The organism is Azospirillum ramasamyi (assembly GCF_003233655.1).
Taxonomy (GTDB): Bacteria; Pseudomonadota; Alphaproteobacteria; order Azospirillales; family Azospirillaceae; genus Azospirillum; species Azospirillum ramasamyi.
Genome location: NZ_CP029829.1, coordinates 2520741 through 2576927, shown reverse-complemented (window position 1 = coordinate 2576927; position 56187 = coordinate 2520741). Strand labels below are relative to the sequence as shown.

Annotated in this window: 56 protein-coding genes and 1 tRNA gene (2 of these 57 running past the window's edge); 40 read left to right on the top strand and 17 right to left on the bottom strand. The window is 68.4% G+C overall.

The features are described 5' to 3' along the window. On the top strand, positions 1-620 hold the 3' portion of the coding sequence (locus DM194_RS12130) for an ABC transporter permease (protein WP_111067538.1). The gene continues 70 nt to the left of window position 1, outside the view; only the last 620 of its 690 coding nucleotides appear in the window; its start codon lies beyond the left edge, outside the window; the stop codon is at positions 618-620. Between the two features lie 237 nt (positions 621-857). On the opposite strand, the gene DM194_RS12125 is transcribed toward DM194_RS12130, so the two are convergent. Then, complete coding sequence (locus DM194_RS12125; RefSeq protein WP_111067537.1) at positions 858-2015, bottom strand: penicillin-binding protein activator; 1158 nt, start codon at positions 2013-2015, stop codon at positions 858-860. Positions 2016-2119: 104 nt separating this feature from the next. Here DM194_RS12125 and rsmI point away from each other — a divergent pair, with 104 nt between their 5' ends. The 6 genes from rsmI to DM194_RS12095 all read left to right on the top strand — a co-directional run bounded on the left by rsmI (position 2120) and on the right by DM194_RS12095 (position 7121). Continuing rightward, positions 2120-3010, top strand: a complete 891-nt coding sequence (gene rsmI / locus DM194_RS12120) for a 16S rRNA (cytidine(1402)-2'-O)-methyltransferase (RefSeq protein ID WP_111067536.1) — start codon at positions 2120-2122, stop codon at positions 3008-3010. After that, on the top strand, positions 3007-3375 hold the full coding sequence (locus DM194_RS12115; protein WP_042699844.1) for a YraN family protein: 369 nt from the start codon (positions 3007-3009) through the stop codon (positions 3373-3375). Before rsmI ends, DM194_RS12115 begins: the two co-directional genes overlap by 4 nt. Before the next feature lie 27 nt (positions 3376-3402). After that, positions 3403-4257: a SirB1 family protein gene (locus DM194_RS12110; protein WP_111067535.1), complete on the top strand. Its 855-nt coding sequence runs from the start codon at positions 3403-3405 to the stop codon at positions 4255-4257. Positions 4258-4279: 22 nt separating this feature from the next. Next, positions 4280-5236, top strand: coding sequence for a glutathione synthase (gshB, locus tag DM194_RS12105; protein WP_111067534.1), 957 nt, complete (start codon positions 4280-4282; stop codon positions 5234-5236). 213 nt (positions 5237-5449) lie between these two features. After that, positions 5450-6448, top strand: a complete 999-nt coding sequence (trpS, locus tag DM194_RS12100) for a tryptophan--tRNA ligase (RefSeq protein WP_111067533.1) — start codon at positions 5450-5452, stop codon at positions 6446-6448. 13 nt (positions 6449-6461) lie between these two features. After that, positions 6462-7121, top strand: a complete 660-nt coding sequence (locus DM194_RS12095) for a pyroglutamyl-peptidase I (RefSeq protein WP_111067532.1) — start codon at positions 6462-6464, stop codon at positions 7119-7121. A gap of 9 nt (positions 7122-7130) precedes the next feature. Here the strand turns inward: DM194_RS12095 and DM194_RS12090 are convergent, their stop codons facing one another. After that, a complete protein-coding gene (locus DM194_RS12090) occupies positions 7131-7505 on the bottom strand; it encodes a MarR family winged helix-turn-helix transcriptional regulator (protein WP_111067531.1) in 375 nt (124 codons plus the stop codon). 931 nt (positions 7506-8436) lie between these two features. On the opposite strand from DM194_RS12090, the gene DM194_RS12085 reads away from it, so the two are divergent. Continuing rightward, positions 8437-9951 carry an alpha/beta fold hydrolase gene (locus DM194_RS12085; RefSeq protein ID WP_246024215.1) on the top strand — a complete coding sequence of 505 codons (1515 nt, stop codon included), beginning with the start codon at positions 8437-8439 and terminating at the stop codon, positions 9949-9951. 30 nt (positions 9952-9981) lie between these two features. Here DM194_RS12085 and DM194_RS12080 read toward each other — a convergent pair whose 3' ends face one another. Then, positions 9982-11514, bottom strand: coding sequence for a YifB family Mg chelatase-like AAA ATPase (locus DM194_RS12080; RefSeq protein WP_111067970.1), 1533 nt, complete (start codon positions 11512-11514; stop codon positions 9982-9984). Between the two features lie 210 nt (positions 11515-11724). On the opposite strand from DM194_RS12080, the gene DM194_RS12075 reads away from it, so the two are divergent. From DM194_RS12075 to DM194_RS12060, 4 genes are all read left to right on the top strand, one after another. After that, the gene (locus DM194_RS12075) at positions 11725-12471 is read left to right on the top strand and encodes a creatininase family protein (protein WP_111067529.1); all 747 of its coding nucleotides are present in this window, start codon (positions 11725-11727) and stop codon (positions 12469-12471) included. 167 nt (positions 12472-12638) lie between these two features. Beyond that, positions 12639-13679 carry a heat-inducible transcriptional repressor HrcA gene (hrcA, locus tag DM194_RS12070; RefSeq protein WP_111067528.1) on the top strand — a complete coding sequence of 347 codons (1041 nt, stop codon included), beginning with the start codon at positions 12639-12641 and terminating at the stop codon, positions 13677-13679. A gap of 53 nt (positions 13680-13732) precedes the next feature. Next, positions 13733-14344: a nucleotide exchange factor GrpE gene (grpE, locus tag DM194_RS12065; RefSeq protein ID WP_111067527.1), complete on the top strand. Its 612-nt coding sequence runs from the start codon at positions 13733-13735 to the stop codon at positions 14342-14344. Between the two features lie 157 nt (positions 14345-14501). Beyond that, entirely contained in the window at positions 14502-14867 is a 366-nt protein-coding gene (locus DM194_RS12060) for a response regulator (RefSeq protein WP_109048338.1), read from the top strand. Between the two features lie 66 nt (positions 14868-14933). Here DM194_RS12060 and DM194_RS12055 read toward each other — a convergent pair whose 3' ends face one another. From DM194_RS12055 to DM194_RS12030, 6 genes are all read right to left on the bottom strand, one after another. After that, positions 14934-15818: a DUF1848 domain-containing protein gene (locus tag DM194_RS12055; RefSeq protein ID WP_111067526.1), complete on the bottom strand. Its 885-nt coding sequence runs from the start codon at positions 15816-15818 to the stop codon at positions 14934-14936. A 65-nt stretch (positions 15819-15883) separates the two neighbouring features. Next, positions 15884-16441 carry a NifU family protein gene (locus tag DM194_RS12050; RefSeq protein ID WP_111067968.1) on the bottom strand — a complete coding sequence of 186 codons (558 nt, stop codon included), beginning with the start codon at positions 16439-16441 and terminating at the stop codon, positions 15884-15886. 168 nt (positions 16442-16609) lie between these two features. Further along, entirely contained in the window at positions 16610-17098 is a 489-nt protein-coding gene (locus tag DM194_RS12045; RefSeq protein ID WP_111067525.1) for a universal stress protein, read from the bottom strand. A gap of 18 nt (positions 17099-17116) precedes the next feature. Beyond that, positions 17117-17899, bottom strand: a complete 783-nt coding sequence (locus DM194_RS12040) for a TIGR02186 family protein (RefSeq protein WP_111067524.1) — start codon at positions 17897-17899, stop codon at positions 17117-17119. After that, positions 17899-18816 carry a sulfite exporter TauE/SafE family protein gene (locus tag DM194_RS12035; RefSeq protein ID WP_111067523.1) on the bottom strand — a complete coding sequence of 306 codons (918 nt, stop codon included), beginning with the start codon at positions 18814-18816 and terminating at the stop codon, positions 17899-17901. Before DM194_RS12035 ends, DM194_RS12040 begins: the two co-directional genes overlap by 1 nt. Before the next feature lie 107 nt (positions 18817-18923). Beyond that, positions 18924-19454, bottom strand: coding sequence for a hypothetical protein (locus tag DM194_RS12030; protein ID WP_111067522.1), 531 nt, complete (start codon positions 19452-19454; stop codon positions 18924-18926). Positions 19455-19600: 146 nt separating this feature from the next. Here DM194_RS12030 and DM194_RS12025 point away from each other — a divergent pair, with 146 nt between their 5' ends. Continuing rightward, a complete protein-coding gene (locus DM194_RS12025) occupies positions 19601-20080 on the top strand; it encodes a hypothetical protein (protein WP_111067521.1) in 480 nt (159 codons plus the stop codon). 78 nt (positions 20081-20158) lie between these two features. On the opposite strand, the gene DM194_RS12020 is transcribed toward DM194_RS12025, so the two are convergent. Next, on the bottom strand, positions 20159-21154 hold the full coding sequence (locus DM194_RS12020) for an adenosine kinase (protein ID WP_111067520.1): 996 nt from the start codon (positions 21152-21154) through the stop codon (positions 20159-20161). Between the two features lie 201 nt (positions 21155-21355). On the opposite strand from DM194_RS12020, the gene DM194_RS12015 reads away from it, so the two are divergent. Beyond that, on the top strand, positions 21356-22051 hold the full coding sequence (locus DM194_RS12015) for an EI24 domain-containing protein (protein WP_111067519.1): 696 nt from the start codon (positions 21356-21358) through the stop codon (positions 22049-22051). Between the two features lie 109 nt (positions 22052-22160). Further along, positions 22161-23009 (top strand): polymer-forming cytoskeletal protein, encoded by an 849-nt coding sequence (locus tag DM194_RS12010; protein WP_111067518.1) that lies wholly within the window; start codon positions 22161-22163, stop codon positions 23007-23009. Between the two features lie 85 nt (positions 23010-23094). Here the strand turns inward: DM194_RS12010 and nth are convergent, their stop codons facing one another. Further along, positions 23095-23730: an endonuclease III gene (gene nth, locus DM194_RS12005; protein ID WP_111067966.1), complete on the bottom strand. Its 636-nt coding sequence runs from the start codon at positions 23728-23730 to the stop codon at positions 23095-23097. A 282-nt stretch (positions 23731-24012) separates the two neighbouring features. Between nth and DM194_RS12000 the strand changes: the two genes are divergently transcribed. Beyond that, complete coding sequence (locus DM194_RS12000) at positions 24013-24486, top strand: hypothetical protein (RefSeq protein ID WP_111067964.1); 474 nt, start codon at positions 24013-24015, stop codon at positions 24484-24486. Positions 24487-24570: 84 nt separating this feature from the next. After that, on the top strand, positions 24571-25176 hold the full coding sequence (locus DM194_RS11995; RefSeq protein ID WP_111067517.1) for a DUF2244 domain-containing protein: 606 nt from the start codon (positions 24571-24573) through the stop codon (positions 25174-25176). Positions 25177-25316: 140 nt separating this feature from the next. Here the strand turns inward: DM194_RS11995 and DM194_RS11990 are convergent, their stop codons facing one another. Next, positions 25317-27623 (bottom strand): mechanosensitive ion channel domain-containing protein, encoded by a 2307-nt coding sequence (locus tag DM194_RS11990; protein WP_246024214.1) that lies wholly within the window; start codon positions 27621-27623, stop codon positions 25317-25319. A 274-nt stretch (positions 27624-27897) separates the two neighbouring features. Between DM194_RS11990 and DM194_RS11985 the strand changes: the two genes are divergently transcribed. Both DM194_RS11985 and DM194_RS11980 read left to right on the top strand, forming a co-directional pair. After that, positions 27898-28611 carry a sulfite oxidase-like oxidoreductase gene (locus DM194_RS11985; protein WP_246024213.1) on the top strand — a complete coding sequence of 238 codons (714 nt, stop codon included), beginning with the start codon at positions 27898-27900 and terminating at the stop codon, positions 28609-28611. A 72-nt stretch (positions 28612-28683) separates the two neighbouring features. Further along, positions 28684-28760 (top strand) — tRNA-Arg (locus DM194_RS11980). A gap of 43 nt (positions 28761-28803) precedes the next feature. Here DM194_RS11980 and ybaK read toward each other — a convergent pair. The 3 genes from ybaK to apaG form a co-directional block, all read right to left on the bottom strand. Then, the gene (gene ybaK, locus DM194_RS11975) at positions 28804-29286 is read right to left on the bottom strand and encodes a Cys-tRNA(Pro) deacylase (protein ID WP_176581382.1); all 483 of its coding nucleotides are present in this window, start codon (positions 29284-29286) and stop codon (positions 28804-28806) included. Positions 29287-29392: 106 nt separating this feature from the next. After that, positions 29393-30013, bottom strand: a complete 621-nt coding sequence (folE, locus tag DM194_RS11970) for a GTP cyclohydrolase I FolE (RefSeq protein WP_111067960.1) — start codon at positions 30011-30013, stop codon at positions 29393-29395. Between the two features lie 448 nt (positions 30014-30461). After that, the gene (gene apaG, locus DM194_RS11965; protein WP_111067514.1) at positions 30462-30854 is read right to left on the bottom strand and encodes a Co2+/Mg2+ efflux protein ApaG; all 393 of its coding nucleotides are present in this window, start codon (positions 30852-30854) and stop codon (positions 30462-30464) included. A 464-nt stretch (positions 30855-31318) separates the two neighbouring features. On the opposite strand from apaG, the gene DM194_RS11960 reads away from it, so the two are divergent. From DM194_RS11960 to pnp, 17 genes are all read left to right on the top strand, one after another. Then, positions 31319-32011 carry a GNAT family N-acetyltransferase gene (locus tag DM194_RS11960; RefSeq protein ID WP_111067513.1) on the top strand — a complete coding sequence of 231 codons (693 nt, stop codon included), beginning with the start codon at positions 31319-31321 and terminating at the stop codon, positions 32009-32011. 180 nt (positions 32012-32191) lie between these two features. Continuing rightward, entirely contained in the window at positions 32192-33586 is a 1395-nt protein-coding gene (gene miaB, locus DM194_RS11955; protein WP_111067512.1) for a tRNA (N6-isopentenyl adenosine(37)-C2)-methylthiotransferase MiaB, read from the top strand. Positions 33587-33642: 56 nt separating this feature from the next. Continuing rightward, a complete protein-coding gene (locus DM194_RS11950; protein ID WP_425457284.1) occupies positions 33643-34677 on the top strand; it encodes a PhoH family protein in 1035 nt (344 codons plus the stop codon). Continuing rightward, positions 34674-35180 (top strand): rRNA maturation RNase YbeY, encoded by a 507-nt coding sequence (gene ybeY, locus DM194_RS11945; RefSeq protein ID WP_111067510.1) that lies wholly within the window; start codon positions 34674-34676, stop codon positions 35178-35180. The genes DM194_RS11950 and ybeY overlap by 4 nt, the downstream gene beginning before the upstream one ends. Further along, the gene (locus tag DM194_RS11940; protein ID WP_111067509.1) at positions 35177-36133 is read left to right on the top strand and encodes a hemolysin family protein; all 957 of its coding nucleotides are present in this window, start codon (positions 35177-35179) and stop codon (positions 36131-36133) included. The genes ybeY and DM194_RS11940 overlap by 4 nt, the downstream gene beginning before the upstream one ends. 199 nt (positions 36134-36332) lie before the next feature. Beyond that, positions 36333-37946: an apolipoprotein N-acyltransferase gene (lnt, locus tag DM194_RS11935; RefSeq protein ID WP_246024212.1), complete on the top strand. Its 1614-nt coding sequence runs from the start codon at positions 36333-36335 to the stop codon at positions 37944-37946. Positions 37947-38076: 130 nt separating this feature from the next. After that, entirely contained in the window at positions 38077-38571 is a 495-nt protein-coding gene (locus DM194_RS11930) for a helix-turn-helix domain-containing protein (protein ID WP_111067507.1), read from the top strand. A gap of 236 nt (positions 38572-38807) precedes the next feature. Beyond that, entirely contained in the window at positions 38808-39977 is a 1170-nt protein-coding gene (gene metK, locus DM194_RS11925; RefSeq protein ID WP_111067958.1) for a methionine adenosyltransferase, read from the top strand. A gap of 108 nt (positions 39978-40085) precedes the next feature. Further along, positions 40086-40808, top strand: coding sequence for a tRNA (guanine(46)-N(7))-methyltransferase TrmB (gene trmB / locus DM194_RS11920; RefSeq protein ID WP_111067956.1), 723 nt, complete (start codon positions 40086-40088; stop codon positions 40806-40808). A 264-nt stretch (positions 40809-41072) separates the two neighbouring features. Continuing rightward, positions 41073-41573 (top strand): ribosome maturation factor RimP, encoded by a 501-nt coding sequence (gene rimP, locus DM194_RS11915; protein WP_111067506.1) that lies wholly within the window; start codon positions 41073-41075, stop codon positions 41571-41573. A 128-nt stretch (positions 41574-41701) separates the two neighbouring features. After that, a complete protein-coding gene (gene nusA, locus DM194_RS11910) occupies positions 41702-43261 on the top strand; it encodes a transcription termination factor NusA (protein WP_111067505.1) in 1560 nt (519 codons plus the stop codon). Positions 43262-43335: 74 nt separating this feature from the next. Further along, positions 43336-44136 (top strand): RNA-binding protein, encoded by an 801-nt coding sequence (locus tag DM194_RS11905; RefSeq protein ID WP_111067504.1) that lies wholly within the window; start codon positions 43336-43338, stop codon positions 44134-44136. Positions 44137-44157: 21 nt separating this feature from the next. Further along, complete coding sequence (gene infB, locus DM194_RS11900; RefSeq protein ID WP_111067503.1) at positions 44158-47016, top strand: translation initiation factor IF-2; 2859 nt, start codon at positions 44158-44160, stop codon at positions 47014-47016. Between the two features lie 237 nt (positions 47017-47253). Then, positions 47254-47859 carry a 30S ribosome-binding factor RbfA gene (gene rbfA, locus DM194_RS11895; protein WP_111067502.1) on the top strand — a complete coding sequence of 202 codons (606 nt, stop codon included), beginning with the start codon at positions 47254-47256 and terminating at the stop codon, positions 47857-47859. Beyond that, positions 47849-48790, top strand: a complete 942-nt coding sequence (truB, locus tag DM194_RS11890) for a tRNA pseudouridine(55) synthase TruB (protein WP_111067501.1) — start codon at positions 47849-47851, stop codon at positions 48788-48790. The genes rbfA and truB overlap by 11 nt, the downstream gene beginning before the upstream one ends. Positions 48791-48804: 14 nt before the next feature. Then, entirely contained in the window at positions 48805-49074 is a 270-nt protein-coding gene (gene rpsO / locus DM194_RS11885; RefSeq protein ID WP_014249210.1) for a 30S ribosomal protein S15, read from the top strand. Positions 49075-49437: 363 nt separating this feature from the next. Continuing rightward, positions 49438-51549: a polyribonucleotide nucleotidyltransferase gene (gene pnp / locus DM194_RS11880; protein ID WP_111067500.1), complete on the top strand. Its 2112-nt coding sequence runs from the start codon at positions 49438-49440 to the stop codon at positions 51547-51549. 108 nt (positions 51550-51657) lie between these two features. On the opposite strand, the gene DM194_RS11875 is transcribed toward pnp, so the two are convergent. Both DM194_RS11875 and DM194_RS11870 read right to left on the bottom strand, forming a co-directional pair. Then, positions 51658-52194 carry a PIN domain-containing protein gene (locus tag DM194_RS11875; protein WP_111067499.1) on the bottom strand — a complete coding sequence of 179 codons (537 nt, stop codon included), beginning with the start codon at positions 52192-52194 and terminating at the stop codon, positions 51658-51660. A gap of 10 nt (positions 52195-52204) precedes the next feature. After that, on the bottom strand, positions 52205-52567 hold the full coding sequence (locus DM194_RS11870; RefSeq protein ID WP_111067498.1) for a ribbon-helix-helix domain-containing protein: 363 nt from the start codon (positions 52565-52567) through the stop codon (positions 52205-52207). A gap of 547 nt (positions 52568-53114) precedes the next feature. Between DM194_RS11870 and DM194_RS11860 the strand changes: the two genes are divergently transcribed. The 4 genes in view from DM194_RS11860 to DM194_RS11845 are tightly spaced (at most 19 nt apart) and all read left to right on the top strand, a layout consistent with a single transcriptional unit that may run on beyond the window. Next, complete coding sequence (locus DM194_RS11860; protein ID WP_111067497.1) at positions 53115-53861, top strand: heme ABC transporter permease; 747 nt, start codon at positions 53115-53117, stop codon at positions 53859-53861. A 19-nt stretch (positions 53862-53880) separates the two neighbouring features. Beyond that, the gene (gene ccmD / locus DM194_RS11855; protein ID WP_111067496.1) at positions 53881-54114 is read left to right on the top strand and encodes a heme exporter protein CcmD; all 234 of its coding nucleotides are present in this window, start codon (positions 53881-53883) and stop codon (positions 54112-54114) included. Further along, complete coding sequence (gene ccmE, locus DM194_RS11850; protein WP_111067495.1) at positions 54111-54575, top strand: cytochrome c maturation protein CcmE; 465 nt, start codon at positions 54111-54113, stop codon at positions 54573-54575. Before ccmD ends, ccmE begins: the two co-directional genes overlap by 4 nt. A gap of 7 nt (positions 54576-54582) precedes the next feature. Further along, on the top strand, positions 54583-56187 hold the 5' portion of the coding sequence (locus tag DM194_RS11845; RefSeq protein ID WP_111067494.1) for a heme lyase CcmF/NrfE family subunit. 390 nt of this gene lie beyond the right edge of the window; the window shows 1605 of its 1995 coding nt (coding positions 1-1605); it begins with the start codon at positions 54583-54585; its stop codon lies beyond the right edge, outside the window.

The following is a 56187-nucleotide window of genomic DNA, read 5'->3' as shown; positions in this document are numbered from 1 at the left end:
TCGTCGGATCGCTGGCGCTCGGCGCGCTGTTGGCCTTCGGCGTCGCGCTTCTGCGGCTGTCGGGCAACCGCGTGGTGGAGACGCTGGCCGCGTCCTATGTCTTCGCCTTCCGCGGCACGCCGCTGCTGGTGCAGATCTTCCTGGTCTATTACGGGCTGGGCCAGTTCGAGTTCATCCGCGAGAGCATCCTCTGGCCCTTCCTGCGCGAACCCTACTGGTGCGCCATCCTGGCGCTGACGCTGAACACCGGCGCCTACACCAGCGAGGTTCTGCGCGGCGCCATCCTGTCGGTGCCCCAGGGGCAGGTGGAGGCCGCGCGGGCCTGCGGCATGTCGCGGGCGCTGGCCTTCCGCCGCATCGTGCTGCCGGTGGCGATCCGCCAGATGCTGCCGGCCTACGGCAACGAGGTGATCTTGATGGTGAAGGCGACCTCGCTCGCCAGCACCATCACGCTGATGGAGGTCACCGGCATCGCCCGGCGCATGATCTCCCAGACCTTCGCGGTCTTCGAGCTGTTCATCGTCGCCGGGGCGATCTATCTGGCGCTGAACTTCGTCGCCACCCGCCTGATCAAGTTCGCCGAATGGCGCCTGACCCCCTATCTGCGGGCGCGGGCGTAAGTAAGGATAGCGCCGTCTCCCCCAACGGAAGATCCCCTCTCCCCCAAGGAGGAGGGGCAGGGAGGAGCGGCAGGTTGAGGGGGAGCGCACAGCGTCGATCCCCGAGTATCCTTACCTGAGAAAACGAAAACGCCGCGGCCCGTCCCGTTGACGGCCGCGGCGCATCCCCCTCACTCCGATCCTCTCCCGCCTTCGGCGGGCCTCCGGTCCGCTGAAGGCGGGAGAGGGAGTGTTTCCTTACTGCCCCAGCATCTCGAAGGTCGGCGGCGCCGGGTCCACCACGCGGGCGCCGGTCGGCGTGACCTCCATCACCGCCAGCCCGCGTTCGACCATGCCGTCGGCGCGCAGGCGGAACAGGCCGTCCAGACCCTCGAAGCCGTTGGGATTGGTCATCGCCATGCGGTCGAAGGGCACCGGGCTGCCGCTGCGGGTCAGCACCGCGGCGATGGAGGTCGCGTCATAGGCCAGCGTGGCGATGCGCGGCGGCTTGCGGCCATAGACCTGCTCGAACTGCGACTCGAAGCGGGCGCGGGTCTGCGGCGCCGGCGCGGCGTACCAGGCGCCGACCAGCGCCGGCTCCTGCCCCAAAGCGCCTTGCGAGCTGTCGTCCCACAGGCCGGTGCCCAGCAGCTTGACCTGCTGCGGCTGCACGCCGTTGGTCGCCAGCGCCTGGGCGATGCCCTGGGCGCGCTGCCCGCCTTCGGCCAGCATCACCGCCTGCGGCTGGGGCGTCACCTGCGCGACCTGCTTGGCCGGGACCGACAGGTCGGTGACGGCCGGGTCGTAGCGTTCGACCTGGGTGGTCATGGTGCCGAGCCGCGGGCCGATGGTCTGCATGGCATTCACCACCGCATCGCCATAGGGGGAGCGCGGCGCCAGCACGGTGAAGCGCGTCACCCCGCGCGAACGGGCGTAACCGGCGACGCGGCTGACCTGATCGGCCGGGACGAAGCCCAGCACATAGGTGCCGTTGCCGGCCTGGGCGGCGTCGTTGGTGAAGGCCAGCACGTCGACGCCGGCGTTCTGGGCGATGGGACGCACCGCGGCGACGTCGGCGGCGAACAGCGGGCCGATGATCAGGCGGGCGCCTTCGGCCAGCGCCTGGCGCGCGGCGTCGGCGGCCCCGTTCGGCGTGCCCTTGGTGTCGCGCGGCAGAAGCTGCATCTGGTCGCCGGCCATGTCGAACAGCGCCATTTGCGCCGCGTCCAGCATGGCCTGTCCGATGGCGGCGCTCTGGCCGCTGAGCGGCACCAGGAACGCCACCTTGACGGGGTTCTGCGCGTCGGGCAGGGGAGCCGCCGGAGACGGGACCGGTTCTGGCCCTTGTGCCACCCGCGGCGGCGCGCTTACAGTCGAGCAGGCCGACAACAGGCCGGCGACCAGCAAGGCTGCCACGCCGTGACGTTTCAGACCCTGTGAGAAAGCTGTTGCCAAGCGTGCCACCAATCATCTCCACATCTGCTGAAACGGCCGCCGATACCGAAGGCGAGACCCAAGCCATGGTTCAAAGTGGCGCTCAAGGTAGCCCCCTCGCCGCGCCAAGTAAACTCGCGGGCGGACTCTATGTGGTCGCTACCCCCATCGGAAACGCAGCGGACATCACGCTGCGGGCGCTCGACACGCTGAAGCGGGCCGACGCCATCGCCTGCGAGGACACGCGCGTCACCGCCAAGCTGATGGGCATCCACGGCATCCACACCCCCTTCGTCTCCTACCACGAGCACAACGCCGCAAAGATGCGTCCGGTCCTGATCGAACGCATGAAAAAGGGCGAGGCCATCGCGCTGGTCACCGACGCCGGCACACCGCTGGTTTCCGACCCCGGCTACAAGCTGGTGCGGGAATGCGTGGCGGAAGGGGTGGCGGTGACCACCCTGCCCGGCGCCTCCGCCCCGCTGGTGGCGCTGGTGCTGTCCGGCCTGCCGACCGACCGCTTCCTGTTCGCCGGCTTCCTGCCGAACAGGAGCAGCGCGCGCCGGGCCACCGCCGGAGAGCTGAAGGGCGTGCCCGCCACGCTGGTCTTCTTCGAATCGCCGCAACGCCTGCCGGAGTCGCTGGCCGACCTCGCCGACATCCTGGGCCCGCGCGAGGCCGCCGTCGCCCGCGAACTGACCAAGCTGTACGAGGAGGTGCGGCGCGGCACCCTGCCGGAACTGGCGGCCCATTACGCCGAGGCCGGCCCGCCGCGCGGCGAGGTCGTGCTGGTCATCGGTCCGCCGGGAGAGGAGGCGACGCCGGGAGAGGCCGACGTCGACGCCCTGCTGCGCGAGGCGCTGACCCGCCTTTCGGTGCGCGACGCCGCCGCCGACGTCGCCGCCCGCACCGGCCAGCACAAGCGCACCGTCTATGCCCGCGCGCTGGAATTGCAGCGTGAGGAGAAGACGAAATGACCGATCTGGATGCGCGGCGCCTGCGTGCCGAAAGCCTGGGCCGCCGGGCGGAGGCGCTGTGCCGCCTGTCGCTTCGGCTGCGCGGCTACCGCATCCTGGCCAGCCGCCTGCGCACGCCGATGGGCGAGATCGACATCGTGGCGAAGCGCGGAAAGACCATCGCCATCGTCGAGGTGAAGGCGCGCGGCGACTGGGACACCGCGAACGAGGCGCTGAACGCCCGCCAGCGCGGCCGGCTGGCCCGCGCCGCCCATGCCTTCCTGGGCGCCAACCCGCGCTATGCCGGCTATGTCTTGCGCTTCGACGTGATGCTCGTTACCCCTTGGGCCTGGCCCCGTCATCTGGTCGATGCCTGGAGAGCGTGAGGGGTGGAATTTGAGAGGGCGACAGTCTTGAGCAACCGCGCGGAAGCCCGCGAAATCCTGCGCCGCATCGGCGACCAGCCGGACGACGAGATCGATCTGGCCGAAGCCGCCCTGGCACTGGGCGCGCTGGAACTGCCGAACGCCGACCTCGCCCCCTACCGTGCCCACATCCGCGCCATCGTCGAGGATCTGGCCGCCCGCGTCGCGGCGCAGGATCCGGCCCGAAATCCCGACGCCGACAGTCTGGAGACGCGCATCGCCCACCTGCACGCGGTGATCGGCGGGCGCCACGGCTATTCCGGCGACCACGACACCTATGACGACCTGCAGAACGCCAACCTGCTGCGGGTGATCGACCGCCGGCGCGGCCTGCCGGTGGCGCTGGGCATCCTCTACATGCACGCCGCCCGCTCGCAGGGCTGGCCGATGGTGGGGCTGAACTTCCCCGGCCATTTCCTGGTCCGCATCGAGAAGGACGGCGCCCGCGCCATCCTCGACCCCTTCAACGAGGGGCAGACCCGCAGCGTCGTCGACCTGCGCGACCTGCTGAAGGCCACCGCCGGCAGCGCCGCCGAGCTGGAGCCCGGCCATTACCAGCCGGTGTCGAACCGCGACGTGCTGCTGCGCCTGCAGAACAACATCAAGCTGCGCCACCTGTCGGCGCATGAGGTGCCGAAGGCGCTGGAGGTGCTGGAGGCGATGCGCCTGTTCGCCCCGCACGAGCCGGCGCTGTGGCGCGAGACCGGCCTTCTGGAGGCCCATGCCGGCAAGCTGAAGGACGCCATCACCGCGCTGGAGACCTTCATGGCGCTGACCGGCGACGACCATCACCGGCACCAGACCGCCTCTCTGATCCAGCAGTTGAAGAACCGCCTGAACTGACCCCGTGCCAAAGGGACCCGTCATGAGCCTCGCCGTCGCCTTCCAGATGGACCCCATCGAGTCGATCAACATCGACACCGATTCCAGCTTCATGATGGCGCTGGAGGCGCAGAAGCGCGGCCATCGCCTGTACCACTACCATCCGCGCGACCTGATCCTGACCGGCAACCGCCTGACCGCCCGCGTCCGCGAGATGACGGTGGTGCGCCAGCGCGGCGCCCACTACACGCTGGGCGAGCCGGTGGCGACCGACCTGTCGACGATGGACGTCATCCTGCTGCGGCAGGATCCGCCCTTCGACATGGCCTACATCACCTCCACCCACCTGCTGGAGCATGTGCAGCCCAAGGTTCTGGTGGTCAACGACCCGGCCGAAGTGCGCAACGCGCCGGAAAAGCTGTTCATCACCAAGTTCCCCGACCTGATGCCGCCGACGCTGATCACCAGCGACAAGCAGGCCATCCTCGACTTCCGGGCGGAGCACAAGGACATCATCGTCAAGCCGCTGTTCGGCAACGGCGGCGCCGGCGTCTTCCACCTGAAGCCGGACGACGAGAATCTGGGATCGCTGCTGGAGCTGTTCACCCAGCTCTACCGCGAGCCGGTGATCGTCCAGCGCTACCTTCCGGAAATCCGCCAGGGCGACAAGCGCATCATCCTGGTCGACGGCGAGCCGGTGGGCGCCGTCAGCCGCATGCCGCTGGAGGGCGAGGCCCGCGCCAACTTCCACGCCGGCGGCAGCGCCCGGAAGACCGAACTGACCGCGCGCGAGCGCGAGATGTGCGCCGCCATCGGCCCGGTGCTGCGCGAGAAGGGTCTGGTCTTCGTCGGCATCGACGTGATCGGCGATTACATGACCGAGATCAACGTCACCTCCCCGACCGGCATCCAGGAGATCAACCGCCTGAACGGCGTCCAGCTGGAAGCCCTGCTGTGGGATGCCATCGAGCGCCGCCGCGCGGGTAAGTCGGGTAAGTAAGGATACGGCGCGCGGGAGTGCGGCGGGGGCGGCGGGTCCGCCCCCTCCCGACCGCATGAACGCGGCGGTAGCGCACAGGCAAATTCAATACAACCGGCGCTACCCGTCCGCGACGATCCGCGCGGAGGGCTCCGCTCAGCGCGCCGTGCCTTGACCGGCGGACTTCGGGGGGCGATAACTGCCGCCTCCCAGAGTTTTCGAGCGAGACCACCCGTGAACCGCATTTTCTCCGGCATGCAGCCGACCCGGCAGCTTCACCTCGGCAACTATCTGGGGGCGCTGCGCAACTGGGTGGATCTGCAGAACAGCTACGAATGCATCTTCTGCGTCGTCGACCTGCACGCGCTGACGATCGACCAGGACCCGGAGGTCCTGCGCAACAACATCCGCGAGGTCGCCGCGGCCTACATCGCCGCCGGCATCGACCCGGACAAGAACATCCTGTTCAACCAGTCGGTCGTCTCCGGCCATGCCGAGCTGGGCTGGATCCTGTCCTGCCACACGCCGCTGGGCTGGCTGAACCGCATGACGCAGTTCAAGGAAAAGGCCGGCAAGCAGAAGGACATGGCCAATCTGGGCCTGTACGCCTATCCCACCCTGATGGCCGCCGACATCCTGCTGTACAAGGCCACCCATGTGCCGGTGGGCGAGGACCAGAAGCAGCATCTGGAACTGGCGCGCGACATCGCCGGCGCCTTCAACCGCCGCTATGAGACGGAGTTCTTCCCGCTGCCCGAGCCGCAGATCCTGGGCGAGGCGACGCGGGTGATGAGCCTGCGCGACGGCAAGAAGAAGATGTCGAAGTCGGACGAGTCCGAATATTCGCGCATCAACATGACCGACGACGCCGACACCATCGCGCAGAAGATCCGCAAGGCGAAGACCGACCCGGAGCCGCTGCCGGAAACCGTGACCGAGCTGGAGGCCCGTCCCGAGGCCGACAACCTCGTCACCATCTACGGCGCGCTGGCCAGCCAGTCGCGCGAGCAGGTGCTCGCGCAGTTCGCAGGATCCCAGTTCTCCGACTTCAAGAAGTCGCTGGTCGACCTGTCGGTGGACAAGCTGGCGCCGATCACCACCCGCATGAAGGAACTGCTGGCCGACAAGGCGGAGATCGACCGGCTGCTGAAGAAGGGCGGCGAGCGCGCCGCCGCCATCGCGGATAAGAACCTGAACGACGTGAAGGACATCATCGGCCTGCTGCGGCCGTAAGGACGTCCCGCCCGTGACGGCCCCCATCCTGCTCACCGGCTTCGCGCCGTTCGGGACAGCCCCGGACGGCGAAGCGGATCCTTGTCCCGCCGGTCATCCCTGGGCAGCCGATCCGACCGCCCTGCTGATGGCCCGGCTGGCGGGGGAGCCGGGGGTCGTCACCGCCACCCTTCCCCCTGTGTACGATGCCTGCGGCGAAGCCTTCGCCGACCTGCTGGCCGAACACCGGCCGCTGGCGGCGCTCGGCTTCGCCTATTGGGAAGCGAGCGATTACATCCGGCTGGAACGTCTGGCCTGGAACCGCGACGAAAGCCCGCTGCCGGACGCCGCCGGCACGGTGCGCGAACACGCCGACATCGTGCCGGGCGGACCGGCCGCCTATGGCAGCACCCTGCCGGTGCCGCGGGTGATGCGGGAATTGTCGATGGCCGGGCTGCCGGTGACCTTCGGCGATTTCTCCGGCGGCTTCCTGGGCAACCATCTGTTTTACCGGGCGCGCCACATCATCGAGAGCGCCGACCTGGATATCCCCTACGGCTTCTTCCACATGCCGCCGCTGCCCGAACGGGCCAAGGACTTGCGGCGCTTCGGCGGGCTGGCGCTGGAACGGCAGGAACTGGCGGCGCGCACGCTGGTGGGAATGCTGCGCACGGCGCTGAACGGGATCGCTTGACCTTAGAACTCAGGCCGATTTGGCGGGACGGCGCTGGTCGGGCGGGTTCACGATGGCGCGCAGCGCGTCCAGGAACTCGCGGCCCTTGTCGGTCAGCGTGACGATCTTGCGGCGGCGCTCGCGCGGGTCTTCCTGCGCCTGCACCAGATCGAGGCCGGCCTTGCCGAAGCTGTGCCAACGGCTGAGCGCCGCGACGTTGCGCGACGCGGAGGATTGGGCGATGCCCAGGCGTTCCGCCAGTTCGCCGATGGAGATGCCTTCGCTCTGCGCGATGGTCATGAAACTCAGCGCATACTGGATGGGCAGGTCGGGGTCGAGCTTGCGGAACGCCTCAAGCACCTGGACGACGGTAAGGACCTCGTCATGACGAACGCGGGCCGGCATTCAGCAGGTCTCCGCGGCGCCGCGCGCTATGCAGCGCGGGAGGGTGGTCCCCAGCGGGCCGGTGTGTAGATGATGTTCAGGCGTCCAAGCCATAGGATGACTTCCCCGTTTTCGCGCCGAAGGTCGAAGGACCCGGCCGGCGATGCCCAGCGGGCGTGTTCAACGAAGAGACGGTGACCGCAAAAGCCCAGAAAGACACACATGGGATCCTCTCGATATCCGGAATTCACGTTCGAAGGGTGCGGGAAGGAGACGGGCCGGCTGGGCATGATGGGCGGCGTTGACGGCCGGATCGCCCGATCGGCGAGTCCAGGCGGTGGTTACGATGGCTTTCATCGATACTCTCCAGGGGTTGAATGATGCCGGCTTGGGAGGCCGGCGGATCCGGTATCGCCGCTCAGCGATACGGTTGCAAGGTCAAAAATGTCCGCGCGTCCGATAGGTTCCGATCGCGGATGGGAAAGGGCGGAAGACGGCAAATGAGCGGAGGTTCTTCGGCTTCCCCCGTCTCCCCGTCCGCCAGTCCGATGTCGCGCCGCAGGTGATCGCACAATCGGCCCGGCCCGGAAGATGCTCCGGAATCGAGCCAGCGGCTCCGCAACGCCGTCCACAAGGTCGGCATGATCTGCTCCTTTGCCTGGGAGGCCGCGAAAGCCGGGGCCTCTGGAAGCGAAATAGTTCCGCAGTCGGATGTGTTCCGTCAACCTGTCCGTCGGTGAACCGGCCCGTCCGTCCGGGAGCGGCGTGACCATTGCCGCACGCCTGTGGCAAATCGGCACCGCTCTCGCGCGGTTTCACCAGCGGACGGGATGGCGGCGGGCATCACTGGACAAGCGGGGGGCTGGTCGGTCAAACAAAGCCGTCGGTAAACGCCTTCGGCGGTACTCCGTTCATCGGCCCTCTATCCCCATCGGTTCCGGATCGTCCATTCGTGTTGATCGCCCTTCCCCCCCTATGGCCGAGAGCGGTGGCGGCGGCGATGGCCGTCGCGACGATGGCGGCGCTGTGGAGCGGGCCGGCGGCGGCGGAGGCGCGCTTCACCCCCGGACCCTGCTGGTTCACCGTGCCGGAAGGCGAGGCGGCGTTGTGCGGAACGGTTGCGGTTCCGGAACGGCGCGACCGCCCCAACAGCCGCAGCCTGCGCCTGCCGGTCGCCGTACTGCTCAGCACCGCCCGCCAGCCCGACCCCGACCCCGTTCTGTTCCTGGAGGGCGGCCCCGGCGCCTCCCCCTTCGGCAGCAGCGAGGCGACGGAAGAGCGGATGGAGGTGTGGTGGGATCTGTCGGCCCCCTTCCGCCGCACCCGCAACCTGATCCTGTTCGATCCGCGCGGCGTCGGCCGGGCGGAGCCGGACACCGATTGCCCCGAACTGGACGGCGTCGCCCCCAGCCGCGGCACCCGGCCGTTGACGCGCGAACAGCGGGCGGCGGCGGAGCGGGCGGCGGTCAGCGCCTGCGCCACCCGGCTGGCGGCCGCCGGGCTGGACGGCACCCAGTTCTCGACCCCCGTCGCGGCGGAGGATGCGCTGGACATCGCCACCGCGCTGGGCGCCCAACGGTTCAACCTGTTCGCGGTTTCCTATGGCACGCGGGTCGGGCTGGAGATCCTGCGGCGGCAAGGCGGCCGTGTCCGCACCGCGGTGTTCGACGGTGTCTACCCACCCGACGTCAACGCGCAGGAGGAGGCCGCCTGGCTGGCCCAGCGGGCCTACCGCCGGCTGTTCGACGATTGCGCCGCCAACCGCGGCTGCCGGTCGGCCTTCCCCGATCTGGAAAAGCGTTTCCTCACTCTGGTGGAGCGGCTGGACCGCAACCCGGTCGACATCGTCGTCGGCGACCACGAGACGCGCCGCGCCCTGCGGCTGACCGGCGGGATGGCGATCGCCGCCGGGCTCGAAGCGCTGGCGATCAGCGAGGCGGTCCCCCTCGTGCCGGCCATCATCGACCGCGCCGCCCGCGGCCAGTATGCGGCCCTGGCGGAATGGGCGCCGACCAGTTGGCTGGGCAGCCCGGAAATCGCCGACGGCATGGTCTTCTCCACCGAATGCCGGGAGTCGGTCAACAGCGCCGAGCCGCTGAAGCGCGCTGACAATGCCCGCCGCCATACGCCCTACGGCCTCGTTGCCGCCGACGATCCCGGCCAGCGCGTCTGCCGCCTGTGGCCCGCCGGCCATCAGGAACCGGCCGAACGGCTGCCGGTCGCCAGCCCGACTCCCGTCCTGTTGATGTCCGGCGCCTACGACCCGGTCACTCCGCCGGAATGGGGCGACCGCGCCGCCGCGACCCTGCCCAAGAGCCGCCATCTGGTCTTCCGCGCCGCCAGCCACATCGTGACCTCAAGCGAGGATTGCGCCATGGCTGCCGCGGTGACCTTCGTCGAGCAGGAGTCCGTGCCGGCCACCGTCTGTCCGGGAGCGGCCAAGCCGCCGGTGTTCGAGCGGCCTTGAAACCGTCGGGATCGGCTGCTCCTTCCCGCCTCACCGCCCCGGCGCGATCCGCCGGTAGCTCAGCGCCTCGGCGATGTGGCGGCGCTTCACCCCCTCCACCCCATCAAGATCGGCCAGCGTCCGCCCCACCCGCATCACCCGGTGGTAGCCGCGGGCCGACAGTTTCAGCCGTTCCGCCGCCTCGGTCAGCAGGGCACGGCCGGGAGCGTCGGGGGACGCCACCTTTTCCAGCAATTCGCCGTCCGCCTCGGCGTTCGTCCGCACCGTCCGCCCGGCCGGGTAAGGACCGAAACCGCCATAGCGCTCCGCCTGGATGGCGCGGGCGACGGCGACGCGGGCGGCGATGTCGGCGCTGCCCTCCGCCGGGGGCGGCAGGCTGAGATCGGCGGGGCTGACCGCCGGAACGTCGATATGCAGGTCGATGCGGTCGAACAGCGGCCCGCTGATCTTCGACTGGTAGTCGGCGGCGCATTTCGGCGCGCGGGCGCAGGCGAGCGAGGCGTCGTCGAGATGGCCGCAGCGGCAGGGGTTCATCGCCGCCACCAGCTGCACGCGCGCCGGATAGGTCACGTGGTGGTTGGCGCGGCTGACCACCGCCTTGCCGGTTTCCAGCGGCTGGCGCAACGCCTCCAGCAGCGGGCGCGGAAATTCCGGCAGCTCGTCGAGGAACAGAACGCCCTGGTGCGCCAGCGAGATTTCCCCCGGCTTGGCCCGCGTGCCGCCGCCGACCAGCGCCGGCAGGCTGGCGGACTGGTGCGGGGCGCGGTAAGGGCGCTGGCGCAGCAGCCTCCCCTCCTCCAACAGCCCGCCGACGCTGTGGATCATCGACACCTCCAGCGCCTCCGCCGGGTCGAGCGGCGGCAGCAGGCCGGGCAGGCGGGCGGCCAGCATCGACTTGCCGGAGCCGGGCGGACCGATCATCAGCAGATTGTGCGACCCGGCGGCGGCGACCTCCAGCGCGCGCTTGGCCGTCTCGTTGCCCTTGACGTCGCGCAGGTCGGGCGGCGGCGCGTCCTGTTCCTGCAGCCGCGGCTTGGGCGGGGTCAGCACCTGCGTGCCCTTGAAATGGTTGATGAGGGCCAGCAGGTTGGCCGGCGCCAGCACGTCGAGATCGGGACCGGCCCAGGCGGCTTCCCCGCCGCAGGCAGCCGGGCAGATCAGGCCGCGGTCGCTGGCCAGCGCGTCGATGGCGGCGGGCAGCACGCCGGCCACCGGAGTCAGCGCGCCGTCCAGCGCCAGCTCGCCCAGCGCCACATAGCGGGCGATCTCAGCATCCGGCAGCACGCCCATCACCGTCAGCAGGCCGAGCGCGATCGGCAGGTCGAAATGGCTGCCCTCCTTCAGCACGTCGGCGGGGGCGAGGTTGACGGTGATGCGCTTGGCCGGCAGCGCCAGCCCCAGCGCGTGCAGCGCGGCGCGCACCCGCTCCCGGCTTTCGCCCACCGCCTTGTCGGGCAGGCCGACGACAGTGAAGGCGACGAGCCCGCCGGACATCTGGACCTGGACGTCGATCCCCAGCACCTCGATGCCCTGGAACGCCACCGTATTGACGCGCGCAACCACCACCGCACCCCGGAAGAGACGCCCTTGCGGGCATAACACACGCTATTGTAGTCACAGCCACATGATTGCGCCAGCGCGGGGTGAAGATCCGCAGCCTTTCCCGCCCCATCATACCCGCCCGGCGCAGGGAACGGTTGCCGCGGCCGACACGCCGCCTAACATGAGACCGAACGCCTTCCCGGCACGCATCGTCGAAAAGGATCCGCCACCGTGCAGCTTCACCTGAGCACCTGGGCCGAGGTCGAGACCTACCTGAAGACCTCCAAGGGCATCATCATGCCGATCGGCTCGACCGAGCAGCACGGGCCGAACGGGCTGGTCGGCACCGACGCCATCTGCGCCGAGTTCATCGCGAAGGGGGTCGGCGACGCCACCGGCGCGCTGGTCGGCCCGACGATCCCGGTCGGCATGGCCGTCCACCACATGGAATTCCCCGGCTCGATGACGCTGAAGCCGTCGACGCTGATCGCGGTGCTGCGCGACTATGTCGGCTCGCTGGCCGAACACGGGTTCCAACGCTTCTTCTTCGTCAACGGCCATGGCGGCAACATCGCCACCCTGCGCGCCGCCTTCTACGAGATCTATGCGGAGAACCGGGCGCTGCGCGGCCGCGATGCCCCGGATCTGCGCTGCACCCTGGTGAACTGGTGGGAGAACGGCGAGGTCGGCCGCCTGTCGCGCGAGCTGTACCAGGGCAGGGAAGGCTCGCACGCCACGCCCAGCGAGGTGTCGGTCACCCAGTACGCCTATCCCGATTCGATCAAGAGCGCGGCGATGGAGCCGGAACAGGCGCCGGCCGGCGGATTTTACGATGCCCGCGACTTCCGCCGCCGCCACCCCGACGGCCGCATCGGCTCCGCCCCCGGCCTTGCCCGCCCCGAGCACGGCCAGCGCCTGTACGAGGCCGCGGTCGGCGCCATCAGCGCCCAGTACCGCGCCTACCTGGCGGAGCAGTAAGGACGCTCCATGGTCGCAGGCGAGCGCGGCAACTTCGCCCCGCACGTTGATTCGGCGATTGGACCTGCCTAAATTCGGACCGTTCGGCGGGATTTCCGATCCACGTCGACCGATTGCGAAACGACGGCCCAGAAAAGACCGCCCACAGAAAAGACGGCCCGACGTCCATGATCAACGAGCTGAACCAGCGATCGCGCGAGATCTTCCGGCTGATCGTCGACGCCTATGTGGCGTCCGGCGAACCGGTCGGGTCGCGCACCATTTCGCGGCGGCTTGGCATGGCCTTGTCGCCCGCGACCATCCGCAACGTGATGGCCGACCTGGAGGAGCAGGGGCTGCTCTACGCCCCGCACACCTCGGCCGGCCGCATCCCGACCGACGCCGGCCTGCGCATGTTCGTCGACGGCCTGCTGGAGATCGGGTCTCTGACCGAGGACGAGCGCGCCTCGATCGAAGCGAAATGCTCCGCCTCCGGCCGCGCCTTCGCCGACGTGCTGGGCGAGGCCTCCGCCATGCTCTCCGGCCTGTCGCACTGCGCCGGGCTGGTGGTGGCGCCCAAGACCGACCGGCCGCTGAAGCACATCGAATTCGTGTCGCTCGGCCCCGGCCGCGCCCTCGTCGTTCTGGTGAACGAGGATGGGCTGGTCGAGAACCGGGTGATCGAAGTGCCGATGGGGGTTCCCACCTCGACCCTGCAGACGGTCTCGAACTTCCTCAGCGCCAAGCTCGCCGGCCGCACGCTGGAGGAGGCCCGGCAGGAGGTTCTGCAGGAGATCGAGCAGCAGAAGACCCAGTTGGACGAGCTGTCGCGCAAGGTGGTCGCCGCCGGACTGGCCACCTGGGCCGGCTCCGGCGGGGCGAATGCCGGCCAGCTGATCGTCCGCGGCCAGTCCCGCCTGCTGGAGGACGTCACCGCCCTGTCGGATCTGGAGCGCGTGCGCGCCCTGTTCGAGGCGCTGGAAACCAAGGAGACGATGCTGCGCATGCTGGACGCCACCGGCCGCGGCGACGGCGTGCAGATCTTCATCGGGGCGGAGAACGTGCTGTTCAACCACTCCGGCTGTTCGATGATCATCTCCCCGTTCCAGAACAGCCGCGAACAGGTGATCGGCGCCATCGGGGTCATCGGCCCGACCCGCATCAACTACGCCCGCATCATTCCGCTGGTGGATTACACCGCCAAGGTGGTCAGCCGGCTGATCGGCTGACCGCCCACTCGCCTCACTCCCCGCCATACGACCAGGCAAGAATCGAGAAAACCATGAGCGAAGAGCAGAACAAGCCCGCCGACGCCACCGTGGAGCCGACCGAGGCCACCGCCGAGACCGCCAACACGGCCGCCGCCAACGGTGCCGATGCCGGTTCGCCCGAGGACCGCGTCGCCAAGCTGGAGGCCGAGGTCGCCAGCCTGAAGGACCAGCTTCTGCGCGCCATGGCGGAGACGGAGAATACCCGCCGCCGTGCCCAGCGCGACCGCGAGGACGCCAGCAAGTTCGCCGTGTCCAGCTTCGCCAAGGAACTGGTGTCGGTCGCCGACAACCTGCGCCGCGCGCTGGAGGCCGTGCCCGCCGAAGGCCGCGAGAAGGACGAGATGCTGAAGAGCCTCGCCGTCGGCGTCGAGGCGACCGAACGCCAGCTGTTCGCCGCCTTCGACCGCGCCGGCATCAAGAAGCTGGACCCGACCGGCGAGCCGTTCGACCCGAACTTCCATCAGGTCATGTTCGAGATCGAGAACACCGGCAAGGCCGCCGGCACCGTCATCCAGGTGCTGCAGCCCGGCTACACCATCCACGGCCGCCTGCTGCGCGAGGCGATGGTCGGCGTCGCCAAGGGCGGTGACGCCGGCGGCCAGCATGTCGATACGAAGGCGTAAGCATTCAGTATCCGCCAAGCCCCCGGTTCAGCGGCGATGCCGCCGGGCCGGGGGCCTGGCGTTGTTCGTCATAGGGGACGCCAGCGGTTGACGGTCGCCGGGAAATTGCCTAGGCCTTTCCCAAGCCCTTTCGGCCGAGCAACCGGAGCCGCGTTCCATGCCCAAGAGCGTCCTGACCGTCGACGATTCCAAGACCATCCGCGACATGGTCGGATTCACGCTGAAAGGCGCCGGCTATGAGGTGGCGGAGGCGTCGGACGGCAACGCCGGCCTGGCCCTGGTCAACCAGCGCAAGTTCGACTGCATCATCACCGACCTGAACATGCCGGGGCTGGACGGTCTGGCCCTGACCCGCGCCATCCGCGCCTCGGCCACCAACCGCGCCACCCCCGTTCTGCTGCTGACCACCGAAGCCGACCCCGCCAAGAAATCCGCCGGCCGCGAAGCCGGTGCCACCGGCTGGCTGGTGAAGCCGTTCAATCCGGAAAAGCTGGTGGAGACCGTGCGGAAGGTCTGCCCGTAAGCTCTGCCCGTAAGGATGGTTCCATCGACCCTCCCCGGCCATTGACCGGCCGAGGGTTGGGCAGGGTCAGGGAGGGGGCGTCCGCCGCGCCACCAGAAACTCCCCTTCCGGGTCATGCGCGGCGAACCGCCGCTGCGCCGTCCCACGGTCGGCGACGGCATAGCAGTAGACGCAACCGTGCGGGCAGCTGTCGTAGTCACCAATGTCGCGGCTTTCGGCGCACAGGCAACCGGGCCTGTTGCCCTTCTCCCGCGCCGCCACGGCATGGCCCGCCACGTCCGACAGCCGAACCGCATCGACGCAGCGGGCCGGCATCGTGCCGGGCGTGTCCGCCAGCTCCGGCTGGGTGCAGAGGGTCAGCGCCATCCCCTCCCCCGCCGCGATGCCGGCCAAATCCGTCAGCAGGGCGCGCTTCTCCGCCGCCTCCGGGTCGCGCCAGCCGATGCCGGCAGCGGCGAGGTTGCGGGCGGTCTTGCGGTAGGGCTGGAGGAAGGACGCCACCACCTCGTCGGTCACCCCGCGCAGCGCGTGCGCGATGGCGGCGAAGGTTTCGCGGTGCCGGTCCGGCGGCATGGCGTCGCTCAGCACGATGGGGTCGTAGCGCCAGACCGCGGCCCGCGGTCCCCACCGCTCGCGCACCCGCGCCATGTGGCCGACCGCGGTTTCCCAGGCGGGAACCGAGCGTTCCAGCGCCGTCGGCAGGCCGGTGACGCTGTACTGCACGACGAAGGGAAAGCCCCTCTCCGCCACGCTGTCGAGCGCGCCGAGAAACGGCCCCAGATTCTTGGTCCAGAAAATGAAACCGTCGACCGCCGGCCGGGTCAGGTCGATGCGGTAGGTCTGGCCGCCATAGGGGTTGACCATCCGGCAGTAACCGGCGTCCAGGCGGTTCAGGAACCAGCGCCCGTAGAAGGCGGGAATGTCGGTCTTGTAGCTGGCGGAAATGATCATGGTGCCAGCATGGGAATGCCGGCCCGCCGCATCAAGGGCAGGCCGGCGTCATGGACAGGCGGACCTTACTGAACGGCGCGGACTTCGACCACTTCCGGGATGTAGTGGCGCAGCATGTTCTCGATGCCGTGCTTCAGCGTGGCGGTGGAGCTGGGGCAGCCGGAGCAGGCCCCCTTCATCGCCAGATAGACCACGCCCTTCTCGAAGCCCTGGAAGGTGATGTCACCGCCGTCCTGGGCGACCGACGGGCGGACGCGGGTGTCCAGCAGCTCCTTGATCTGCTCGACGATCTCCTCGTCGTCGGCGTTCGACGCTGCGGCATGGCCGTCACCGCCGTCCTCCAGCAGGACCGGGCGGTCGGCGGTGAAATGCTCCATGATGACGCCGAGGATCGACGGCTTCAGCAGGAACCAGTCGCGCGTGTCGGTCTTGGTGATGGTGATGAAGTCGGCGCCCAGGAACACGCCGACCACGCCCTCGATCTCGAACAGGCGCTGGGCGAGCGGCGAACGGGCTGCATCCTCGCGGCTGGTGAAGTCGGCGGTGCCGCGTCCGAGCACGTCACGCCCCGGCAGGAACTTGAGAGTCGCCGGGTTGGGCGTCTGCTCGGTCTGAATGAACATGGTCTGGTCCTCCATCGGCGGCGGAATGGAACCGCCGGCGCGCCCGGGATTGGGCCGCGGCACGATTGGGGGAAATTTGGGCCGAAACGCGGGACGGATCAAGGACCCGGGATGTGTGGGTATTCGGCATCCGGCATGCGCCGCCATTCCATCCTTACTTGCGAGGCGTCATGTGATCGCGTCCAGCGCCTCGTTGCTGAGGCCGCCGGGGACGATGGTCAGCGGGATGCGCAGGCGCCCCAGCCCGCGGCCGGTGTAGTAGGAGATCAGCGGGCCGGGGCCTTCCGGGTCGGTGCCGGCGGCGAGGACGAGGATGGAGATGCTGGGCTCCTCCGCGATCAGGCTCAGCACCTCCTCCAGCCGGTCGCCTTCGCGGACATAGAGCGCCGGCAGCGTGCCGGTCAGCTGGTTGACCTCGCGCGCCAGCTTCTGCAGCTTCTGCTCCGCCTCGGCGCGCTGTTCCTCGCGGATCAGGTTCTCCACCGCCAGCCAGTGCTGCATCTCGCCCTGTTCCAGCACGGTCAGCAGCGCCACCTTGCCCCCCGACCTGCGGGCGCGCAGGCAGGCATAGCGCAGCGCCACCTTCAGCTCGGGGCTGTCGTCGACCACCACAAGGAAGATGCGCACGGGCGGGGGAGTCTGCGTCGCGTCGGTCATCTCGTTTACCCTCTCGGCTTAGACCCGGCGGAATGCGGCGCCGGCCGCCCAGCCGGCCGCGATGGCGCCGATGACGGCGGCCACCCCGTAGGCGACCGGGCGGTTGCGCGCGAAGTCCGACACTTCGGCGCTGAACCCGATCTTGGACACCACCAGCGGCGTGGTCTGGGCGCTGACCACGTCGCCATCCCGAATCAGCATGGCTTCGACATTGTACAGCCCGGTCGGGACATTCGCCGGAAAATAGATGTTGGTGCGGAACAGCCGCTCCCCCAGGAAGGTGACCTGCCCCATGGAGATGGCGTACAGCCCCTGGCGCTGCTTGTTGCGGATCAGCGCGCTGCGGTAGGCGGCAAGCTCTTCCGGCGGCAGGGTGCTGTCGGCCGGCAGCTGCAACTGCGGCAGGCCAAGCTGGTGGCGCTCCAGCACCGGGCGGCCGACCAGCTGGTCGAGCGGGCGGCTGACCGCCACCGTGTAGAAGCTGGGCACCTGCTCGAAGCGCACGCTGTCGGTGTTCATCCACATGCCGGCCACCCGCTCCTTCCGGCGGACCGTGGCGGGCCCCCGCGGACCGGTGACGACGATGGCGACGTCGCCGGCCCTGTCGGTGGTGCCGAACAGCACGACCTCCGCGCCCGTGAAGCCGGTGGTGATGGCGATCAGGTGGCTGGACAGGTCGGCGACCAGCTGCTGCGCCCACACCGTCGCCGCGACCGTGCCGCCCAGCAGCAACCCGGCCAGCGCCGCCGCCCCCTGCACCAGCAGGCGTTTGGTTGGAAGGCGCTTCGCCCACACGGCCATCACCGCACCCCCATGGTCACGGTGAACAGGTCGTCGGGGCGGGAGAACAGGTCGAAGGCCAGCTTCAACGCCACCGCCACCACGATCGTCGCCAGCGCCAGCCGGGCGGTTTCACCGCGCAGGCGGCTGCCGGCCCTGGTGCCGAACTGTGCGCCGATCACGCCGCCGATCAGCAGCAGCAGCGCCAGCATGACGTCCACCGTCTGGTTGGTGGCGGCCTGCAGCAGGGTCGCCGCCGCGGTGGTGAAGATGATCTGGAACAGCGAGGTGCCGGCGACCAGACCGGCCGGCATGTTCAGCAGATAGATCATCGCCGGCACCAGGAGGAAGCCGCCGCCGATGCCCATGATCGCCACCAGCATGCCGCCGACCGCCCCGATCCCCGCCGGCAGCAGGGCGGAGATGTAGAGCTTGGAGCGCTGGAACCGCATCTTGAACGGCAGGCCGTGCAGCCAGATGTGGCGGTGCAGCTTGCCGCGCCTGGCCGTGGGCGCCCGGCGGCGCAGGATGGCGCGGCTGCTTTCCACCAGCATCATCCCGCCGATGGTGCCCAGGAAGAAGACGTAGGACAGGGTGATGGCGATGTCGATCTGGCCCAGCCGCTGCAGGATGCCGAAGATCCACACCCCCACCGCCGTGCCGACCACGCCGCCGCCCAGCATCACGACGCCCAGCTTCACATCGACATTTCCGCGCCGCCAATGGGCCAGCACGCCCGACACGCTGGCGGCCACCAGCTGGTTGGCCTGGGTACCGACGGCGATGGCGGGGGGCACGCCGATGAAGATCAGCAGCGGCGTCATCAGAAAGCCGCCGCCCACCCCGAACATGCCCGACAGGAAGCCGACCAGCCAGCCCATGCCGAGCACCAGCAGCGCGTTGACCGACATCTCGGCAATCGGCAGGTAAACTTGCATGAAGGGGCGTGTCTGTCGGAGATTTTCGGGATGGGCGGCGGGAGCGGCAGCTTACCCGAGCCCGCGCGGTGGCGGAAGTCCGCAACGCCGGCTCCGGGGGCCGGGCCTCAGGACACCGCCGCGTGGAAGAAGACCTGATAGCCCGCCTTGTGCGGGAAGACATGCTCCGCCTCGCGCCGGGCCGAGGACAGATCCAGCGCATGCACCACGATCCGGTTGCCATAGCGCCAGGCCGGGTTCACCGGCTTGCCGGCGGCGCGGGCGGCGGTCGCCGCGTTCGTGTCGTACTGCACCTCCGCCCGGAAGCCTCGCCGGTTGGCGGCGGGAGCGCCGAGGATGTGCAGGAAGACCGGCGGCTCCTTGTCCAGCGCGTCGATCTGGCGCTGGAGATGGTTGGTCCGCTGTTCGGCGGCGGACAGGCGGCCCTTCGCCTCCTCCAGCCGGCAGGACAGGTCGGCCAGCGCCTCCGCCTCCGCGCGCCGGCGTTCCTTCAGCGGCAACACCGAGCGCCGCATCCGCTCCAGCCCGGCCGCCCGTTCCCAGCCGCGGCGGAAACCGATCCAGCACAAGTGGCACAGCACCGCCAGCGCCGCCATGAGCGGGACCACCGAGTCGAGGATCGTCCGCACCGCCTCCATCGCCGCTCCATCCGCCTTGCCTTCATGCCTGCTCTTGGCATGTCCGTTGCTGAACCGCCGAGGGGAACGCACGCAGCAAGGAGCGTGCCGGAGGGACGGATGGGCGAAGGCTTGCGCGCGGACGGCACGACACGGGGGGCTGGGCGATGACGCCGGACGCGCCGCTGCTGCGTGTCCTGGAGATGGTGATCCTGATGGCCTGCCTCTGCTGGATCACCGTGTCGATCATCCGGATCGGCCAGCGGATCGCCGCGGTCCATCGCCGCAAGTCCCAGCTGCGCCAGGGACGGACGGAGCTGACCCAGAGCACCGAGGCCCTGCGCCGCGACATGCGCCGCCATGAGGCCGAACTGCGCCAGACCGAAGAGGCCATTGCCGTGCACGACGCCCAGGCGGCGGAGCTGCAGAGCCGGCTGAACGACCTTCGCCGCCATGTCCCCAGGGAGTACACGCTGGTGAACGAACGGTTCGGCGAGAAGGACCGGCTGTGGCTGCTGACCGTTCCGCGGCCGGACCGGCCGGAACGCTGGGCGGTGGCCGCCCCCGACAGCGGAACGGCGCTGGCGCTGCTCTGCGCCAGGATCACCGTGCCGGAGCGGCCGGTGGTGGACGATCAGCTCACCTGATGCCGGAACGGAACCGGCCGCAATTGCAGAATGCAACGCGGCCGGCAACGTGGTTGCGAAATGACGCGCAATTCGCGCTTACAGGACGCCCTTCGAGGCGACCAGATCGCGCAGGTTCACCTCCGGCCGGGCGCCGACATGGCTGATGATCTCCGCCGCGGCGATGGCGCCCAGACGGCCGCAGACCGCAGGCGGCAGGCCGCGGGTGTAGCCGAACAGGAAGCCGGAGGCATAGAGGTCGCCGGCGCCGGTGGTGTCGACCACCCGCTCCACCGGCTCCGCCGCCACCTCGACCACCTCGCCGCCGGAGACGATGACGGCGCCCTTCTCGCTGCGGGTCAGCGCCGCGGTCTTGCCCAGCCGCTTCACCGCGGCCAGAGCGTCCTCGAAGCGGTCGGTGCCGTAGAGGGCGCCGATCTCGTGCTCGTTGGCGAACAGGATGTCGACATGGCGCTCCACCAGATCGACGAACTCGGCATGGTGGCGATGGACGCAGAAGCTGTCGGACAGCGACAGCGACACCTTGCGGCCGGCGGCATGCGCGATCTCCGCCGCCTTGCGGAAGGCCTCCTTGGCGCGGGGCGGATCCCACAGATAGCCTTCCAGATAGGTCACCTGCGATCCGGCGATCACCGCCTCGTCGATGTCCTCCGGCCCCAGCTCGACGCAGGCGCCGAGATAGGTGTTCATCGAACGCTGGGCGTCCGGCGTGACCAGGATCAGGCAGCGGGCGGTCGGCGCCCCGGCAACCAGCGGCGCGCTGTCGAAGGCGACGCCCGAGGCGCGGATGTCGTGGCGGAACACGTCGCCCAGCTGGTCCTTGGCGACCTTGCCGATATAGGCGCCGCGGCCGCCCAGCATGGCGAGGCCGGCCATGGTGTTGCCCGCCGAGCCGCCGGAAACCTCGACGCCCGGTCCCATGCGGCCGTACAGCTCCTCCGCACGAGCGGCGTCGATCAGCGTCATCGCCCCCTTCTCGATGGTGTTGGCGGCGAGAAAGGCGTCGTCGGCGTGGGCGATCACGTCCACGATGGCGTTGCCGATGCCGGTGACGTCGTAGGCGGACGCGTCCATGGGCTCTCCTGAAAGGTCTGGCGGTGAGGGCGGTGTTGCGGCGCGAGTATAGCCGCCGCCGCCCGCATCACAAGCGCGGCTCCGGCCTGGGGCGGGAGGCGAGGCGAATTACCGCGACCGGGGCTGGAAGCCGGGGACCGGCGACCGTAGATATGCGGGCGGCCCCCAACCACCCCTCCCACACCGTTCCAGGGACCGTCGATGATCCGCGCCCTTCTGCTTGCCTTCTCCCAGCTGTCCGATCCCCGCGTGCGCCGGGTGGTGTGGACCGGGGTGCTCGTCTCGGCGCTCGCCTATGCGCTGCTGGCCGGCGGAACGTGGTGGGCGCTGTCGGTGACGCCGCTGACCGGCTATGGCTGGCTCGACACCATCATCGACCTGCTGGGCGGGCTTGGGGTTCTGGTGGTGGCGTGGCTGCTGTTTCCGGCCACCGTCGGCATGGTGTCGAGCTTCTTCCTGGACGAGGTGGTCGAGCGGGTGGAGGCGCGGCACTATCCCGCCCTGCCCGCCCCGCGCAAGACCGGCTGGCTGGAGGAGCTGGCGACGGCGCTGCGCTTCCTGATCCTGGTTCTGGCGATCAACCTCGTCGCGCTGCCGATCTACATCTTCGCGCCGGGCCTGAACCTGATCGTCTTCTACACCATCAACGGCTACCTGCTGGGCCGGGAGTATTTCGAGATGGTCGCCCACCGGAGGCTGGACCGGACGTCGGCGCGGATGCTGCGGCGGTCCCGGCCGCTGAAACCTTTTTTGGCCGGCGTCGCCATCGCCTTTCTTTCGACAATCCCCTTCGTCAACTTGCTGGTCCCGGTCGTCGCCAGCGCCTTCATGGTACATGTCCTACAGTCCATGTCGGCTCCCCTTGCGGCGGGCCGGACGACCGTGATACGCCGCTAGGCGGCACGGCCGCATACCGTCGCCTGCCCGGCGGCGCCCTTCCGGTACCGGGCCTCCAGCCCTTCCGGCCCATCCCGCCACCCGTATGTCCAGATTGGGGGAACCGCTCATGCTGTTCGGACGAAAGACTCCGCCCGCCGCTCCCAAGGCCGACAGCCCCGCCCAACCGCAGCCGGGTGCCCGTCCCTACGCACCGGGCGAGGCCGGCGCGGTCTCGTCGCCGCTCGCCTCGCTCAACAACCCGGTTCCGGGCCAGATGCCCGGACAGATGCAGGGCGGCGACCCGTCCTCCGCTGGCGCCGCCGCGCCCAGCATGGCCCATGCGCTGGCCGACAGGCAGCACGCCGCACCGGCACCGGCTTATCCCGATATGCCTTCCTCGAAGGGATCCGACATGAACAGCATTCCCAAGCCCCCGACCGCGCCGTCCGTGCCCGGCGCCGGTTTCAAGACCGATGTGCCGCGCCGTGTCGTCGACATGCCGGGTGCCGCCCCGCGCCAGCCGTCGATGCCCGCTGCGGCTCCGGCCGCCGCCGCTCCGGTTGCGCCGGCCCCGGCCATGCCGGAGCAGCGCCGCCTGACCGTCGGCCGCGACATCTCCCTGACCGGCGAGATCGGGTCCTGCGACGTTCTGGTGGTCGAGGGCACGGTGGAGGCCAAGCTGCGCGAGGGCCGTCTGGTCGAGATCGCGGAATCCGGTCTGTTCAAGGGCTCGGTCGACATCGAGGAGGCCGATATCGCCGGCCGGTTCGAGGGCAACATCGCCGTCCGCGGCCGTCTGACCGTGCGCGCCACCGGCAAGATCACCGGGTCGATCCGCTTCGGCGAGCTGGCGGTCGATGCCGGCGGCCAGCTGATCGGCGACATCCAGATCTACGGCGCGGGCACCAAGCCGGCCGCGGCCCCGGTCACGGCCCCGGCGCAGGTCGAGCAGACCCCGGCGGCCGAAGCGGTCTGAACCGCACCCCGGACACGAAAAAGCCCGGCTGGCTTCCGCCATGCCGGGCTTTTCCGTGCCCCCGGTCTGGCTTTGCCGGCACGGATCAGGCGATGACCTTGTCCTTGAAGGCGCAGAGATCGGCCACCGGGCAGATCGGGCAATCGGGCTTGCGGGCCTTGCAGACATAGCGGCCGTGCAGGATCAGCCAGTGGTGGGCATGGCGGCGGTAGAGCTTCGGCACCACCTTCAGCAGCTTGGCCTCCACCGCGTCCGGCGTCTTGCCGGGAGCGAGCCCGGTGCGGTTGCCGACGCGGAAGATGTGGGTGTCGACGGCGATCGTCTCCTCCCCGAAGGCGACGTTCAGGACGACGTTGGCGGTCTTGCGGCCGACGCCGGGAAGCTGTTCCAGCGCCTCGCGGTCGCGCGGCACCTCGCCTCCATGGCGTTCGATCAGCAGTTCCGACAGGCGGATGACGTTCTTGGCCTTGGTGTTGAACAGGCCGATCGTCTTGATGTAATGGCGCAGCCCTTCCTCGCCCAGGGCCACCATCTGTTCGGGCGTGGTGACGACCTTGAACAGCGGTCCGGTGGCCTTGTTCACGCCGATGTCGGTCGCCTGGGCCGACAGGACGACGGCGACCAGCAGCGTGTAAGGATTGACGTATTCCAGCTCGCTCCGGGGCTCCGGGTTGGCGGCGGACAGACGGCGGAAGAATTCCTGGACGGCGGCGGGCTTCATGGCAGCCACCATAGCCGCAACGGCCGGGGTTGCGCCAGAGCCGGGGAAGCCGGTGCCGGAATGCCGCAAGTCCGCTCCAAACTGCAGCGCCGCATCGCAGATTGCGACGGAAATGGAGAGAAATCACAGCAATCCAACAGAATTCGTCGCAGGAAAGGTGCTTCTCCCCGGATCCGGCGGTGGCGTATGATTTGCTGGTCGGAAAGACACCGGCCGAACGCCAGCACTTGAACCATGGATCTTCCTGGTTGTACTGCCCGGTCCGGATAAGGGCATATGGATATGAGCAATTCTTATCTTGTGGAAGTCCGGGACTGGGGACTGCATGTCAGGTTGCAGGGCACACTGTCGATCGCCCAGCGCGACGCCGTCGCCCGGCAGGTGGAGGTGCAGTGCGCCAATCTGGGCAGCCGCGGCACGCCATGGAGCAGCCTGATCGAGTTCGATCGTTTCGAGATCGACGACTTCCGGCCCGAGATCGCCGTCGCCCTGATGAAGCTGGCCCGGCGCTGCGGCCAGCAGCGCTGTGCGGTGGTGATGAGCGACTGGCATTGGGCCTCGGCGATGGCCGATGCGATGATCGCCGCCGGCACCGACGATCAGGCGCGGATCTTCGTTCAGGCGGCCGGCGACAGCGATGCGCCGGAGGAGGCTCCCGCCGGCGGGATGCCGGCCGGCGATTTCCCAAAGATGGACAGCGCCATGGCCTGGGTGCTGCACGGCGGCGCGGTGCCGATGGTGTCGAAAGCGGCATAACTGCGCCGGTCCAATACTTATTCGACCAAGAGCTTATTCAACGGGCGGTTTCCAGCGGCGCACCGGTCGTCTAGTATTGCCGCCATGCCCATCGACATCTCCGACTCCCGGCCCGGCGACCAGCCCCAAGGCCGGCCGGACGGTCAGGCCGGCGACGCCCCCCAGGGGGATCCCGCCGGCAGCGGTTCCGTGCGCGTGTTCTTCGACGCCATCCTCCACCCCCACCGCAGTCTGGGCCGCAACGGCTACCGGGTGCTGATGACGGTGGTGATCCTGCTGAATCTGGTCGCCGCCGGCATCTTCGTCGCCAACGGAGCCTGGCCGGTGGTTCCCTTCTTCGGTCTGGACGTGCTGGCGCTGTGGCTCGCCTTCCGCATCAACTACCGCTCCGCCCGCCAGTACGAGCGGGTGCGGCTGACCGAGAAGGCCCTGACGGTGCAGCGGGTTCACTGGAAGAAGCCGGAGCGGCGCTGGTCCTTCCAACCCTATTGGCTGCGGATCACCCACAACGAGCGCGCCGACCACGACCGCCGCGGTACGGCCGGTCAGGTCACGCTGAGTTCGCACGGCCGATCGGTGGGCGTCGGCAGCTTCCTGTCGCCCGACGAGCGCTCCACCTTCGCCCGCGCCCTGGACGACGCGCTGCGCCGCTGGCGCCGCCCACCCTGCCCGCCGACAAAGGCCGGGTAAGGGGCCGCCGGGCAGGGACCAGGTAAGGATATCACCACGGCGAAGCCGTCCCATCGAAATCGGCAATAGAAACGAAGCCGTCAATGAAAACGCCCGGCAGAGCCGGGCGTGTTCCTTTCCGTACGGTCGGGCCTGGCCCCTCACGAGCCCTGGCTGAGCGCCTCGGCCAGCGCCCGGTCATGCGGGTTCTGGCCGACGACCAGCTGCATCGACTGGGTCGGCATGGAGATGCCAAGTTCGTCGAACTTCTTCTTCAGCAGGCGGTTGAACTCGCGGCTCACCCCCCACTGGCGGGTCGGACGGGTCTTGAACTGGGCCAGGATGTTGATGCCGGTGTCGGACAGCTTGTCGACGCCCAGCACCTCCAGCGGGTTCAGGATGTCGGCGGCGAACTGCGGCTTGGCCTGGACCTCGGCACCCGTCTCCTTCAGCACGGCGATGATGCGGTCGGGATCCTCGCGGTTGGAGACCGTGACGTTGAACAGCGTCACCGAGAAGTCCTTGCTCATGTTCTTCACGGTGGTCACGGCGCTGAAGGGCACGGAGTGGACGGCGCCGGCGCCGTCGCGCAGGCGGATGGAACGGATCGAGATCGCCTCCACCGTTCCGGAATGGCCGCCGCCGACATCGATCACGTCGCCGACCGACACCGTGTCCTCGAACAGGATGAACAGGCCGGTGATGATGTCCTTGACCAGCGTCTGCGATCCGAAACCGATGGCCAGACCGACGACACCGGCACCGGCCAGCAGCGGCGCGATGTTCACGCCCAGTTCCGACAGGGTGATCAGCGACACCATCGTCACCAGCAGGATCAGGAACGCGTTGCGCAGCAGCGGCAGCAGCGTGCGCATGCGGGCGCTGCGTTCGATGCGGGTGCCGTTCTTGTCGGTGGCGCGCAGCAGATGCTCGATCAGCGCGCTCACCACCTCCCAGGCGACGATGGCGCCGGCCAGCAGCAGGCCGATGGAGATGACGCTGCCGACGATGCGGCGGCCGATGCCGGACTCGATCAGCCCCAGCGTGTTGACGCCCCAGCCGTTCAGCGCGACCACGAGCACCACCAGCCAGATGATGATCTTGCCGATGCGCTGGACGATGGGGAGATAGTGGAAGGCGCGGGTGTGCAGCTGCGGCAGGTTGCCGGCCAGATCGCGGTTCATGGTCAGGCCGCGGCGCAATGCGCGGTTCAGCCCGCCCACCAGCAGCCGGGCCGCCACCACCGCCGCCACCGTCACCACGGTGCCGCGGGCCAGATATTCGAACCCGCCATAGACGTTGAGCACCCAGACGCCCAGCGTCACCACGACATAGAGAATGGCCAGGACGTGCCAGATCTCGGCGAAGCGGCGGCGCGCGGTGCGCAGGACCGCCCCCTGCCCTTCCGCCTCGCGCCGGGCGGTGGCCAGCGGATCGCCGTCGCCCGACAGCGGGTTCCCGCGCATCCAGTCGGCGACGGCGACGCGGTTCTGCAGGATCAGCGCGATGGTCATGGCGGCGAGCACAACGCCCAGCAGCTTCAGCAGCGCGCCGTAGGCGCCCAGCGGCAGGCCCAGCACATAGGCGCCCTCCGCCAGGAAATAGCCGTAGACCGCGACCGCGATCAGGCGGCGCGTCCAGACGTAACAGCGGCGCGCCCCGGCGTCGCTTGTCTGGACCAGCCGCAGGTTGGGCGCGTCGGGGGCGAAGGCCATGCGCACCAGGATCAGCAGCGCCTGGGTGATGACGGTGGCGTTCACCACCGCCAGCGCCACCAGCCGCACCCGCGGCGCCGGTTCGGTCACCGACAGGATGGTATAGGCGACGACGATGAAGCCGACGATCGGCGCCAGTTCCAGCACCGCGCGGCCAAGCAGCATCGGGATGCGCAGCAGGGCGGAGTCGACATGGCGGGCGGCCAGCGCGTGGCGCGGCCGGGCGAGCAGCCAGGCGATGCCGCGGGCGGCCACGACGCCGATGCCGAGGATCATCGCCAGCTGGACGGCGATCTGCACCCAGCGCTCGCGCGCCATGTCGTCCTCCACCTGCCGCTGCACCCAGGACAGGGCGCCCGGCAGGTCGGCGAAGACGTTGGCGACCTGCACCAGCTGGCGGCTGACCACGTCCATGCGGGCCGCCAGGAAGGCCAGCGCCCGGGCGCCGATGGTCTGCGGCAGCGCGGATTCTCCCTCCGCCTCCTTGGCCTCGGCCAGACCGCGCTGAGCGGCGATCAGGTTGCGCAGCTGCGTGACCAGCTGCGTCCGGGCGTCCTGGTTCTCCAGCGTGCCGACCAGCGCCTCCAGCTGCTGCACGGTCGCCTCGTCCACCACCACCGGGGCCTCGGAGGCGGGCGCGGCGGCGGGTACCGGAGCGGCGCCGGGCACGGGCGATGCCGCCAGCGCGGCAGGCCCCGCTCCGGCCAGCACGGCCGCGAGCAGCAGGACGGCAAGGCCGCCGGACAGGATCAAACGCCAGGCGCGTGCCCAAACGCGTGCAGGAGGGGGTGCGGCGGGCGTTGCAGACCGGATCATCGGCAAATCACTCGGGTGGTCATCGGGAAGCGGGCGGTATGGAACGGGGCGGCGGAATGCGGCCGGCCGGCACCCTGGCGTGGAACTGTGGCTCCAATATGCCGGGTTTCGGGAAATTAGTTCTCCCGCTTCCGCTTGCCAACCCGACTACCTGTTCCTTTTTTAAGCGGGTCCCCGCCGGACGATCCGGACACGCAGAAGAGGACGAGCCATGAGCGATACACCCCCCAAGCCGGACATGAGCACCGGATTGGACCCGACCCGGGAGGTCGAACGGGAGGGGGCCGTCCGCGACAAGCTGGTCGCCACCAAGGAGCAGTGGGCCCGCGACGGCCGCGCCCTGACCGGCCATGCCGCCGACCCGGAGCGCGACCGGCTGCCGCCCGGCCAGCGGCTGGTGACCGACTGGCCGGTGCTGGATCTCGGCATCACGCCCAAGGTGACCACGGCGAACTGGACGCTGGCGGTCGACGGGCTGGTGGAGAACCCGCTGTCCTGGACCTGGGAGGATTTCCAGGCGCAGCCGCAGGAGAGCTTCGTCTCCGACATCCACTGCGTCACCACCTGGTCGCGCTACGACAACCGGTGGGAGGGCGTCAGCGCCCGCCGCCTGCTGGAATTGGCCCGGCCGAAACCGGAGGCGCGCTTCGTCGTCTTCCATTCCTTCGACGGCTACACCACCAACGTCGCCCTGTCCGACTTCGACGACGACGGCGTTCTGCTCGCCACCACATGGGAAGGCCAGCCGATCAGCCGCGACCATGGCGGGCCGGTGCGCATCGTGCTGCCCAAGCTGTATTTCTGGAAGAGCGCGAAGTGGGTGAAGCGGATCGAGCTGCTGGCCGGCGACCGCAAGGGCTATTGGGAGGTCCGCGGTTACAACAACCACGCCGACCCGTGGCTGGAGGAGCGCTATTCCGACTGACGCCGTGAAGCGGCGCTTCCTCCAAAAGCCACTTTCACCTTGGCAACGAAACCGTTAAGGTGCGGCGCAAGTGGCCCCGTAGCTCATCAGGATAGAGCGCGAGTTTCCTAAACTTGAGGCAGCAGGTTCGAGTCCTGCCGGGGTCACCACTTCCGCCACCGTTGCTTTCACCGCCGCATCGGTGCGCGGCGCTCAATGCGCGACGATGGCGCAGACCGTCGCCTTCGTCGCATTCGCCAGATCGGCCGGCGCCAGCACGATCTGCAGGCCGCGCCTGCCGCCATTCACCACCATTTCCGGCAGCGTTTCGGCGCTCGCGTCGATGAAGGTCGACAGCAACTTCTTCTGGCCCAGCGGGCTGATGCCGCCGACCAGGAATCCCGTGGTCTTTTCCGCCAGCGCCGGATCGGCGAGATCGGCCTTCTTCGCCTTGGCCGCCGCGGCGATGGCCTTCAAATCGAGCTTGGCCGCGACCGGAATGACGGCGCAGGCCAGCGCCTTGGGCTCCAACTGGACGATCAGCGTCTTGTAGACGATGGCCGGGTCGAGCCCGAGCGCTTCGGCGGCATGCAGGCCGATGGCGTCCGCCGACGGATCATACTCGTACTCCATCAGCCGGAAGGCGACGCCCGCCGCCTTCGCCGCCTTGACCGCCGGTGTCACCTTCGCCGCCATGCCCAACACCCCGTATAAAGCACCGCTCACTGACAGAGAACGGGGGAGCTTGGCAGGCGGCGCAATGGGTGTAAAGCCCTCTCCCCGAACGGGAAAGGGGGAGACCTCACTCCATCCCGCGCGAGGACGGGTTGCCGATCATCGTCAGGAACTCGCGGCGGGTCGACGGGTCGGTGCGGAAGGCGCCCAGCATGCGGCTGGTCACCATGGTCACGCCGGTCTTGTGGACGCCGCGGGTCGTCATGCACTGGTGCTGCGCCTCGACCACCACGGCGACGCCTTCGGGCTGAAGGACCTCGTCGATGGTGTTGGCGATCTGGGCGGTCATCTTCTCCTGGATCTGCAGGCGCTTGCCATAGGCCTCGACCAGACGCGCCAGCTTGGAGATGCCGACGACGCGGCGGCGCGGCAGATAGGCGACATGCGCCTTGCCGATGATCGGCACCATGTGGTGCTCGCAGTAGGACTCCACCCGGATGTCGCGCAGCACGACCATCTCGTCGTAGCCGTCGGTCTCCTCGAAGGTGCGCGACAGGATTTCCACCGGGTCGATGCCGTAGCCGGCGAAGAACTCCTCGTAGGACCGGACCACGCGGTCGGGCGTGCCGACCAGACCCTCGCGCGACGGATCGTCGCCGGCCCAGCGGATCAGGGTCCGCACGGCTTCCTCCGCTTCGACGCGCGACGGACGGGAGACCACCTCGGGATTGCCGGGGCCGCGAAGCACGTTGTCCGCGCCCTGGGGCTTGGCGAGCGGGGTCTTGGAAGCCGTCACGGGAACATCCTTTCCATTGCTGGTCCATTGCCGGGTATCGCACCGCGCAGACCGGCGGCGACAGCCGGGCCGGGATCGCGCAAAGCGCCCATCATGTCTAGTCCGATACGGAACCCGAGCCTCGGCGGATCAACCGGATGCTGGCCGGGTGGCTGGCAGGATGAAAGGATCCATTCCACGAACGGAGTGGCATCACCTGCCCCGCTTCTGTCACCTGCGCCCTTCGGAAGCCCCAAGATGGGATGGGTCCTATGGCCGTCAAGCGGCGAGCAAGGTAAAGGCAGCCATGCGGCTTGTCAAAGCCAAGTGTTGAAAGCTTCTAAATCCACACGCATGCTGTTGTATTATTTACCTGCTTTTGCTTCCCGGAATCGGCCTTGCCTGCTCTCTCCCGCCCGGATCAGTTGAGCTGCATCGGCTGGTGCGGGCTGTCGAGCGAGAAGGCCGGGATCGTCACGTCGAAGGCGCGGCCGTCCGCCCCTTCCATGCCATAGGTGCCGGCCATGATGCCGGACGGCGTGCCGAGCGGCGTGCCGCTGGTGTATTCGAAATGGTCGCCCGGCTCCAGGACCGGCTGCTCGCCGACCACGCCGGGGCCCCGCACCTCCTGCACGCGGCCCATGGCGTCGGTGATGCGCCAGTGGCGGGTGCGCAGCTGCACCGTCTCGCTGCCCTCGTTCTCGATGCGGACATGATAGGCCCAGACGAAGCGGCCCTCGGCCGGAGCCGACTGCTCTTCCAGGAACACGGGCTGGACGGTGACGCGGATGTCGTTGGTGACGGCGGTGTACATGACTGGCGATCCTGGCAGACGATCCGAAGACGGCACCGGCCAAAAAGGGCCGGCGGCCGGTGAGTCCGGGTGGCTGGGCGACGGTTCAGCGCAGAATAAAGTCGGCCTTCCCCACTGTCCAGAACCCGGCCGGTCGAAGCTGCGAGTTCCCGGCCCCGGATCCGCATTGTGATCGATACAGTCATGCGTTGAATCCGGGTCTCCACGGTCTTGCGACGCGGGGGCGACGATGATATATGCGCAAGTCCCAGCAACGGCCGAAGAGCCTTGTCCATGTCTCGTTCGCACGCCCTTCGCATCCGACGACGGAGCCTCGCACCGCGCAATGCGGTTGCGGCCGTCCTTGGGTCGCGTGCGAACGCCAAAGGCACAACGGGGACCTGATACCCCGGCCTTCCGGCGGCGGCGCGATCCGCCCTTCAGAAGCCTTCTGAGAAGACCTTCTTCCCGCCGGGAGCCCACGCATGATCATCACCGTCGAAGAGCCGAAGCACGCCGCCGCCATCGAAGCCCTGCTGGACGCTTCCTTCGGTCCCGACCGCTTCACCAAGACCGCCTACCGGCTGCGCGACGGCGTCGACTCGATCCCCGCCCTGAACCTCGTCGCCATCGAGCATGACGAGCATGGGCGCGAGGTGGTGGTGGGCACCATCCGCTACTGGCCGATCCTGGTCGGCGGCGCCACCCCGTCCATCCTGCTCGGCCCCATCGCGGTCGCCGCCCATCTGCAGGGCAGCGGACTCGGCAGCAAGCTGATCCGCATGAGCCTGAACAAGGCGGTGGCGCTGGGCCACAAATCGGTGATCCTGGTCGGCGACGCCCCCTATTACGAGCGGTTCGGCTTCTCCCGCGCCCTGACCCTGGGCATGGAGATGCCGGGTCCGGTCGACATGAACCGGCTGCTGGGACTGGAACTGGTCGAAGGGGCGCTGTCGGGTGCCGCAGGCATGATCGGCAAGCCGGTGCAGGTGCCGGCGCTGGAGATGCCGGCCCTCGAAATGCCCGCCCTCGAGATGATTTCCGACCTGCCGGCGGGAGACACCCCCGTCCCTTTCAGCGCTCTGTTCAACCGGACGGCGGCGGAGCGACTTTGGACCGACCGGGTGCGGCGGACCGACTGGTTCTGGCGCGGCGGGCTGCAGGCCGGGGCGGCGTGACGATTTCGGATTGTGGAAACGCCCTGTTTGCGAATTGGGGCGGGGCGAAGCGGGATTGACTCGATTCGCCCCGCACGCGATACCATCTTTTCAGGAGCGACGCCGGACTGACGGCGTGCCGCGCGCCACGCAGCATCGTGAGCGCGCTATTCGTTTTTGTTCCAAGCGGAAGGGTGCGGGTTGACCAAGAAGCTGTTCATCAAGACCTGGGGCTGCCAGATGAACGTGTACGACTCCGCCCGGATGGCGGACGTCCTGGCACCGCTGGGCTACCAACCGGTCGATGAGCCGGACGGCGCCGACATGGTGATCCTGAACACCTGCCACATCCGCGAGAAGGCGGCCGAGAAGGTCTTTTCCGAACTTGGCCGGCTGCGCCAGCTGAAGGACCGCAAGGCGGAGGCCGAGGAAGGCCGGATGATCCTGGCGGTCGCCGGCTGCGTCGCCCAGGCCGAAGGCGAGGAGATCGTCGCCCGCGCCCCCTTCGTCGACATGGTCTTCGGCCCGCAGACCTACCACACCCTGCCGGAGATGGTGGCGAAGGCCAGCCGCGCCGCCGGCAGCGTGCTGAACACCGATTTCCCGGCCGAATCCAAGTTCGACTTCCTGCCCGAGGAAGCCGGCAGCCAGGGCGTGTCCGCCTTCCTGGCGGTGCAGGAGGGGTGCGACAAGTTCTGCACCTTCTGCGTCGTGCCCTACACCCGCGGCGCGGAGTTCTCCCGCCCCGCCGGCCAAATCCTTGCGGAAGCGAAACGGCTGGTCGCCGGCGGCACGCGCGAGATCAACCTGCTGGGCCAGAACGTCAACGCCTGGCACGGCGACGGGCCGGACGGCGCGACCTGGGGCCTCGGCCGGCTGATCCGCGAACTGGCGGAGATCGACGGGCTGGAGCGCATCCGCTACACCACCTCGCACCCGCGCGACATGGCCGACGACCTGATCCGCGCCCATGCCGAGGTGCCGCAGCTGATGCCCTACCTGCATCTGCCGGTGCAGGCGGGGTCCGACCGCATCCTGGCGGCGATGAACCGCAAGCACACCGCCGACGACTACCGCCGCCTGGTGGACCGGCTGCGCACCGCCAAGCCCGATCTGGCGATGTCCGGCGACTTCATCGTCGGCTTCCCCGGCGAGAGCGACGCCGATTTCGCCGCGACGCTGAAGCTCGTCACCGACATCGGCTATGCCCAGGCCTATTCCTTCAAATACAGCCCGCGCCCCGGCACCCCGGCCTCGGTCGACGGCGCCCAGGTGCCGGAAGAGGTGAAGGAGGCCCGGCTGGCGGCGCTGCATCAGCTGCTGAACGCGCAGCAGGTCGCCTTCAACCACAGCTTCGTCGGGCGCAGCGTCCCGGTGCTGTTCGACCGGGTCGGACGGCGCGACGGCCAGCTGCTGGGCCGCAGCCCGTGGATGCAGTCGGTCCATGCCGAGGCGAACGAAAGGCTGCTCGGCCGCATCGTCGAGGTGCGGGTCGACGCCGCGTTGGCCAACAGCCTCGCCGGCACCGTCGTGACCGGTGAATACATCACCGCCTCTTCCCCCCAGCCTGCCGTAACCTTGGAGGCAAGCGCTTGAACGGTCTGCCCGAACGGCGTATCGACGTTCAATTCGATGATAACCGGCTTCTGCCGATGCTGTACGGGGAGCATGACCGCCACCTCGCCCGCATCGAATCCCTTCTCGGCGTGTCGCTGATCTCGCGCGGCAACACCCTGACCATCTCCGGCCCGCCCGACGCCGCCGAGACGGCGCAGGCCGCGCTGCACGGCCTGTACCAGCGGCTGACCCGCGGCCAGACCATCGACAGCGGCGAGGTCGACGGCGCCGTCCGCATGGCGACCGCCGATCCCGGCTTCGCCGGCGCCGCGGGCGTCGAGGAACCGCGCCCGCCCGGCCAGCAGGCGACCATCACCCGTGCCGAGATCGCGCTGCGCACCCGTCGGCGCGGCCCGATCACCCCGCGTTCGCCCACCCAGGCCGCCTATCTGCAGGCGCTCGCCGAGAGCGAACTGGTCTTCGGGCTCGGCCCGGCCGGCACCGGCAAGACCTATCTCGCCGTCGCCCAGGCGGTGGCGCTGCTGACCACCGGCCAGGTCGACCGCATCGTGCTGTCGCGCCCGGCGGTTGAGGCGGGCGAACGGCTGGGCTTCCTGCCCGGCGACCTGAAGGAGAAGGTCGATCCTTACCTGCGCCCGCTCTACGACGCGCTGCACGACATGCTGCCGGCGGAACAGGTGAAGAAGCGGCTGGAGTCCGGCGAGATCGAGATCGCGCCGCTCGCCTTCATGCGCGGCCGGACGCTGGGCAACGCCTTCGTCATCCTGGACGAGGCGCAGAACACCACGCCGATGCAGATGAAGATGTTCCTGACCCGCCTCGGCGAAGGCGGGCGGATGGTCGTCACCGGCGACATCTCGCAGATCGACCTGCCGTCGGGCGCCCGGTCGGGCCTGCGCGACGCGCTGGACATCCTGGGCGGGGTGGAAGGCGTACGCTTCGTCCGCTTCACCGACGCCGACGTCGTCCGCCACCCGATGGTGGCCCGCATCATCCGCGCCTATGACCGCGCCGATGCCCGCGAGGCAGCGCGCAAACAGGCCCGCCGTGCCGGTTCCGAACCCGGAACGATCGACCGCGAGGCGGGTATCGTTGGAGATCCGGAATGACCAGCGCGGTCGATATCACTGTTTCACGTGAAGCCGGCGGCTGGGCCGAGGATGCCGAGTGGCTGGCCGAGCGCGCGGCCCTCGCCGCCCTGGGCGCCGCCTATGACGACGAGGAAGGACCGGCCGAGCTGTCGGTCGTGCTGGCCGACGACGCGCTGGTCCACAGGCTGAACCGTGAGTATCGCGGCAAGGACAAGCCGACCAACGTGCTGTCCTTCGCCCTGACCGAAGCGGAAGAGCCGGAAGTGCAGGACGGCATGCCCGTCATGCTGGGTGATGTCATACTGGCTTATGAAACGGTCGTCCGCGAAGCCTCCGAACAGCGGAAAAACGTCAAAGACCATATGACTCACCTTGTGATGCATGGTGTTCTGCATCTGCTGGGCTATGATCACGAGACGGACGACGAGGCCGAGGAGATGGAAGCGCTGGAAACCCGGTTGCTCGCCAGCTTCGGAATTGCCGATCCCTATGCCGCCAACCACCAACCGCCGGACCGATGAGCGAAATATCTGACAGTCGCACGCCCCGTGATGACCACGGGGCCGAAGACCATTCCCTGGGCCACCTGTTCAAGGGGTGGCTCCGCACCGTCTGGGGCGGCCGCGAGGATACATCCCTGCGCGGCACGATCGAGGAATTGATCGCAGGCCTGGACGATGCCGCCAGCGAGGACGGCGAGGATTCGCTGGGATCGGGCGAGCGGGCGCTGCTGACCAACATCCTGAAGCTGCGCGACCGCACCGTCTCCGACGTGATGGTGCCGCGCGCCGACATCATCGCGGTCGAGATCGACACGCCCTTCCCCACCCTGGTCCAGCGCGTCGCCGAGGAAGGCCATTCCCGCCTGCCGGTGTTCCGCGAGACTCTGGACGACGTCGTCGGCATCATCCACATCAAGGATGTGCTGACCTTGCTGGCGAAGCAGGCGATCTCGCCGGAGGGCCTGCGCCACAAGCCGGACCTGACCGGCATCATCCGCGAGGCGAAGATCGTCGCCCCCTCCATGCATGTGCTGGACCTGCTGGTGCAGATGCGCCAGACCCGTCAGCACATGGCGCTGGTGGTGGACGAGTTCGGCGGCATCGACGGCCTCGTCACCATCGAGGATCTGGTGGAGGAGATCGTCGGCGAGATCGAGGACGAGCATGACGAGGCCACGGCCCCGCGTCTGGTCGAACGTCCCGACGGCAGCCTCATCGCCGATGCCCGCCTGCCCATCAAGGATTTCGAGGACCGCGTCGGCCCGGTGCTGACCGAGGAGGAGCGCGAGGACATCGACACGCTCGGCGGTCTGGTCGTCTCCATCGCCGGCCGCGTGCCCGGCCTGGGCGAACGGCTGGTCCACCCGTCGGGGCTGGAGTTCGAGATCATCGATGCCGACTCCCGCCGCCTGAAGCGCCTGCGCATCCACAACGTCCCGGCAAACAGTTCGAAGCTGGTGGAGACGGCGTAACGTCGTCTGCGGCTTTTGCCTCCCCCTGACCCTCCACCGCGATCGGACCGGCCATCGGCCGAGGGCGGGGAGGGATGGGGCGGGGCACCCTGCACGTCCCCCTTGCACAACCCAGCCCCGCCCGCACGGACCTTGGCGCTCCTGCCGGGCGGCATTACCTATGGCGACGCCTGCCCTTGCCGCTGCCGGAGTTTCCGCCTTGACCGTCACCGACACCCTGCCCGTCCCGGCCCGGCTGGGCCGTGTCTCCGCGTGGCTGTCCGGGTTGACCGGCTGGCGCCGGATGGCTGTCGCGATGGGGCTGGGCGGGCTCGCCACGCTGGCGCTGCCGCCGGCCGGTCTGCTGCCGGTGCTGCTGGTCGCCTTTCCCGGCCTGATCTGGCTGCTGGATGGGGTCGAGACGAAGAAAGGCGCCTTCGCGGTCGGCTGGTTCTTCGGCTTCGGCCATCACCTGCTGGGGCTCTATTGGGTCAGCGCCGCGCTGTTCACCGACATCGAGCGTTTCTGGTGGGCCTTGCCGCTGTCGGCGGCCGGACTGCCGATCCTGCTGGCGATGTTCAGCGGCGGCGCCACCCTGACATTCCACCTGCTGCGCCGCCGCGGCTTCGGCGCCGGACTGGCGCGGCCGCTGCTGTTCGCCGCCTGCTGGTGCCTGTGGGAATGGCTGCGCGGCCATGTCTTCACCGGATTCCCGTGGAACCTGATCGGCTATGGCTGGGTCGGGGTGCTGCCGGTGCTGCAGAGCGTGTCGCTCTTCGGCATCTATGGCCTGACGCTGGTGACGGTGCTGGTCGCCTCGTTGCCGGCCGCCCTGCCCGACCGTGACACCGCGCCGCGCCGCGCCTGGGCCGGCGTCGCCGCCGGGCTGGCGCTGCTGGCCGTGCTCGGCGGCTGGGGAGCCTGGAGGCTGGCCGGTGCGGTCGACGAGCCGGTGCCCGGCCTGCGGCTGCGGCTGGTCCAGGCGGCCATCGACCAGCGGCTGAAATGGGCGCCCGGAGAACGGGTGCAGAATTTCCAGAGCCACCTCGCCCTGTCGGCCGCCCCGCCGGCCGATCCCGCCACCCCGCCGCCCAACGTCGTCATCTGGCCGGAAACCGCCGTCCCCTTCTTCATCGAGGACGACGCGCGCGTGCGGCAGGCGATAGCATCCGTCACCCCGTCCGGCGGGCTGCTGATCACCGGAGCGCCGCGCACCACCATCGGCGCGGACGGCGAGCGGCGCTACTACAACGGCATGGTGGCGGTGGACGGCAGCGGCGCCGCGGTGGCCAGCTACGACAAGTTCCACCTCGTCCCCTTCGGCGAATACATGCCGCTGCGGCAGTGGCTGCCGGTCGGCGCCATCGCCGGCAACGGGGCGGAGTTCTCCGCCGGGCCGGGGCCGCGCACCCTGGATCTCGCGGGCAACGCCGCCGGCCTGCCGCCCTTCAGCCCGCTGATCTGCTACGAGAGCATCTTCCCCGGCGCCGTGGTCGACGCCGCCGACCGGCCGCAATGGCTGCTGAACCTGACCAACGACGCCTGGTACGGCCGCACCGCCGGCCCACACCAGCATTTCGCCATCAATCAGGTCCGCGCGGTTGAGGAAGGGCTGCCGCTGGTCCGTGTGGCGAATACGGGAATATCCGGGGTGGTCGACTCCTACGGGCGTGTGCAACAATTGCTCGGTCTGGGAGAACGTGGTTTCATCGATACCACGTTGCCGAAAGCGCCTCCCAGCGTCACAGCCTATGCCCGCATGGGCGACTGGATTTTCGGGATAGGTCTTCTGGGCTGTGTTCTGGTGGCCCTGGCCTCGCGAAATCACCGTTGACGCAGCATTACGGGCAATTGGCCCGCCACCGGCAGAACAAATTCTTGCATCCGGCTTGACCGGAGCGGGCTTGACTGCATACGTGGATATGTCGTAACTAGGTTGCACAACCGTTACAGGGACAAACGAGATGCAGACTGAAACTGGGGCGCCGCGCGGGCGCCGTGCGGGTGCCGGCCGTCCGAAGACCGGAAAGCCGAATCCCATCGATGTCCATGTCGGATCCCGCGTCCGTCTCCGCCGCACGCTTCTCGGCATGAGCCAGGAAAAGCTGGGCGAAGCCATCGGACTGACCTTCCAGCAGGTGCAGAAGTACGAGCGCGGCGCCAACCGCATCGGCGCATCGCGTCTGTTCGATCTCAGCCGCGTTCTCGACGTGCCGGTCTCCTTCTTCTTCGACGACATGCCGGCCGATGCCGCCGCCGCCCGCGTCGAGGACGAGGACGAGACGGGTGCCTCGGACGAGCGCTCCGCCTCCACCTACGAGCCCGATCCGATGGCCAAGCGCGAGACGCTGGAACTGGTCCGCGCCTACTACAAGATCAGCGACCCGTCGGTGCGCAAGCGCCTGTTCGAGCTGACGAAAGCGGTCGCCAGCGCAGCCGTCGCGGAAGCGGCGGAGTAACTCCTGCCGGTTGACCTGCGGCATGGGATACCCACCGAAAGGGATGGCGCGGCACACCCGCGCTCCCCCTTCGTGTGGCGTGCGCGCTGATTGGCCCAATCCTTTACCGCCGGTAGTCTTCTTGACCGCGGGGGAATTCCTTGTCACAACCGGCTTTGGACCGGTGTCTGCGGCCGCTGTACCGGTCTGCCGTTTCGGCTCATGAAATAGCGTGCCGCCGAATGCCGAGGTTTCCCGTGGCAAAGCTCAACTACGTCTTCACCAGCGAATCCGTGTCGGAAGGTCATCCCGACAAGGTCTGCGACCGCATCTCCGACGCCATCGTCGATCTTTATCTTTCGCACGACCCGCAGGCCCGCGTGGCCGTCGAGACGCTCGCGACCACCAATCAGGTCGTGCTGGCCGGCGAGGTTCGCGGCCCCGACAGCATCAAGGCCGACCAGCTGGTCGAGGTCGCCCGCGCCGCGGTGAAGGACATCGGTTACGAGCAGGACGGCTTCCATTGGGAGAAGATGGACGTCAAGTGCTTCGTCCACTCCCAGTCCGCCGACATCGCCGTCGGCGTCGACGCCGCCGGCAACAAGGACGAGGGGGCCGGCGACCAGGGCATCATGTTCGGCTATGCCTGCCGCGAGACCCCGGCCCTGATGCCGGCGCCGATCTATTACAGCCACGCCATCCTGAAGTCGCTGGCCGAGGCGCGCCATTCCGGCGCCGCCCCCCAGCTGGGCCCGGACGCCAAGAGCCAGGTCACCCTGCAGTACATCGACGGCCGCCCGACCCGCGCCACCGCCATCGTGCTGTCGACCCAGCATGCCGAGGGGCTGGACCAGGACGCCGTGCGCGAGATCGTCATGCCGCACATCGTCAACTGCCTGCCGGAAGGCTGGATGTGCGATCCCAAGAACCTGTACGTCAACCCGACCGGCCGCTTCGTCATCGGCGGCCCCGACGGCGACGCCGGCCTGACCGGCCGCAAGATCATCGTCGACACCTACGGCGGCGCGGCCCCGCACGGCGGCGGCGCCTTCTCCGGCAAGGATCCGACGAAGGTCGACCGTTCCGCCGCCTATGCCGCCCGCTACCTCGCCAAGAACGTCGTCGCGGCGGAGCTGGCGGAGAAGTGCACGATCCAGGTCTCCTACGCCATCGGCGTGTCGAAGCCGCTGTCGGTCTATGTCGACACCCACGGCACCGGCAACGTCGACGAGGACCGTCTGTCCGATGTGCTGCAGCAGCTGGTGGACCTGTCCCCGCGCGGCATCCGCACGCATCTGGGCCTGAACAAGCCGATCTACGCCCGCACCGCCGCCTACGGCCATTTCGGCCGCGAGCCGGAAGTGGACGGCGGCTTCTCGTGGGAGAAGACCGATCTGGTCGGCGACCTGCGGAACGCCTTCCTCTAAGGCGCCTTCGCGGCATAGTATCCGCAGCCGATGCGGAAAGGACGGCAGGGGCTGGAAACGGCCCCTGCTTTCTTTTGCGCCTTCCTCATTTCCATGCAGCGTTCCGACATGACCGACGACAGCATCTCCGGTTCCCTTTCCGAAAGCTCCAACCGCCTGTTCGGGCGCCGCAAGGGCCGGCCGCTGCGCAAGCGCCGGACGGAACTGATCGACACCCTGCTGCCGCAGCTCCAGATCGCGCTGCCGAAGCCCGGCGAAAGCCTGGATCCCGCCGCGCTGTTCGACACGCCCAAGCGCGAGGTCTGGCTGGAGGTCGGGTTCGGCATGGGCCATCACCTCGCCTGGCAGGCCGGGCGCAATCCCGATGTCGGATTCATCGGCGCCGAGCCCTTCATCAACGGCATCGCCGGCCTGCTGGGCATGGTCGACGACGAGGCCCTGAGCAATGTCCGCATCCAGCCCGACGACGCCCGGCCGTTGCTGGACGCCCTGCCCGACGCCTCCATCGGCCGCGCCTTCGTGCTGTTCGCCGATCCCTGGCCCAAGAAGCGCCACGCCGACCGCCGCTTCATCGGACCGGAGAACCTGCCGCGGCTGGCCCGCGTGCTGAAGGACGGCGCGGAGCTGCGCCTGGCCAGCGACGACATGGGTCTGGTGCGCTGGATGCTTGAACATACGGTGAAGCATCCCGATTTCGAATGGACGGCCCGCCGCCCGTCGGACTGGCGCGTCCGGCCCGACGACTGGCCGGCGACCCGCTACGAGGAAAAGGCCATCGCCGCCGGCCGCAAGCCGGTTTTCATGCGGTTCGTCCGCCGCCCGCGAAGCTGACCCATACCCGTTCCGCTTGAGAATCCGGCCGGTATAGCCAATCAGGCCGGAAAAGGCTTGCGGCAGCGGACGGAATGGCTATATTCACCCTCTGAGAACCCATACGGATTGGCGGCCCGGGCAACCGGGCCGGCGAGACGCTTTGCGGGTGGGCTTTTGCCCACTTATTTTTTTATCAGCGTGTGGAAGCACGCGCTTGTTGAACCTTCTGTTGTGGAAACCTCGTCCGGTTCGATCCCGGCCGCAGGCTTTGGGTTAGGTGGAATGGACGCTACAGGTCGCATCGAACAGATCATCACGCCGTCGGTCGAAGCCATGGGCTATGAAGTCGTGCGCGTTCAGATCTCAGGCGGCCAGCGGTCGGTTCTCCAGATCATGGCGGAGCGCGCCGACGGCGCGCCCATGACCGTCGAGGACTGCGCCGACATCAGCCGCTCCGTCTCGGCCCTGCTGGACGTGGAAGACCCGATTCGTGAAGCCTACACGCTGGAGGTCAGCTCGCCCGGCATCGACCGGCCGCTGACCCGCCTCAAGGATTTCGAGCGCTTCGCCGGCTTCGAAGCCCGGCTTGAAAGCCGCATGGCCACCGATGGCCGCAAGCGCTTCAAGGGCATGCTGAAGGGGGTCGAGGACGGCCTCGTGTGCATCGATACCGATCAGGGACCGGCCCGGCTGGAGTTCGACAACATCCTGCGCGCCAAGCTGGTGCTGACGGACGAGTTGATCCGCGCCAGCCAGGAGCAGCAGGAGGGCCCGCAGAACTGACGGCACGGGTCCGCCAAGGACGCGCCGACAGGATGCCCGCCCCCGAAAGCCGAACCGATATCCCGCCGAACCGACCGGACATCACGCAAGACCGGCATCACACAAGACCGAGCCAGGAAGTGTAACGGATGGAATTGCTGCAAGTCGCTGACGCGGTCGCCCGCGAAAAGAACATCGACCGGGACGAAGTCCTGGAGGCGATGGAGCAGGCGATTCAGAAGGCCGGCCGCTCCAAGTACGGCCACGAGCACGACATCCGCGCCCGGATCGACCGCAAAACCGGCGACATCCATCTGACCCGCCACCTGGAGGTGGTCGAGACGGTGGAGAACGAGGCGACGCAGGTCACCCTGCCCTACGCCCAGCGCCGCAAGCCCGGGGCCAAGATCGGCGATTTCCTGGTCGACCCGCTGCCGCCGATCGACTTCGGCCGCATCGCCGCCCAGACCGCCAAGCAGGTGATCGTGCAGAAGGTGCGCGACGCCGAGCGCAAGCGCCAGTTCAACGAGTACAAGGACCGCAACGGCGAGATCGTCAACGGTCTGGTCAAGCGCGTCGAATACGGCAACGTCACCGTCGACCTGGGCCGCGCCGAAGCGATCCTGCGCCGCGACGAGCTGCTGCCGCGCGAGCATTTCAAGAACGGCGACCGCGTGCGCGCCTATATCTACGATGTCCGCGAGGAACCGCGCGGGCCTCAGATCTTCCTGTCGCGCACGCATCCGATGTTCATGGCGAAGCTGTTCGCCCAGGAAGTGCCGGAGATCTATGACGGCATCATCGAGATCCGGGCGGTCGCCCGCGATCCGGGAAGCCGCGCCAAGATCGCCGTCCACAGCAACGACAGCTCCATCGACCCGGTCGGCGCCTGCGTCGGCATGCGCGGCAGCCGCGTCCAGGCGGTCGTCGGCGAGCTGCAGGGCGAGAAGATCGACATCATCCCGTGGTCGGGCGAGGCGGCGACCTTCGTCGTCAACGCGCTCGCCCCGGCCGAGGTCGCCAAGGTCGTGCTCGACGACGATAACCGTCGCATCGAGGTGGTGGTGCCCGACGATCAGCTGTCGCTGGCCATCGGCCGCCGCGGCCAGAACGTGCGCCTCGCCTCGATGCTGACCGGCTGGGACATCGACATCCTCACCGAGCAGGAGGAGTCGGAGCGCCGGTCGGAGGAAATCCACAGCCGTTCCGCCCTGTTCATGCAGGCACTGGACGTCGACGACGTGATTGCCCATCTGCTTGTCGCCGAAGGCTTCACTTCGGTCGAGGAGATCGCCTTCGTCGAGACCGAGGAACTGGCCGAGATCGAAGGCTTCGACGAGTCGGTCGCCGACGAGCTGAAGCAGCGCGCTCTCGCCTTCCTGGAAGTGCAGGACGAGCAGGCGAACGAGCGCCGTCTGGAGCTGGGCGTCGAGGACATCGTCGCCGAGCTGACCGGCTTCACCGCCACGCAGCTGGTGAAGCTGGGCGAGAACGGCGTGAAGACGCTGGACGATCTGGCCGATCTGGCCGGCGACGAGCTGGTCGAGATCCTGTCCAAGGACGGCGCCAAGGATGCCCCCTCGGAGGAAGAGGCGAACGCGATCATCATGGCCGCGCGCGCCCACTGGTTCGAGGGTGAGGAACAGGACGGCGCCGCCGCGGCCCCTGCGGCGGATGGCGGCGCAGGTGGCCAGGGCGCGCAGGCCTGACCGGCAGCAATGCCGGTTGGAACCGCGCCCGACAGGAACGATTATTCGGGACCGCGCGAGCGGATGACGATCGGATGACCGAACGGAACGACGAACGGACACCGACCGCCGCCGCGGATGCGGTGCCGGATCAGGAATTGGCACAGGACGAAGGTGCCGGGACGGAACACCTGCCGGCCGACGACGAGAAGGGGCCTCTGCGCCGCTGCATCGCGTCTGGCACGGTCGGGCCGAAGGAGGGCAAGATCCGCTTCGTGATCGGCCCCGACGGCGAGGTGGTTCCCGACCTGGAGGAACGTCTGCCCGGCCGCGGCCTTTGGGTCACGGCCGACCGGGATGCCCTGGCGAAGGCCATGGGCAAGTCCGTTTTCGCCAAGGCGGCCCGTCGGGCGGTGAAAGTACCGCCCGATCTGGCCGAGAGGCTGGAACGGCTGCTGGAACGGCGTTGTCTGCACGCGTTGGGCCTTGCCCGCCGTGCCGGCCACGTTTTGGCGGGGTATGAGAAGGTGCGCGAGGCGTTGAGGGCCAACCAGGTCGGCCGTGCGGGTCCCCCGCCGGCCCTGCTGGTCGAAGCCGCCGACGGCTCGCTGGACCAGCGCGGCAAGGTGACGGCGCTCGCGCCGTCGCTGCCGGTGATCGATCTGTTCCAATCCTCGGCCTTGGCCGCGGCGCTGGGACGCGATCACGCGGTGCATGCCGTGGTGGCGCGGGGCAGGCTGGCCGCAGGGCTGGCCCGCGACGCGGCACGCCTGAGGGGGCTGAAGGGTCCCCAAGGGCATCCGGATCCAGAAGGTCCCCCAGGGGACCGGGATGCGCACCAGGAATCTGATAAGGGCTGGGGAGTCGGCGATACGGCCGGCCGGCCTGCGATGTAACGTCTGACCACTCGGGAACCGATGACCGATAGCAACGACCAGGACCAGAAGAAAGTCTTGCACCTAACCGGCGCCAGCAAAGGAAAGCTGGAGTCGAAGAAGCCGGTCGAGACCCAGGTCCGGCAGAGCTTCTCCCATGGCCGGTCAAAAGCGGTGACCGTAGAGGTCAAGCGCAAGCGTCATGTTGAAAAGGGCGCCGTGCCCGGCGTTGCCGACGGCGGCGCCGCCGCGCGTCAAGCCGCCCAGGGCCTGCCCATCCGCGGCGCGGCCGGCCAGCGGCCCCGCGGCGGCAGTGCCCCTGCCGGACGCCAGTTGACCCGCGAGGAGCTGGAATCCCGCCTGCGTGCGCTTCGTGGCGCCGCGGCGTTCGAAGAGCAGCGCCGGATCGAGGCCGAGGAAGAAGCGGCCCGCGCCGAAGCCCGCGCCGCCGAGGCCGCCGAACGCGCCGCTGCGGAAGCAGCAGCTCCGGCCGCCGACACCGACACTGCCGCCGCCGACACCGCTGCCCCGGCCCCGGCCGCCGCCGGTGCTCCGGCCGCCGCCCAGCCGGAAATGCCGCCGATCATCCTGGACGCCGACACCTTGCGCCAGCGCGAGCTGGACGAGATGCGCGCCATCCAGGAGGAAGAGCGCAAGATCGCCGAAGAGGCCGAACGCCGCCGCAAGGAGGAAGAGGCCAAGCGCAAGGAAGCCGAGGAGGCGAAGCGCCGCGACGCCGAGCCGGCGGCCCGCCGTGATGGCGGCCGCGACGGTGCCCGTCCCGCCGGCGCCCGTCCGGCCGGCGACCAGCGCCCCGGCGGTGCCTCCGCCCGTCCCGCCGGCGACGCCGCTCCCGGCCGTACCCTGCCGGGCGCCGGTGCCCCGCCGGCCCGCGCGGTCGAGGAAGAGGACGACAACCGCCGCAAGGGTGGCCGTGGCGGCGCCCCGGCCAAGGCCGCTCCGGCCCGTCCGGCCGCCAAGGCTCCCGCCGGCGCCGACCGCCGCAAGGGCAGCAAGCTGACCGTCTCGCAGGCGCTCAGCGACGACGGCAGCGACCGCACCCGGTCGCTGGCTGCCGTCCGCCGTGCCCGCGAACGTGAACGCCTGCGCCAGATGAGCCGTCAGGAGACCCAGAAGGTCACCCGCGACGTCGTCCTGCCGGAGGTCATCACCGTCCAGGAACTGGCCAACCGCATGGCCGAGCGTGGCGCCGACGTCATCAAGGCGCTGATGCGCATGGGCGTGATGGCGACCATCAACCAGACCATCGACGCCGACACCGCCGAGCTGGTCATCACCGAGTTCGGCCACCGCGTCCGCCGCGTGTCGGAGTCCGACGTCGAGATCGGCCTGCGTGCCACCGAGGAAGAGGGCGCCATCCTGGTGCCGCGTCCCCCGGTCGTCACGATCATGGGCCACGTCGACCACGGCAAGACCTCGCTGCTCGACGCGCTGCGCCAGACCGACGTGGTGTCGGGCGAGGCCGGCGGCATCACCCAGCACATCGGCGCCTATCAGGTGCAGCTGGAGTCCGGTGCGCGCATCACCTTCATCGACACCCCGGGCCACGCCGCCTTCACCGAGATGCGTGCCCGCGGCGCCAACGTCACCGACGTGGTCGTGCTGGTGGTCGCCGCCAACGACGGCGTCATGCCGCAGACGGTCGAGGCCATCCGCCACGCCAAGGCGGCCAAGGTTCCGATCATCGTCGCCATCAACAAGTGCGACCTGCCCGATGCCAAGCCGGAGCGCGTCCGCCAGGAACTGCTCCAGCACGAGCTGGTGGTCGAGGAGATGGGCGGCGACGTTCTCGACGTCGAGGTGTCGGCCAAGGCCAAGCGCAACCTGAACAAGCTGGAAGAGGCCATCCTCCTCCAGGCCGAAATCCTGGAGCTGCGGGCCAACCCCGAGCGTACCGCCGAAGGCGTCGTCATCGAGGCGAAGCTGGAGCGTGGCCGTGGTTCGGTCGCCACCGTGCTGGTCCAGCGCGGTACGCTGAAGGTCGGTGACGTGTTCGTGACCGGCGCCGAATGGGGCCGCGTCCGTGCGCTGATCAACGACCGCGGCCAGAACGTCAACGAGGCGGCCCCGGCCGCTCCCGTCGAGGTTCTGGGCCTGAACGGCACGCCGATGGCCGGCGACGACTTCACCGTCGTCGAATCCGAAGCCCGTGCCCGCGAGATCGCCGAGTTCCGCCAGCGCAAGAAGCGCGAAGCGGTGGTGGCGGCCTCCGCCCGCGGTTCGCTGCAGGACATGTTCAGCCGCATCCAGGCCGGCGAGGCCAAGGAACTGCCGGTCGTCATCAAGGGCGACGTGCAGGGCTCGATCGAAGCCATCGCCAGCTCGCTGGAGAAGCTCACGGCCGAGAACACCGAGGTCAAGGTCCGCGTCCTGCACAACTCGGTCGGTGCGATCAACGAGTCCGACATCACGCTGGCGAATGCGTCCAACGCGATGATCATCGGCTTCAACGTCCGCGCCAACCCGCAGGCCCGCGACCTCGCCAAGCGCGACGGCGTCGAAATCCGCTACTACTCGATCATCTACAACGTGATCGACGACGTGAAGGCGGCGCTGACCGGTCTGCTGTCCCCGACGCTGCGGGAACGCTTCATCGGCTACGCGACCATCCGCGAGGTGTTCAACATCACGAAGGTCGGCAAGGTCGCCGGTTGTATGGTCACGCAGGGCGTCGTCAAGCGCGGCGCCGGTGTCCGCCTGCTGCGCGACAACGTCGTCATTCACGAAGGCACGCTCAAGACGCTCAAGCGCTTCAAGGACGAAGTCAAGGAAGTGCGCGAGGGTTACGAGTGCGGCATGGCCTTCGAGAACTACGACAACATCCAGGCCGGCGATCAGATCGAAGCCTTCGAGATCGAAGAAATCGCTCGCGAGCTGTGACCTGTTCGGTTCGCCCGATCCTTCCGGCATCCTGTCGGGACGGATCGGGCGGCCTTCTTCGCTTTCAAGGGCGCGGGATCAATCCTGCGCCCTGTTCCTATGTTGGGGTGACCGCCGCCGCCCTGCTCCCGCGATGCGGGATGCGGTTGGGGCGGAAGACCGACGGCACCCATCTGTGTGTGATTGGCCGGTGAGCTGAAGCAGCCCGGCAAGAGACATCGACGAAAGACACGTACCATGGCCAGCAAGAAGCGCGGCGCGTTCATCGCCGGCAAACCCCCGTCCCAACGGCAACTGCGCGTCGGCGAGGAGGTGCGCCACGCGCTTGCCGACCTGTTCCGACGCGGTGACTTCCACGACCCGGAGCTGGCCTCGCTGAACGTCACGGTCACCGAGGTGCGGATCAGCCCCGACCTGTCCAACGCCACCGTCTTCTATTCGACGCTGGGCGGCGAGCGGATGGAGGAGGCCCAGGTCGCGCTGCGCCGGGCCGCCGCCTTCCTGCGCGGACAGGTCGCGCGCATGGTCAACCTGCGCCACGCCCCGACGCTGAGTTTCGAGGCTGATACCTCCTTCGACTACGCCCACCGCATCGACAGCATCCTGCACAGCCCGGAGGTCGCCCGCGACCTGAGCGGACATCCGCTGGGCCGCGTCAACGGCGACGACGACCATGACGAGGATGAGGACGATTCCTGGGACGAGGATGAGGACGATCTCGGCCCCGACGAGGCGGACGACGACCTCGACGACGACGACCGCGCCATGCTCGATGACGAGGAAAAGGGCGAGGAGAAGGGCGAAGGCGACGACGTGAGCCGGGGCGGCCGTCGTGGCTCGTAAGCGCAAGGGCACGCCGATCCATGGTTGGATCGTGCTGGACAAGCCCGAGGGCATGACCTCCACCCAGGCACTGTCGAAGGTGCGCCGCCTGCTGAACGCCGAGAAGGCCGGGCATGGCGGCACACTCGACCCGCTGGCGACCGGCATCCTGCCGATCGCGCTGGGCGAGGCGACGAAGACCGTCTCCTACGCCATGGACGGGGCCAAGACCTACCGCTTCTCGATCCGCTGGGGCGAGCGGACGACCACGGACGACCGCGAGGGCGAGGTGATCGCCCGCTCCGACCATCGCCCGTCCACCGAGGCGATCCGCGCCGCCCTGCCCGCCTTCCTCGGCGAAATCCAGCAGGTGCCGCCGCAGTTCTGCGCCATCAAGATCGACGGCGAGCGTGCCTACGACATCGCGCGCGAAGGCGACGCGGTGGAACTGGCCGCCCGCACCGTCCGCATCGACCGCTTCGAGCTGGTCGAGGAACCGGACGCCGACCATGCGGTGTTCGAGGTGGATTGCGGCAAGGGCACCTATGTCCGATCGCTGGCCCGTGACCTGTCGGAGGCGCTGGGAACGGTCGGCCATGTCGGGCTTCTGCGCCGTTTGCGGGTCGGTTCCTTCACGCTGGACCGCGCGATTTCCCTGGACGAACTGGCCGCCATGGAGCAAGGTGCGGCCGTCGAACGACTTCTGTTGCCGATCGAGACCGCGCTGGACGACATCCCGGCGCTGGCCCTGACGGAAGCGGAAGCGCACCGACTGAGGCACGGCCAGACGGTGGCTCTCCTCACCCGGCAGGATCGTGAACGGCTGATGGCCGTTCAGGGTGCTGACGGTGGGGATGGCACCGTCATTGCGCTTTTCGGCGGAACGCCGGTGGCATTGGCCCGTGTCGAGGGGGCGGAGGTCCGTCCGGTGCGCGTGCTCAACCTCACTTGATTTAGGAGACCCCGATGTCGATTACGCCCGAGCGCAAGCAGGAGCTGATCAAGGAATTTTCCCGCGGCACCAACGACACCGGTTCGCCCGAGGTCCAGGTGTCGATCCTGACGGAGCGCATCAGCAACCTGACGGAGCACCTGAAGGGCCACAAGAAGGACTTCCACTCCCGCCGTGGTCTGCTGGTGATGGTCGGTCAGCGCCGCCGTCTGCTCGACTACCTGAAGAAGAAGGATCAGTCGCGCTACGCCGCTCTGATCGAGCGTCTGGGCCTGCGCCGCTGATCGCTGCGCCGTCCCGCCGACGGGTTCGGGTTCCCCTGGCCGGCCACCGGCCGGGGGTTTCCACGGAGATCCGGCGGGAACACGGAAGTCGAGTACCGATATTCTCGTCCACCTGTATCGTTCCGGAACACCTCATTGGTTATTGGCAATAGAAACTCGATCTTGAGCGTTTCGTGACGGACAGGCCGGCCCGTTTATTCGGGGACCGGCCTTTTTTGCATCCACGGCACTTCTATCTCGATTCGTTCATTCCTGTTGTCGAACACCATATCTTCAGTTTTCTCGCGGGGTCCTACGACCGATGGCCCCGGCCTTGGGCGGCAATCCGGCCGTTGCAGGGTGTCGGATGGAAGGAAAGAATCCATGTTTACTGTTCACCGTAAAGAAATCGAATGGGGCGGGCGCAAGCTGGTCCTGGAAACGGGCAAGATCGCCCGTCAGGCCAACGGTGCTGTTCTGGTCACCTATGGTGACACCACCGTCCTCTGCACCGCCGTCGCCGCCAAGGCGCCGAAGCCGGGCGTCGATTTCTTCCCGCTGACCGTCAATTACCAGGAAAAGGCGTTCGCCGCCGGTAAGATCCCCGGCGGCTTCTTCAAGCGCGAAGGCCGTCCGACCGAGAAGGAAACGCTGGTCAGCCGCCTGATCGACCGTCCGATCCGTCCGCTGTTCGCCGATGGCTTCCGCAACGAGACGCAGGTCATCTGCACCGTGCTGAGCCATGACCTGGAGAACGACCCGGACATCGTGGCGATGGTCGGCGCCTCGGCCGCCCTGACGATTTCCGGCATCCCCTTCCTGGGTCCGATCGGCGCCGCCCGCGTCGGCTACAAGAACGGCCAGTACATCCTGAACCCGACCATGGACGAGGTCGAGGACAGCGATCTGGATCTGGTTGTCGCCGGCACCACCGAAGGCGTGCTGATGGTCGAATCGGAAGCCAAGGAGCTGACCGAAGAGGTCATGCTGGGCGCCGTCATGTTCGGCCACACCAATTTCCAGCCGGTGATCGAGATGATCATCGATCTGGCCGAGGAAGCGGCGAAGGAGCCGTGGGATCTGCCGGAGCCGGCCTATGACCGCAAGGCCCTGAAGGCCCGCCTGCGCGAGACCGTCGGGTCGGACGTCGAGGCCGCCTATACCGAGATGGTCAAGCAGTCCCGCTACGAGAAGGTCGGCGCCGCCAAGGCGAAGGCGATCGAGACTCTGGGCGAGGAATTCGAGCCCCATGCCATCGGGATCGAGTTCAAGGAGCTGGAAGCCGACATCCTGCGCGGCGCCATCCTGAAGACCGGCCGCCGCATCGACGGCCGCGACACCAAGACCGTGCGCCCGATCGTCTCGGAAGTCGGTGTGCTGCCGCGCGCCCACGGTTCGGCGCTGTTCACCCGCGGCGAGACCCAGGCGCTGGTCGTGACCACGCTGGGCACCAGCCAGGACGAGCAGATCATCGACGCGCTCGAAGGCGAGTACCGCGAGCACTTCATGCTGCACTACAACTTCCCCCCGTATTCGGTGGGTGAAGCCGGCCGCATGGGCAGCCCGGGCCGCCGCGAGATCGGCCACGGCAAGCTGGCGTGGCGCGCCATCCACCCGCTGCTGCCGAAGAAGGAAGACTTCCCCTACACGCTGCGCGTCGTGTCGGAAGTCACGGAGTCCAACGGCTCCTCCTCGATGGCCACCGTCTGCGGCACCTCGCTGTCGCTGATGGACGCCGGCGCGCCGCTGGCCCGTCCGGTCGCCGGCATCGCCATGGGCCTGATCAAGGAAGACAGCGGCTTCGCCGTCCTGTCGGACATCCTGGGTGACGAAGACCACCTGGGCGACATGGACTTCAAGGTCGCCGGCACCGAGGTCGGCGTCACCGCCCTGCAGATGGACATCAAGATCACCTCGATCACCGAGGAGATCATGGAGATCGCGCTGGGCCAGGCCAAGGACGGCCGCCTGCACATCCTGGGCGAGATGGCCAAGGCGCTGACCGGCGCCCGCGAAGGCGTCAACGAGAACGCCCCGCGCATCACCGTGATCAACATCCCGAAGGAGAAGATCCGCGACGTGATCGGCTCCGGCGGTAAGGTGATCCGCGAGATCGTCGAGCAGACCGGCGCCAAGATCGACATCGAGGACGACGGCACCGTCAAGGTCTCGGCCGTCGACCAGAAGAAGTCGGATGCCGCCATCGAGTGGATCAAGGGCATCGTCGCCGAGCCGGAGATGGGCGTGGTCTACACCGGCAAGGTCGTGAAGGTCGTCGATTTCGGCGCCTTCGTGAACTTCCTGGGCTCGCGCGACGGCCTCGTCCACATCTCCGAACTGGCGCAGCAGCGCGTCGGCAAGGTGTCGGACGTCGTGTCGCAGGGTGACTCGGTGAAGGTCAAGGTCATCGGCTTCGACGACCGCGGCAAGGTGAAGCTGTCGATGAAGCAGGTCGACCAGGCCACCGGCGAGGACCTGAGCAAGAAGGCGGAGTGATCCGTCGGAATTGGCGGCGGGGCGCGGGCTGCGGCCCTCCCCCGCCGGGTTCATGAGAAGGGCGCCTTCCCGCGGGAGGGCGCCTTTTTCATGATGGACGCTTGAACTTCACAAGACCGGCAGCCGGCCGGTGCGCAGCCATTCCACGGCTCGAAATGGATGAGCGACGATCAAGCGAGCCTTGGCTGTCTCTACCAGCGCCACCCGTCCGCTCTCCATCTCCCGGCCCTTCAGTCCCAGGAAATCATCGAAGTTGGCAGTGACCAGCAGATGCGCTCCTCCCGCGATGGCGGTGTCCACGACATGGGCGTCCTCCTCGTCGCGCATCGGCATCAAGCCCGTGCCGCCGAGCGTAAGATGCGGCGCCGTTCCGGCCGGTCCCAACCGGGCGTAGCCGGCGATCGTTTCGACCAGCAGATCCACCGTCGGACGCGGAACACCCCAGTCCACTTCAAAGACCTTGCGCAGCCGGGTCAACATTCCCCACGACGCGACCAGCTGCAACGGGGCATCGGCGGCATGACCCGACCGCACCATGCCGACCAACGTTTGCGAGGCCGTATTCCTGGCACCCTTACGGTCGGCCAGGAAGGCGGCGCACCAGACGTTCAAATCCAAGCAGAGATTCAGGACTTGCTGCGCCATTTGGATGCAGTCACCGCGTCAGGCGCACAGCTTCGGCCAGCAGTTCGTCCTCGTCCACGCCCTCGTTTACGTCTTCGTCGCCGGCTGGATCCGGTACATTGGTCATCTCCCCGACGAAGCGGCGGTGCGCCACCTCCCATTCCGCATCCAGCGTCTTCCGCGTGATGGCACGGGTCAGGGAAGCGATATCTTCATCCGTCCCGAGCTTCTCTATCCGGCGGAAGGCGGCCCGTGCTTCGGACGGCAGTCGGGCATAAAAGCGTAGTGCCGCCGCGGCAATCTGGGCAGGCGACCGGTCCTCCAATTCGGCGATCTGTTCCACCGCCTGCGCGGTTTCTTCGTCCGCATAGGCCGAGATGGTGCGGGCAGGCATGGCGTTCTCCAGAATCTCCGGTTCCTCCAGATATGATCCGGACAGAAAGAACCGACAAGCGGCATTCTTCCCGTCCAGGCACCATGCTGTGCAGGAATGCCTGATTTCCCCGCCCTGCCCCGCTCATATCGCGCGCCGAACGTCTCCTCGATCTGATGCAGGTTCTGCGTCGGCATGGCCAAGCGGTCAGCAGCAGGTCGATTGCCGACAAGTTGGGGCTGGGGGCTTTCCCTTCCGCTTCGGACTTATGCCGGTCAGCCAGCGCGATTTCGACGTGATCGCCGGGACGATGCGGGCGAAACCGGCGGCGTGACCGAAAAAGATCCACTGGCGGGGCGGGATGAAAATCCCTTCCCCCGGCGTCTCCACGGACAACGAACCGAGCGCCTCCAAGGGCTTGGGATCTCTCATACCTTGGTGTCAGAGTACGAACGAATGGCGGTTCTTCCTGACCGAGATCAAGGCGCCCCCCCTCGTAGTCGGCCATACATGCGCTTATATCGACCGCAAGCCTGACCAAGGTCACTTGTTCCGGGGCCATCGTTCTATGCATCGCTTCGCCAATCCCGCCCGTTTCCTGCGCCTTTCGGCCGTGCTGCTGCCGTGGTGCGCCGGTGCGACCGTGATCCTGACGATCCTCGGGCTGTGGCTCAGCCTGTTCGGCTCGCCGCCCGACTATCAGCAGGGTGAGACGGTGCGGATCATGTACATCCATGTGCCCGCCGCCTGGATGAGCCTTTTCGTCTACACCAACATGGCCGCCGCCGCCGCCGCCGGTCTGGTGTGGAAGCACCCGCTGGCCGACCTGTTCGCCAAGGCCGCCGCCCCCATCGGCGCCGGCTTCACCTTCGTTTGCCTGGTGACCGGGTCGCTGTGGGGAGCGCCGATGTGGGGCACCTGGTGGGTGTGGGACGCCCGGCTGACCAGCGTGCTGATCCTGTTCTTCCTGTATCTGGGCTACATGGCCCTGGTGAACGCCTTCGACGATCCGCAGCGCGGCATGAAGGCCGGCAACGTCCTGCTGCTGGTCGGCATCGTCAACGTGCCGATCATCAAGTTCTCGGTCGACTGGTGGAACACGCTGCACCAGCCCGCCAGCGTCGTGCGCATGGGCGGCCCCAGCATCGACCCCAGCATGCTGACGCCGCTTCTGGTGATGGCCGGCGCATTCACCGCCTATTTCCTGACCGTGGTCCTGCTGCGCGTGCGCGCGGAGATCGCCCAGCGCAAGATCCAGACGCTGAGGCTGTCGGTCGCCGGCGACGGCGCCGTGACGGACGGGATGCAGGGCTGAGGACGCAGGGATCAAAACGATGAACGAATTTCTCCACATGGGCGGCTACGCCGCCTACGTCTGGCCGGCCTACGGCATCGCCGCCCTGGTCCTGCTGGGCCTCCTGGTTGCCACCTGGAAGGGGCTGCGCAACGCCGAGGCGACGCTGAAGGCGCTGGAAAGCGCCCGGCCCGCCCGCCGCCGCACCCGCAACGCCGGCCGCAAGCCGGCCGATCAGAACGCCGGAACACCGGCGGAAGCGAGCAAAGGATGACCCGCAAGAAACGCCGCCTCTACATGCTGGGCCTCGCCCTCCTGGGGCTGGGCTCGGCGACCGCCCTGGCGCTGACCGCCTTCCAGGACAACATCGTCTTCTTCTACAGCCCGACCCAGCTGCAGACGCAGCAGGTGGGCGACCGCAATTTCCGCCTGGGCGGGCTGGTCGAGGAAGGCAGCATTCAGAAGATGCAGGACGGGCTCACCACCTCCTTCCGCGTCACCGACACCGCGCACACCATCGACGTCCGCTACCGCGGCCAGCTTCCCGACCTGTTCCGCGAGGGCCAGGGCGTGGTGGCCGAGGGCAAGCTGACCGACGGCGTCTTCGTCGCGCGCGAGGTTCTGGCCAAGCATGACGAGAACTACATGCCGCCCGAGGTGTCGGAGGCGCTGAAGCAGGCCGGGGTCTACAAGAACCCGGCGGAATCCGAGACGAAGACCGCGAAGAAGGAGTAGCGGGACCGTGATCCCCGAACTCGGCCATTACGCGCTGGTGCTGGCGCTGTTCGTCGCGCTGGTGCAGTCGGTGCCGCCGCTGATCGGCGCCGCCACCCGCAACGCCGCCTGGATGAACGTCGCGGTGCCCGCGGCGATCGCCCAAATGCTGCTGGTGCTGGTCGCCTATGCCGCCCTGACCTGGGCGCATGTGGTGTCGGACTTCAGCGTTCTGAACGTGGTGCAGAACAGCCACTCGGCCAAGCCGATGCTCTACAAGGTGTCGGGCGTCTGGGGCAACCACGAGGGCTCGATGATGCTGTGGATCGTCATGCTGACGGTCTTCGGCGCCGCCGTGGCCATGTTCGGGCGCAACCTGCCGCCGACGCTGAAGGCGCGGGTGCTGGCGGTCCAGGGGATGATCGGGATCGGTTTCCTGCTGTTCGTCCTGGCGACCTCCAACCCCTTCATCCGCGTGGTCCCGGCGCCGATCGACGGCAACGACCTGAACCCGCTGCTGCAGGACCCCGGCCTCGCCTTCCATCCGCCCTTCCTCTATGCGGGGTATGTCGGCTTCTCCATGGCCTTCTCCTTCGCCGTCGCCGCGCTGATCGAGGGGCGGGTCGATCCCGCCTGGGCGCGCTGGGTCCGGCCCTGGACGCTGGCGGCGTGGTCGACGCTGACCATGGGCATCGCCATGGGCTCCTGGTGGGCCTATTACGAGCTAGGCTGGGGCGGCTGGTGGTACTGGGACCCGGTGGAGAACGCGTCCTTCATGCCCTGGCTGGCCGGCACCGCGCTGCTGCATTCCGCCATCGTGGTGGAGAAGCGCGACGCGCTGAAGAGCTGGACCATCCTGCTGTCCATCGTCACCTTCTCGCTGTCGCTGATGGGCACCTTCCTGGTGCGCTCCGGCATCCTGACCTCGGTCCATGCCTTCGCGGTCGATCCCAAGCGCGGCGTCTTCATCCTGGTCCTGCTGGTGATCGCCACCGGCGGCTCGCTGCTGCTCTACAGCCTGCGCGCGCCGTCGCTGAAGGCCGGCGGGCTGTTCGCGCCGATCAGCCGCGAAGGGTCGCTGGTGCTGAACAACCTGCTGCTGTCCACCGCGACGGCGACGGTGTTCATCGGCACGCTCTATCCGCTGTTCCTCGACATCCTGGACCTGGGCAAGGTGTCGGTCGGTCCTCCCTTCTTCAACGCCACCTTCATCCCGGTCGCCATCCCGATGATCATCGCCATGGTGGTCGCCCCCTTCCTGTCCTGGAAGCGGGCGGATGTGTGGGCGGCGCTGAGCCGGCTGTGGATCGCCGGCGTGGCCGTGGTGATCGCCGTCGCCATCGCCGCCTATGTCAAGGCGGGCGGCGGACCGCTGCTGGCGCTGGTGGGCATCGCGCTCGCCGCCTGGGCCTTCGTCGGCTCGCTGGTGGAGTTCGCCGACCGCATCGCCCTGTTCCGCACCTCCTTCCGGAACAGCTGGCACCGCGCCGTGCATCTGCCGCGCAGCGCCTGGGGCATGACCATCGCGCACGCCTGCGTCGGCCTGTCGATCCTCGGCATGACCGGCACCTCGGCCTGGCAGACGGAATCCATCACGGCGATGAAGCCGGGCGACCAGACCAGCGTCGCCGGC

Bases quoted from the DNA above. Each gene is read 5' to 3' on its own strand.
- DM194_RS11995 (WP_111067517.1), top strand. From the start codon at position 24,571: ATGCCCATCGACATCTCCGACTCCCGGCCCGGCGACCAGCCCCAAGGC.
- apaG (WP_111067514.1), bottom strand. From the start codon at position 30,854: ATGTACACCGCCGTCACCAACGACATCCGCGTCACCGTCCAGCCCGTG.
- rsmI (WP_111067536.1), top strand. From the start codon at position 2,120: ATGGTTCAAAGTGGCGCTCAAGGTAGCCCCCTCGCCGCGCCAAGTAAA.
- DM194_RS11985 (WP_246024213.1), top strand. From the start codon at position 27,898: ATGAGCGATACACCCCCCAAGCCGGACATGAGCACCGGATTGGACCCG.
- DM194_RS11905 (WP_111067504.1), top strand. From the start codon at position 43,336: ATGACCGAACGGAACGACGAACGGACACCGACCGCCGCCGCGGATGCG.
- nusA (WP_111067505.1), top strand. From the start codon at position 41,702: ATGGAATTGCTGCAAGTCGCTGACGCGGTCGCCCGCGAAAAGAACATC.
- trmB (WP_111067956.1), top strand. From the start codon at position 40,086: ATGACCGACGACAGCATCTCCGGTTCCCTTTCCGAAAGCTCCAACCGC.
- nth (WP_111067966.1), bottom strand. From the start codon at position 23,730: ATGAAGCCCGCCGCCGTCCAGGAATTCTTCCGCCGTCTGTCCGCCGCC.
- DM194_RS12055 (WP_111067526.1), bottom strand. From the start codon at position 15,818: ATGATCATTTCCGCCAGCTACAAGACCGACATTCCCGCCTTCTACGGG.
- DM194_RS12025 (WP_111067521.1), top strand. From the start codon at position 19,601: ATGACGCCGGACGCGCCGCTGCTGCGTGTCCTGGAGATGGTGATCCTG.
- DM194_RS12045 (WP_111067525.1), bottom strand. From the start codon at position 17,098: ATGACCGACGCGACGCAGACTCCCCCGCCCGTGCGCATCTTCCTTGTG.
- DM194_RS11960 (WP_111067513.1), top strand. From the start codon at position 31,319: ATGATCATCACCGTCGAAGAGCCGAAGCACGCCGCCGCCATCGAAGCC.
- gshB (WP_111067534.1), top strand. From the start codon at position 4,280: ATGAGCCTCGCCGTCGCCTTCCAGATGGACCCCATCGAGTCGATCAAC.
- DM194_RS12030 (WP_111067522.1), bottom strand. From the start codon at position 19,454: ATGGAGGCGGTGCGGACGATCCTCGACTCGGTGGTCCCGCTCATGGCG.
- ybeY (WP_111067510.1), top strand. From the start codon at position 34,674: ATGACCAGCGCGGTCGATATCACTGTTTCACGTGAAGCCGGCGGCTGG.
- DM194_RS12010 (WP_111067518.1), top strand. From the start codon at position 22,161: ATGCTGTTCGGACGAAAGACTCCGCCCGCCGCTCCCAAGGCCGACAGC.
- DM194_RS12015 (WP_111067519.1), top strand. From the start codon at position 21,356: ATGATCCGCGCCCTTCTGCTTGCCTTCTCCCAGCTGTCCGATCCCCGC.
- DM194_RS12035 (WP_111067523.1), bottom strand. From the start codon at position 18,816: ATGCAAGTTTACCTGCCGATTGCCGAGATGTCGGTCAACGCGCTGCTG.
- DM194_RS12040 (WP_111067524.1), bottom strand. From the start codon at position 17,899: ATGGCCGTGTGGGCGAAGCGCCTTCCAACCAAACGCCTGCTGGTGCAG.
- DM194_RS11940 (WP_111067509.1), top strand. From the start codon at position 35,177: ATGAGCGAAATATCTGACAGTCGCACGCCCCGTGATGACCACGGGGCC.
- rbfA (WP_111067502.1), top strand. From the start codon at position 47,254: ATGGCCAGCAAGAAGCGCGGCGCGTTCATCGCCGGCAAACCCCCGTCC.
- DM194_RS11875 (WP_111067499.1), bottom strand. From the start codon at position 52,194: ATGGCGCAGCAAGTCCTGAATCTCTGCTTGGATTTGAACGTCTGGTGC.
- DM194_RS11950 (WP_425457284.1), top strand. From the start codon at position 33,643: ATGCTGTACGGGGAGCATGACCGCCACCTCGCCCGCATCGAATCCCTT.
- DM194_RS11930 (WP_111067507.1), top strand. From the start codon at position 38,077: ATGCAGACTGAAACTGGGGCGCCGCGCGGGCGCCGTGCGGGTGCCGGC.
- DM194_RS12060 (WP_109048338.1), top strand. From the start codon at position 14,502: ATGCCCAAGAGCGTCCTGACCGTCGACGATTCCAAGACCATCCGCGAC.
- ybaK (WP_176581382.1), bottom strand. From the start codon at position 29,286: ATGGCGGCGAAGGTGACACCGGCGGTCAAGGCGGCGAAGGCGGCGGGC.
- infB (WP_111067503.1), top strand. From the start codon at position 44,158: ATGACCGATAGCAACGACCAGGACCAGAAGAAAGTCTTGCACCTAACC.
- rimP (WP_111067506.1), top strand. From the start codon at position 41,073: ATGGACGCTACAGGTCGCATCGAACAGATCATCACGCCGTCGGTCGAA.
- pnp (WP_111067500.1), top strand. From the start codon at position 49,438: ATGTTTACTGTTCACCGTAAAGAAATCGAATGGGGCGGGCGCAAGCTG.
- grpE (WP_111067527.1), top strand. From the start codon at position 13,733: ATGAGCGAAGAGCAGAACAAGCCCGCCGACGCCACCGTGGAGCCGACC.
- DM194_RS12115 (WP_042699844.1), top strand. From the start codon at position 3,007: ATGACCGATCTGGATGCGCGGCGCCTGCGTGCCGAAAGCCTGGGCCGC.
- DM194_RS11870 (WP_111067498.1), bottom strand. From the start codon at position 52,567: ATGCCTGCCCGCACCATCTCGGCCTATGCGGACGAAGAAACCGCGCAG.
- rpsO (WP_014249210.1), top strand. From the start codon at position 48,805: ATGTCGATTACGCCCGAGCGCAAGCAGGAGCTGATCAAGGAATTTTCC.
- ccmD (WP_111067496.1), top strand. From the start codon at position 53,881: ATGAACGAATTTCTCCACATGGGCGGCTACGCCGCCTACGTCTGGCCG.
- DM194_RS12050 (WP_111067968.1), bottom strand. From the start codon at position 16,441: ATGTTCATTCAGACCGAGCAGACGCCCAACCCGGCGACTCTCAAGTTC.
- hrcA (WP_111067528.1), top strand. From the start codon at position 12,639: ATGATCAACGAGCTGAACCAGCGATCGCGCGAGATCTTCCGGCTGATC.
- DM194_RS12020 (WP_111067520.1), bottom strand. From the start codon at position 21,154: ATGGACGCGTCCGCCTACGACGTCACCGGCATCGGCAACGCCATCGTG.
- DM194_RS12090 (WP_111067531.1), bottom strand. From the start codon at position 7,505: ATGCCGGCCCGCGTTCGTCATGACGAGGTCCTTACCGTCGTCCAGGTG.
- ccmE (WP_111067495.1), top strand. From the start codon at position 54,111: ATGACCCGCAAGAAACGCCGCCTCTACATGCTGGGCCTCGCCCTCCTG.
- DM194_RS11860 (WP_111067497.1), top strand. From the start codon at position 53,115: ATGCATCGCTTCGCCAATCCCGCCCGTTTCCTGCGCCTTTCGGCCGTG.
- DM194_RS12000 (WP_111067964.1), top strand. From the start codon at position 24,013: ATGAGCAATTCTTATCTTGTGGAAGTCCGGGACTGGGGACTGCATGTC.